Source organism: Hafnia paralvei ATCC 29927 (assembly GCF_001655005.1).
In the GTDB taxonomy this organism is placed as follows: domain Bacteria; phylum Pseudomonadota; class Gammaproteobacteria; order Enterobacterales; family Enterobacteriaceae; genus Hafnia; species Hafnia paralvei.
Map to the genome: position 1 here is coordinate 57,672 of NZ_LXET01000010.1, position 57,671 is coordinate 115,342.

At 49.1% G+C, this 57,671-nt stretch carries 42 protein-coding genes and 3 tRNA genes (1 of these 45 only partly in view); 27 read left to right on the top strand and 18 right to left on the bottom strand.

The window, feature by feature from the left end:
• Positions 1-341: 341 nt before the first annotated feature.
• Complete coding sequence (acnB, locus tag M988_RS03725; RefSeq protein WP_064572892.1) at positions 342-2,939, top strand: bifunctional aconitate hydratase 2/2-methylisocitrate dehydratase; 2,598 nt, start codon at positions 342-344, stop codon at positions 2,937-2,939.
• 417 nt (positions 2,940-3,356) lie between these two features.
• On the opposite strand, the gene M988_RS03730 is transcribed toward acnB, so the two are convergent.
• Positions 3,357-4,991, bottom strand: coding sequence for a vWA domain-containing protein (locus M988_RS03730; RefSeq protein ID WP_064572894.1), 1,635 nt, complete (start codon positions 4,989-4,991; stop codon positions 3,357-3,359).
• 491 nt (positions 4,992-5,482) lie between these two features.
• Here M988_RS03730 and M988_RS03735 point away from each other — a divergent pair, with 491 nt between their 5' ends.
• Together M988_RS03735 and yacL are read left to right on the top strand one after the other, a co-directional pair.
• The gene (locus tag M988_RS03735) at positions 5,483-6,136 is read left to right on the top strand and encodes a tellurite resistance TerB family protein (protein ID WP_008814571.1); all 654 of its coding nucleotides are present in this window, start codon (positions 5,483-5,485) and stop codon (positions 6,134-6,136) included.
• A 332-nt stretch (positions 6,137-6,468) separates the two neighbouring features.
• Positions 6,469-6,834 carry a protein YacL gene (gene yacL, locus M988_RS03740; RefSeq protein ID WP_039190139.1) on the top strand — a complete coding sequence of 122 codons (366 nt, stop codon included), beginning with the start codon at positions 6,469-6,471 and terminating at the stop codon, positions 6,832-6,834.
• Between the two features lie 85 nt (positions 6,835-6,919).
• Here the strand turns inward: yacL and M988_RS03745 are convergent, their stop codons facing one another.
• Complete coding sequence (locus M988_RS03745) at positions 6,920-7,267, bottom strand: YacC family pilotin-like protein (RefSeq protein ID WP_008814569.1); 348 nt, start codon at positions 7,265-7,267, stop codon at positions 6,920-6,922.
• 261 nt (positions 7,268-7,528) lie between these two features.
• On the opposite strand from M988_RS03745, the gene cueO reads away from it, so the two are divergent.
• Complete coding sequence (cueO, locus tag M988_RS03750; protein WP_061059607.1) at positions 7,529-9,151, top strand: multicopper oxidase CueO; 1,623 nt, start codon at positions 7,529-7,531, stop codon at positions 9,149-9,151.
• A 295-nt stretch (positions 9,152-9,446) separates the two neighbouring features.
• Positions 9,447-10,778 carry a polysaccharide deacetylase family protein gene (locus M988_RS03755; RefSeq protein WP_064572896.1) on the top strand — a complete coding sequence of 444 codons (1,332 nt, stop codon included), beginning with the start codon at positions 9,447-9,449 and terminating at the stop codon, positions 10,776-10,778.
• Positions 10,779-10,845: 67 nt separating this feature from the next.
• Here M988_RS03755 and panD read toward each other — a convergent pair whose 3' ends face one another.
• From panD to thpR, 9 genes are all read right to left on the bottom strand, one after another.
• Positions 10,846-11,226, bottom strand: coding sequence for an aspartate 1-decarboxylase (gene panD / locus M988_RS03760; RefSeq protein WP_008814566.1), 381 nt, complete (start codon positions 11,224-11,226; stop codon positions 10,846-10,848).
• A gap of 128 nt (positions 11,227-11,354) precedes the next feature.
• A complete protein-coding gene (gene panC, locus M988_RS03765) occupies positions 11,355-12,215 on the bottom strand; it encodes a pantoate--beta-alanine ligase (protein ID WP_035503722.1) in 861 nt (286 codons plus the stop codon).
• Between the two features lie 66 nt (positions 12,216-12,281).
• Positions 12,282-13,076, bottom strand: a complete 795-nt coding sequence (gene panB, locus M988_RS03770; RefSeq protein ID WP_064572898.1) for a 3-methyl-2-oxobutanoate hydroxymethyltransferase — start codon at positions 13,074-13,076, stop codon at positions 12,282-12,284.
• 220 nt (positions 13,077-13,296) lie between these two features.
• Complete coding sequence (folK, locus tag M988_RS03775) at positions 13,297-13,776, bottom strand: 2-amino-4-hydroxy-6-hydroxymethyldihydropteridine diphosphokinase (RefSeq protein WP_008814563.1); 480 nt, start codon at positions 13,774-13,776, stop codon at positions 13,297-13,299.
• A complete protein-coding gene (gene pcnB, locus M988_RS03780; protein WP_211271668.1) occupies positions 13,773-15,167 on the bottom strand; it encodes a polynucleotide adenylyltransferase PcnB in 1,395 nt (464 codons plus the stop codon). Before pcnB ends, folK begins: the two co-directional genes overlap by 4 nt.
• A 151-nt stretch (positions 15,168-15,318) precedes the next feature.
• Complete coding sequence (gene gluQRS / locus M988_RS03785) at positions 15,319-16,194, bottom strand: tRNA glutamyl-Q(34) synthetase GluQRS (protein ID WP_064572902.1); 876 nt, start codon at positions 16,192-16,194, stop codon at positions 15,319-15,321.
• A 147-nt stretch (positions 16,195-16,341) separates the two neighbouring features.
• The gene (gene dksA, locus M988_RS03790) at positions 16,342-16,797 is read right to left on the bottom strand and encodes an RNA polymerase-binding protein DksA (RefSeq protein ID WP_004094427.1); all 456 of its coding nucleotides are present in this window, start codon (positions 16,795-16,797) and stop codon (positions 16,342-16,344) included.
• Positions 16,798-16,989: 192 nt separating this feature from the next.
• Positions 16,990-17,697 carry a DNA/RNA nuclease SfsA gene (gene sfsA, locus M988_RS03795; protein WP_064572904.1) on the bottom strand — a complete coding sequence of 236 codons (708 nt, stop codon included), beginning with the start codon at positions 17,695-17,697 and terminating at the stop codon, positions 16,990-16,992.
• A gap of 37 nt (positions 17,698-17,734) precedes the next feature.
• Positions 17,735-18,295 carry an RNA 2',3'-cyclic phosphodiesterase gene (thpR, locus tag M988_RS03800; protein ID WP_064572906.1) on the bottom strand — a complete coding sequence of 187 codons (561 nt, stop codon included), beginning with the start codon at positions 18,293-18,295 and terminating at the stop codon, positions 17,735-17,737.
• Positions 18,296-18,348: 53 nt separating this feature from the next.
• On the opposite strand from thpR, the gene hrpB reads away from it, so the two are divergent.
• Positions 18,349-20,823, top strand: coding sequence for an ATP-dependent helicase HrpB (hrpB, locus tag M988_RS03805; RefSeq protein WP_248846490.1), 2,475 nt, complete (start codon positions 18,349-18,351; stop codon positions 20,821-20,823).
• Between the two features lie 106 nt (positions 20,824-20,929).
• Complete coding sequence (gene mrcB, locus M988_RS03810) at positions 20,930-23,503, top strand: bifunctional glycosyl transferase/transpeptidase (RefSeq protein ID WP_064572912.1); 2,574 nt, start codon at positions 20,930-20,932, stop codon at positions 23,501-23,503.
• 180 nt (positions 23,504-23,683) lie between these two features.
• Here the strand turns inward: mrcB and ompC are convergent, their stop codons facing one another.
• Positions 23,684-24,823 (bottom strand): porin OmpC, encoded by a 1,140-nt coding sequence (gene ompC, locus M988_RS03815; protein ID WP_008814556.1) that lies wholly within the window; start codon positions 24,821-24,823, stop codon positions 23,684-23,686.
• A 700-nt stretch (positions 24,824-25,523) separates the two neighbouring features.
• On the opposite strand from ompC, the gene fhuA reads away from it, so the two are divergent.
• The 4 genes from fhuA (at position 25,524) to fhuB (ending at position 31,550) form a co-directional block, all read left to right on the top strand.
• Positions 25,524-27,701, top strand: coding sequence for a ferrichrome porin FhuA (gene fhuA, locus M988_RS03820; RefSeq protein ID WP_008814555.1), 2,178 nt, complete (start codon positions 25,524-25,526; stop codon positions 27,699-27,701).
• Positions 27,702-27,778: 77 nt separating this feature from the next.
• Entirely contained in the window at positions 27,779-28,576 is a 798-nt protein-coding gene (gene fhuC / locus M988_RS03825; RefSeq protein WP_039190113.1) for a Fe3+-hydroxamate ABC transporter ATP-binding protein FhuC, read from the top strand.
• A gap of 26 nt (positions 28,577-28,602) precedes the next feature.
• Positions 28,603-29,520: a Fe(3+)-hydroxamate ABC transporter substrate-binding protein FhuD gene (fhuD, locus tag M988_RS03830; protein WP_039190110.1), complete on the top strand. Its 918-nt coding sequence runs from the start codon at positions 28,603-28,605 to the stop codon at positions 29,518-29,520.
• Complete coding sequence (fhuB, locus tag M988_RS03835; RefSeq protein ID WP_064572914.1) at positions 29,517-31,550, top strand: Fe(3+)-hydroxamate ABC transporter permease FhuB; 2,034 nt, start codon at positions 29,517-29,519, stop codon at positions 31,548-31,550. Before fhuD ends, fhuB begins: the two co-directional genes overlap by 4 nt.
• A 67-nt stretch (positions 31,551-31,617) precedes the next feature.
• Here fhuB and M988_RS03840 read toward each other — a convergent pair whose 3' ends face one another.
• Together M988_RS03840 and M988_RS03845 are read right to left on the bottom strand one after the other, a co-directional pair.
• Positions 31,618-32,391, bottom strand: a complete 774-nt coding sequence (locus tag M988_RS03840) for a DUF2076 domain-containing protein (protein ID WP_064572916.1) — start codon at positions 32,389-32,391, stop codon at positions 31,618-31,620.
• 263 nt (positions 32,392-32,654) lie between these two features.
• Positions 32,655-33,695, bottom strand: a complete 1,041-nt coding sequence (locus tag M988_RS03845; protein ID WP_064572919.1) for an aminopeptidase — start codon at positions 33,693-33,695, stop codon at positions 32,655-32,657.
• A 412-nt stretch (positions 33,696-34,107) separates the two neighbouring features.
• Here M988_RS03845 and cysD point away from each other — a divergent pair, with 412 nt between their 5' ends.
• The 15 genes from cysD to recD all read left to right on the top strand — a co-directional run bounded on the left by cysD (position 34,108) and on the right by recD (position 54,391).
• Entirely contained in the window at positions 34,108-35,016 is a 909-nt protein-coding gene (gene cysD / locus M988_RS03850) for a sulfate adenylyltransferase subunit CysD (RefSeq protein WP_004094410.1), read from the top strand.
• 37 nt (positions 35,017-35,053) lie between these two features.
• On the top strand, positions 35,054-36,493 hold the full coding sequence (gene cysN, locus M988_RS03855) for a sulfate adenylyltransferase subunit CysN (RefSeq protein ID WP_064572923.1): 1,440 nt from the start codon (positions 35,054-35,056) through the stop codon (positions 36,491-36,493).
• Between the two features lie 17 nt (positions 36,494-36,510).
• Positions 36,511-37,152, top strand: a complete 642-nt coding sequence (gene cysC / locus M988_RS03860) for an adenylyl-sulfate kinase (RefSeq protein ID WP_064572934.1) — start codon at positions 36,511-36,513, stop codon at positions 37,150-37,152.
• Positions 37,153-37,213: 61 nt separating this feature from the next.
• Positions 37,214-37,537 carry a DUF3561 family protein gene (locus M988_RS03865; protein WP_373368230.1) on the top strand — a complete coding sequence of 108 codons (324 nt, stop codon included), beginning with the start codon at positions 37,214-37,216 and terminating at the stop codon, positions 37,535-37,537.
• A gap of 219 nt (positions 37,538-37,756) precedes the next feature.
• Positions 37,757-38,149 (top strand): FlxA-like family protein, encoded by a 393-nt coding sequence (locus M988_RS03870; RefSeq protein WP_008814546.1) that lies wholly within the window; start codon positions 37,757-37,759, stop codon positions 38,147-38,149.
• Positions 38,150-38,484: 335 nt separating this feature from the next.
• Positions 38,485-39,354: a prolipoprotein diacylglyceryl transferase gene (gene lgt, locus M988_RS03875; protein ID WP_008814545.1), complete on the top strand. Its 870-nt coding sequence runs from the start codon at positions 38,485-38,487 to the stop codon at positions 39,352-39,354.
• Between the two features lie 67 nt (positions 39,355-39,421).
• Entirely contained in the window at positions 39,422-40,216 is a 795-nt protein-coding gene (thyA, locus tag M988_RS03880) for a thymidylate synthase (protein ID WP_008814544.1), read from the top strand.
• Positions 40,217-40,600: 384 nt separating this feature from the next.
• The gene (locus M988_RS03885; RefSeq protein ID WP_008814543.1) at positions 40,601-41,059 is read left to right on the top strand and encodes a prepilin-type N-terminal cleavage/methylation domain-containing protein; all 459 of its coding nucleotides are present in this window, start codon (positions 40,601-40,603) and stop codon (positions 41,057-41,059) included.
• Positions 41,050-41,631: a prepilin peptidase-dependent protein gene (locus M988_RS03890; RefSeq protein ID WP_064572936.1), complete on the top strand. Its 582-nt coding sequence runs from the start codon at positions 41,050-41,052 to the stop codon at positions 41,629-41,631. The genes M988_RS03885 and M988_RS03890 overlap by 10 nt, the downstream gene beginning before the upstream one ends.
• Positions 41,628-42,077 (top strand): DUF2509 family protein, encoded by a 450-nt coding sequence (locus M988_RS03895; RefSeq protein WP_064572939.1) that lies wholly within the window; start codon positions 41,628-41,630, stop codon positions 42,075-42,077. Before M988_RS03890 ends, M988_RS03895 begins: the two co-directional genes overlap by 4 nt.
• Entirely contained in the window at positions 42,071-42,442 is a 372-nt protein-coding gene (locus M988_RS03900; protein WP_039190073.1) for a type IV pilus modification PilV family protein, read from the top strand. Before M988_RS03895 ends, M988_RS03900 begins: the two co-directional genes overlap by 7 nt.
• A gap of 98 nt (positions 42,443-42,540) precedes the next feature.
• The gene (recC, locus tag M988_RS03905; RefSeq protein ID WP_064572940.1) at positions 42,541-45,912 is read left to right on the top strand and encodes an exodeoxyribonuclease V subunit gamma; all 3,372 of its coding nucleotides are present in this window, start codon (positions 42,541-42,543) and stop codon (positions 45,910-45,912) included.
• A 144-nt stretch (positions 45,913-46,056) separates the two neighbouring features.
• Complete coding sequence (ptrA, locus tag M988_RS03910) at positions 46,057-48,963, top strand: pitrilysin (RefSeq protein WP_020303581.1); 2,907 nt, start codon at positions 46,057-46,059, stop codon at positions 48,961-48,963.
• Positions 48,963-52,538, top strand: coding sequence for an exodeoxyribonuclease V subunit beta (recB, locus tag M988_RS03915; RefSeq protein ID WP_064572941.1), 3,576 nt, complete (start codon positions 48,963-48,965; stop codon positions 52,536-52,538). Before ptrA ends, recB begins: the two co-directional genes overlap by 1 nt.
• Positions 52,535-54,391 carry an exodeoxyribonuclease V subunit alpha gene (gene recD, locus M988_RS03920; protein ID WP_039190062.1) on the top strand — a complete coding sequence of 619 codons (1,857 nt, stop codon included), beginning with the start codon at positions 52,535-52,537 and terminating at the stop codon, positions 54,389-54,391. Before recB ends, recD begins: the two co-directional genes overlap by 4 nt.
• Positions 54,392-54,413: 22 nt before the next feature.
• Here the strand turns inward: recD and argA are convergent, their stop codons facing one another.
• Positions 54,414-55,742 carry an amino-acid N-acetyltransferase gene (gene argA / locus M988_RS03925; RefSeq protein ID WP_008814535.1) on the bottom strand — a complete coding sequence of 443 codons (1,329 nt, stop codon included), beginning with the start codon at positions 55,740-55,742 and terminating at the stop codon, positions 54,414-54,416.
• A 233-nt stretch (positions 55,743-55,975) separates the two neighbouring features.
• Between argA and amiC the strand changes: the two genes are divergently transcribed.
• Positions 55,976-57,226, top strand: coding sequence for an N-acetylmuramoyl-L-alanine amidase AmiC (amiC, locus tag M988_RS03930; RefSeq protein ID WP_008814534.1), 1,251 nt, complete (start codon positions 55,976-55,978; stop codon positions 57,224-57,226).
• 140 nt (positions 57,227-57,366) lie between these two features.
• On the opposite strand, the gene M988_RS03935 is transcribed toward amiC, so the two are convergent.
• The 3 genes from M988_RS03935 to M988_RS03945 all read right to left on the bottom strand — a co-directional run.
• Positions 57,367-57,443, bottom strand: a tRNA-Met gene (locus M988_RS03935).
• A 72-nt stretch (positions 57,444-57,515) separates the two neighbouring features.
• Positions 57,516-57,592, bottom strand: a tRNA-Met gene (locus M988_RS03940).
• Positions 57,593-57,646: 54 nt separating this feature from the next.
• Positions 57,647-57,671: transfer RNA gene (locus M988_RS03945), tRNA-Met, on the bottom strand (it continues 52 nt past the right edge of the window).

Below are 57,671 nucleotides of genomic sequence, written 5' to 3' on the forward strand. Positions count from 1 at the left end.
ATATTTATCAGTTTTTGGAATTTAATACTGTCGTAGAAAGGTAAGAATTTGCTTCATGCTATATCTATGTTGCTTTTATGTGAACAGTTTAACAACCGCGTTAAATCCTGATATGCTGGACGGGCATAACCGGGTACTCTACCTATGAAGACCTTAACGAAAGAAAGGTCTTGTTCTTTCGGAGCGTAGGATAACGTTCCAAAGATATCTGACTTACCAGTGACCCGGTGGTGGGTGTGTTCCGTAGTGGGTTATCGCTCAGATGCCAACGTTGGAAACGCACTACGCAACACACCCTCTGCACACATAATGACTCCAACAATGAGAGCGAGGATAAAGTCGTGCTAAAAGAATATCGCGAGCACGTTGCTGAACGTGCGGCAGAAGGCGTGGTTCCTAAACCACTGGATGCGACGCAAATGGCTGGGTTGGTGGAATTACTGAAATCGCCACCGGCGGGTGAAGAGGAATTCCTGTTAGATCTTTTGATTAATCGTGTGCCACCGGGCGTTGATGAAGCGGCCTATGTTAAAGCCGGTTTTCTTGCCGCCGTGGCGAAAGGCGAAACAACCTCTCCTCTGGTTTCTCCAGAAAAAGCCGTTGAGCTGCTTGGCACCATGCAGGGCGGTTATAATATCCATCCTCTGATTAACGCTCTCGATGATACTAAACTGGCTCCAATCGCCGCTAAAGCGTTGTCACACACTTTGCTGATGTTTGATAACTTCTACGATGTGGAAGAGAAAGCCAAAGCAGGGAATGAGTATGCTCAGCAGGTACTGAAATCTTGGGCAGACGCTGACTGGTATTTATCACGTCCTGAATTAGCCGAGAAAATCACCGTCACCGTATTTAAAGTGACCGGTGAAACTAACACCGATGACCTGTCTCCAGCTCCGGACGCTTGGTCACGTCCTGATATTCCTCTCCATGCCTTGGCAATGTTGAAAAACGAACGTGAAGGTATCGTTCCTGATCAGCCGGGTAGCGTTGGTCCAATTAAACAAATTGAGTTGCTGAACAAAAAAGGTTTCCCTTTAGCTTATGTGGGGGATGTCGTCGGAACCGGCTCTTCACGTAAATCAGCGACTAACTCCGTATTGTGGTTTATGGGGGATGATATTCCTCATGTGCCAAACAAACGCGCTGGCGGGGTCGTTCTTGGCGGTAAAATTGCACCGATTTTCTTCAATACCATGGAAGATGCGGGCGCACTGCCAATCGAAGTTGATGTGTCTAAGCTAAACATGGGCGATGTGATTGATATTTACCCTTATAAAGGTGAAGTCCGTCATCACGAAACCAATGAGCTGTTGGCCGAGTTTGAGCTGAAAACCGAAGTACTGCTGGATGAAGTTCGCGCCGGTGGGCGTATTCCGTTGATCATCGGCCGTGGTTTAACAACCAAAGCACGTGAGGCGCTAAACCTGCCACAGAGTGAAGTATTCCGTATTGCTAAACCGGTAGCAGATAGCGGTAAAGGTTTCTCATTAGCGCAGAAAATGGTGGGGCGTGCCTGTGGAACCAAAGGTATTCGTCCTGGACAGTACTGTGAGCCGAAGATGACCTCCGTAGGTTCTCAGGATACCACTGGCCCAATGACTCGTGATGAATTGAAAGACTTGGCCTGCTTGGGCTTCTCAGCCGATTTGGTCATGCAGTCATTTTGCCATACTGCGGCTTACCCTAAGCCGGTAGACGTCACGACGCACCATACGTTGCCCGATTTCATTATGAACCGTGGCGGTGTATCACTGCGTCCAGGTGACGGTATTATTCACTCATGGTTGAACCGTATGCTGCTGCCAGATACGGTGGGTACGGGCGGTGACTCCCATACTCGTTTCCCTATTGGGATCTCTTTCCCTGCAGGGTCTGGCTTAGTGGCGTTTGCTGCTGCGACGGGTGTGATGCCTCTGGACATGCCGGAGTCTGTACTGGTTCGATTTAAAGGCAAAATGCAGCCGGGAATTACCCTGCGCGATTTGGTTCATGCCATTCCTTACTATGCGATTCAGCAAGGCTTGCTGACCGTTGAGAAGAAAGGTAAGAAAAATATCTTCTCAGGACGCATTCTGGAAATTGAAGGCTTACCAGAACTGAAGGTTGAGCAGGCGTTTGAACTGGCGGATGCTTCTGCAGAGCGCTCTGCGGCGGGCTGTACCATCAAACTGGATAAGGCGCCGATTACTGAATATCTCAGTTCTAACATCGTGTTGCTGAAGTGGATGATTGCGGAAGGCTACGGCGATCGTCGCACTTTAGAGCGTCGTATTCAGGGAATGGAAAAATGGTTGGCCGATCCACAACTGTTGGAAGGCGATGCCGATGCAGAATATGCCGCAGTGATCGACATCGATCTTGCTGATATCAAACAACCAATTCTGTGTGCGCCAAACGATCCGGATGATGCGCGTCTGCTGTCTGACGTGGCTGGCGAGAAGATCGATGAAGTCTTCATCGGTTCTTGCATGACTAACATCGGCCATTTCCGTGCGGCGGGTAAACTATTGGATGGTCACAAGGGCCAACTGCCAACGCGTCTATGGGTGGCTCCACCTACCAAGATGGATGCAGCACAGCTGACGGAAGAGGGCTACTACAGCATCTTCGGTAAGAGCGGGGCACGTGTCGAAATTCCTGGGTGCTCGCTGTGTATGGGGAACCAAGCTCGCGTGGCAGATGGCGCAACCGTGGTTTCAACGTCTACGCGTAACTTCCCGAACCGTTTAGGGACAGGGGCGAATGTGTATCTGGCTTCGGCTGAACTGGCGGCGGTTGCTTCGCTGTTAGGGCGTTTGCCGAACCCTGAAGAGTACCAGCAGTACATGGAGCAGGTGGATAAAACTGCGGTAGACACCTACCGTTACCTGAACTTTGACAAGCTGGAACAGTACACTGAAAAAGCAGATGGTGTGATTTTCCAGACTGCGGTCTGATTTGCATCAAATGAGATTAAAAGGGAGGCATTCGGCGAATGCTGGTCACTTAAGCGTGATTTTAGGGGAAGTACACCGATGGGGTCGTAGCAGCTTTAGCTGCCGGAGCGCCCCGCGGTGTGCTAGCCCCGTGTATCTCGATCTCTTAAACGATCAGAATTAGGCTTTGGCCTCCCCTTTTTTGCAGCATTTTTGCGAGGTCTATTGGCTCAGATAAAAAGGCGATCTCATCTCTAGCCGATAATGATAGGGCTAGGCGTTCACCTAGCGTTTCAAATCATCATCTAGACGTAATAATAACGAGCAAATAGTTTAGTTAGCTTTAAGTAATATGTTAAATCCACCAGCATAGTCGGTGGATTTTTATATCGTCATAGTTGAAGCCGTACCCAGCTATATGATGGGTTTTCCGACTAATTATTTCTCAGTCGATGAAAGATTTTTCGCTAAAGTCGCAATCTGGATAAACTCGGCGCGCAGGCCTAATGAATCATCCCCCTTTGCATCACGAGCCAGATTTATGGTGTCATCGATACTAAACGCTCCCGTATAACGCCCGTTATTTTTTAGCTGTTGTGCCAATGCTGCAACGGCGCTAGCAAAGCGGAAGTCATCACTGGCTTGCGACAACGATGATTTTATCTGTGATTTTGTGAGCGGGATTTCAATCAATTTTGAATCATTTCTGATTTCTGATGATACGTCCGCGTCTTTGTTTTTTTGCAGCGTTGGCTCTTTATACCGAATGCGCAGCAGGGCGAGCTCGTTGTTCTTTATATCAGAGGATGGCGTATTATGCTGATAGCGAGACTTCTCTAGCCAGCCTTTTTCCCCTACTGGAATAATTTCATATAAGGCCGTGACCGTATGTCCTGCACCAATATCTCCGGCATCCACTTTATCATTGCTAAAGTCTTCTTGGTTGAGTAGGCGTTTTTCATACCCTAATAAACGGTATTCTTTGACCTGCTGCGGATTGAATTCAACTTGTAGTTTAAGATCGTTTGCGACCACGCTCATGGTTGAACTCAGTTGCTCAACCAGTACTTTTTGCGCCTCTTGCATACTGTCTATATAGGCGTAATTACCATTGCCGACGTCTGCAATATGCATCATGAGCGAATCGTTATAATTTCCTTGACCAAATCCTAACGTGGTTAGGTTAATACCATTTTTAGACTTCTTCTTTATTTTCTCTTCCAACTGGTGAGTATCAGTGACACCAACGTTAAAGTCGCCGTCGGTGGCTAAGAAAATACGGTTGATCCCATTTTTAATGAATCCTTTTTCAGCCATTTGGTAGGCCAAGTCAATTCCAGAACCGCCCGCAGTACTGCCGCCAGCACTTAGCTGGTTGATAGCAGAGAGAATATCTGATTTATCTTTACCAGAGGTCGGTGGCAAAACTGTTTTTGTTTCGCCTGAATAAATGACGATAGATATTTTATCTTGATCGCGCATTTTATTAACCAATAATTTCAGCGAGTTTTTTACTAGCGGTAACTTATCTTCGTCACTCATAGAGCCGGATACATCTATTAAAAACACCAGATTGGCGGGTGGCAATGCCGTTGCGTTTATGTCGGTTGCCTTAATGGCAATACGTAACAGCTTCGAGTGCGCGTTCCAAGGGGTTGGCGCAATCTCGGTGGCGACGCTAAACGGCGAGTTATCGACCGGCTTAGGGTAATTATAATGGAAGTAATTAAGCCATTCTTCTAAACGTATAGAATCAGACGGCGGCAATGTTCCTCTATTCAATAAACTGCGCATCATGGTGTAACTGCCAGTATCAACATCGGCGCTAAACGTAGAGATGGGTTCTTGAGCGACAGATTTGACACTGTTTTCCGTATAGGTTGGATATTTATTATGGTCCACGGTCATCGGACTGGCCTGAGTATTCACTGCTAGCTGAGGCTGCATTGCGCCAATGATGTATTCGTTTCCCGTGTGTGCGTATGGATTTTTTTGTGAACAACCACTGGCTACTAAGCTGGATACACATAAAGTGCTTACAAGCAGTATTTTATGTATTGGTTTTTTTTTCATGCTAAACATTTCCTTATGCAGAACAGAATGGTTAATTAATTTAACGTTTTATAAACTTTTTACATCTAGATAATAGAATCTTATTGCCTTAGATTATCGGTGACAGAAAGTAGAGCTATCTGCTCGATTATTTACGCTAGTGTTTTTAATACCTCTAGTAGATATCTTAATGAAAAATATAACCAGCATTTTATTCATACGTTGGGCTGAAAGTGGTGGCATTAAGATTATTCCGTTTTTAATTTTCTGTTGTTATAAGCTGCAATTAATAAAATTATTAATTTCAATATAAGAAAGGAATAATATTCTGATTGTTATCTGTTTTTTTCTATAGATTTACTGCACATTATTAAGTTGAATGATATTGAGCGAAGTCTTAGTTCATCGCCCCTTGAAATATAGGCAAGTTTTCAATCCCCATACGTAAACTGACAGATAACCCCGTAATATAGATGTAATAATATCGATAAATTGTACCCATGGGGTGTGTGATGAAAAATAATTGGATGCAACAAATTCAATCTATGCTGGGTGATAAAACTAAATCACTTGGAGGTTCAGAGGGAGTGGGTAAGTTACTCGCACCTGCGGCATTAGGTGGTTTGGTTGGTGTTCTGCTAGGAAATAAATCATCCCGTAAACTGGTGGGAAAATTTGGCAAAAGTGCGTTGATTGTCGGCGGTTCTGCGGCGGTTGGCGCGGTGCTGTGGAATAAATATAAGCAGCGTGTCAAAGAAACTCATCAGGATGAGCCTCAGTTCGGCGCTCAGGTTTCACCATTAGATACGCGCACTAAGCGACTGATTCAGGCTATTGTGTTTGCGGCTAAAAGTGATGGGCACGTTGATGAGACTGAACGTCAGGCAATCGATAAGAGCCTGCATGAGTTGGGGCTAGGTGCGGAAGCTGAACACTGGGTGCAAGACGCTTTGGCGCAGCCGTTAAATCCAGATTTGCTTGGGAAAGATATCAAGAACGAGGATGAAGCGCTTGAGGTTTATTACCTCAGCTGTGTCGTGATCGATATCGATCACTTTATGGAGCGTAGCTATCTGGATGCTTTGGCTCAGTCGTTGAAGATCCCCGAGGATGTTAAGCAGGGCATTGAACATGATATCAGTGAGAAGAAGCGCGAGCTGGCTTGACCCTAGAGGTTATTTTTGCTGATATACCGCGCCGGTTTTCTAAGAAAACGGTGTTAATTCCATGACGGAGGCGATGGCCTCCGTTTTATTTTTCCAGTTTGCGAGCCTCGACAGTACAGCTACGCAACGGATGTTTACACTACACCTGTCATACTTCAAGCTGCATGTGCGTTGGCTGCGCTCACCTGCGTTACTCGGCAAAGCCTCGCCCTTAGGGGCCAGCGCTGTGCGCTGTTCAAAAAGGCTAACGCTTTTTTGTCCTGCAACTCGAATTATTTAGGGTATATAAATAATCCCCAGATGAAAGAGGGGACGTCGCGGAGGGCTGAACGATGGATTATGAATTTCGCCATGATGTAACTGGACAGGTCGTCGCCGTATTTTCGATGGGGCACGAGGTTGTTGGACATTGGCTTAACGAAGAGGTTAAAGGGAATCTGGAGTTACTGGCTCAGGTTGAACAGGCCGCGGCAGAGGTAAAAGGCAGTGAACGTCAATGGCAGCTTACCGGACATGAATATACGTTATGGTTAGACGGAGAAGAAGTCATGGTTCGGGCTAATCAACTGGCCGTTGAGGGCGATGAAATGGAAGAGGGGATGAGCTATTACGATGAAGAAAGTCTCTCTTTCTGTGGCTTGGAAGACTTTTTGCAGGCGCTGGATAAGTATCGGGCGTTTATCACATCAACACGCTAGCTAACCCAATATGGATGCTAGACGTTTAAAAACTAAAAACGGCAGAGATTTTCTGCCGTTTTTTTTGCCAAGCATACGTTGTCGATCAGTTTGCGTAGGCTAAAAGGCTCAGAGAGTCTCGAGCCAGATACTTGCATTTGGTTGCCGTTGGCATCGCAATGCGGCTGAGATCGTGGTAACTATCTTCACCTAACGCTTTCATTTTTTTAGTATTATAGTTAGATAAATCCCAGCCATTACGGTTGGCAAAAAACACGATAGCCTTCTTGATTTGAGCATTTGGCAAATCATTATAGCCACAGTCATTTTTCAGAAACACGAAGATAGCGGTGAGATCGGCTAAATCTTCGGATTGCATATCATCAATAGCCTGGCTGGCAGAGGTAAAACTCAGCAAACCTAAAAGCAAAAGCACCAGCGAGGTTTTTTTCATAAACAGATGCACATTATTTATTTGTACTTTGACGGTATCATATTTTAACCCTGTTTCTACAGTGTTTCTTACTCATTTTCTTAATCAATTTTGTTAATCTCACGTCATTTAATCAAGTCCCTGCTTGACTCTCCCCTTACTGGAAGGTCTACCCTGAATTCATCATGCGGGGTACAGAAAAACATTTGGCGACTATAGCCATATTGTTCGTTACTCCGATATTTAACTGAGTCTTTTCAACGACGCACAAGGGAATCTGACATGCTTCGCCGCGACTTTATCAAACTCACCGCTGTGCTGGGGGCATCGAGTGCTTTACCGCTCTGGAGCCATTCTGTTTTTGCTGCTAATCGACCCAATTTACCCATCCCCTCGCTGCTGATACCTGATGCTGCAGGTAAAATAGATCTGAAAGTTCAAACAGGTAGCATGAATTGGAAAGCGGGCGTGCAGACGCCAACGTGGGGAATTAACGGCCCACTGTTAGGCCCTGCGATGCGTTTAGAGCGTGGTAAAGATGTTGCCATCAATGTGACCAACGCTCTGCCGGAGGCCACAACAATGCACTGGCATGGGATGGAAATCCCCGGAACGTCTGACGGAGGCCCGCAGGCGGTCATTGAGGCTGGCAAAGTATGGACGGCTGCCTTTAAGGTCGATCAGCCAGCGACCACGGCATGGTTCCATCCGCATACTCATGGCCTTACAGGTCGTCAGGTGGCGATGGGGTTGGGGGGACTGATTATTATTGACGATGAAGAGAGCACCAAGCTTCCTTTGCCTAAGGAGTGGGGCGTCGATGATATCCCTGTGATCCTGCAAGATAAGCGACTCGATGCTAAAGGTCATATCGATTACCAGCTGGATATCATGACCGCGGCAGTGGGTTGGTTTGGGGATATGATGCTGACGAATGGCACACTTTATCCGCAGCATCTTGCACCGCGCGGTTGGCTACGACTCCGTTTTCTCAACGGTTGTAACGCCCGTTCGCTCAATTTGGCGACCAGCGATGGTCGCCCAATGTACGTTGTTGCTAGCGATGGTGGCCTGCTGGCTGAGCCAGTGAAGCTGAGTGAATTACCCATTCTCATGGGGGAGCGCTTTGAAGTGCTGATCGATACCCGCGATGGTAAAGCGTTCGATATTGTGACACTGCCCGTTAAGCAAATGGGCATGACGTTAGCCCCGTTCGATCATGCATTGCCGGTACTGCATATCCAGCCAACGCTCAAACAAAGCGAAGCAAAATTGCCTGATTCATTAGTCAATATGCCCGCGATCCCAGTGGTTGATAACGTTAAAACCCGTTGGTTACAGCTGATGATGGACCCACAGCTCGATATGATGGGGATGCAGATGATGATGCAGCGCTACGGTATGGAATCAATGGCGGGTATGAGTATGCAGGGCCATGGTGATATGTCGGGTATGGATCATAGTGGTATGCAGGGCATGAAAATGCAGGGGCATATGGGGCATGGCAAAATGAATCATGACGGCATGGGACATGGGCAGAAGACCGCTCAGGACTATGATTTCATGCATGGCAATAAAATCAACGGAATCGCGTTCGATATGGCGAAGCCGATGTTTGATGTCAAACGTGGTACCTACGAGAAATGGACGATTTCGGGGGAGGGCGACATGATGCTCCATCCGTTCCATATTCACGGTACTCAGTTCCGTATTCTTTCTGAAAACGGCAAACCACCGGCAGCCCACCGTAGTGGATGGAAAGACACCGTGCGTGTTGAAGGATGGCGTAGTGAGGTATTAGTGAAATTTAATCATGAAGCCCCTAAAGAACGCGCCTACATGGCACATTGTCATCTGCTAGAGCACGAAGATACAGGGATGATGATGTCGTTTACCGTTAGCTAATTTATCTGACCGCCTATGCCATTTAGTGATGAAACATAGGCTGAAATCGCGTCCATCAGCGAGCATTGATATTTTCATATAAATATTGATGTTGGCTGGTGGACGTCATCGACACCCTTTCAGTCTTACGAGTTCTTCAGTACATCCGTTTTTTGCGGATGATTTCCTGAATTCATAAGCGATACCTATATCACCGACAATCTTTTAACCATGTGCCTTCTTGCTCACCCATGCTATTCTGTTGTTCTTAAAATGATTTTTAGCCAAGTGACATCTGAATTCCCTAAATATAAAAATGAAGCTATTTCAAACAATAACAGCAGGACTGCTGTTTTCTCTGTGGGTTATTTGTACGCCGAATACGGCGATTGCCGACCTTTTGCCTGATAGTTGGCAGCAGTATCAATACATGGAAGCCGAGCGCGACAGCGAGATTTATTCGTTGGTGGGGGAACACGTTATTCCGGTTGGGCAAATTCAGCAGGGGCAGATACTCAACGTGTTTCAAGCAGATTCGGAATATTATGAGTTCCGCTTCGGCAACGGTACCGGCTTTATTGCGCGCGAAGATGTGAAAGAGCTAAAGAAGCGTGAGCCTCCGCGCGACAATCTGAACGACCTACGCAAAAAAAGTTTCCAAAATCTGGTGACAAGCCGTCCTGTGACGGTTTATAGCCAAGCAGACAATCAAAGCACGCCGGTGGCTATACTGGAAGAGAACCTACGCTATCCGGTCCTTGATAAGCAAAAAGATCGTCTCAACCAGACATGGTATGCCATTAATCTAGGCGATCGCTTTGGCTATGTCAGTGCCCTCGATGCCGATTTAGATAACGGTATTGCGGTGCTTACGTATCACCACATTCTGAAAAATGAAGAGAATAAGCGTTTCCGTCGGACATCAACGACCACATCGGATGTGGCTTTCAGTAACCAGATGGCCTATCTCAAGCAGGCTGGCTACAGTACGCTGTCGATGTATCAGTTGGAAGGCTATCTCACCGGAAGCATGAATCTACCGGCTAAAGCCGTGGTGCTTACTTTCGATGATGGTTTGAAATCGGTTTATCGCTATGCCTATCCGGTGCTTAAGCAAAATGGGCAAAGAGCCACTGCGTTCATTATCTCTTCGCGTATCAAGCGCCATCCACAAGCCTGGAATCCTAACGGACTCCAGTTTATGAGTATTTCCGAGCTGCGTGAAATCCAGGATGTATTTGATATCCAATCGCACACTCATTTCCTGCATCGGGTGAGTGCTAACAAGCAGCCTATTCTGTTCAGCCGGTCATATCACAATATTCTGTTCGATTTTCAGCGTTCACGGCGTGCTTTGTCCCAGTTCAATCCACACGTACAGTATTTGTCATACCCCTTTGGCGGCTACAATCAAAAGGCGATGGACGCCGCACGTGATGCGGGATTTCATTTAGCGGTAACGACGGTGCAGGGGAGAGTCAGAATGGGGGATAACCCGTTTGCACTGAAACGGTTATATGTCCTACGCACAGATTCGGTACAGAGCATGGCTGCGCTGATTGCGAATAACCCACAACCAGTGCCAGAAAAGCCGAATGCGGTGCCAGTGAAAGTGCCTGCGAAGGCGGTGACAGCACCGGTATTGTAAATCGTGAAGAGGCGCCAGCGTGCGCCTCTTCATCGTACTCGTGCGCTCCGAACGGCTTAAATCGGGATTATGCCACCTGCACCGGTACTGCTTTTGCCAAGCGCTTCATCACATTGTCACCTTCAAAATAGGCAACTTTAGGATTGTGTGAGCGCGCCTGTTCGTCAGACATTTGTACGTAGGAGCAGATAATCATGGTGTCGCCAACGCACGCGCAGCGAGCGGCAGCACCGTTAACGGAAATGATTTTTGAACCGCGTTCGGCGGCGATGGCGTAGGTTGAGAAGCGCTGACCGTTGTCTACGTTATAGATATCGATCGCTTCATATTGCAGGATTCCCGCTGCATCCAGAAAATCCTGATCGATGGCGCAAGAGCCTTCGTAATGCAAATCTGCCTGAGTCACTTTGACGCGGTGGAGTTTGCCTTGCAACATAGTGCGTACCATAACAATACCTTCATTAACATCTATTGATGGCAACCGTCGCGCTGAAAACCGCGACGGCAATTCTTCCTATTTTAACCGAGTGGTCGACTAAATTATCTAAAATAAGTTTACCACTGTATGTAAAATAATTAACTCTCGGCGTTAAAAGGCACGCGCATGTTATCGATAAGGCGAGCCTTACCTAACCATGCAGATACCAGAATCACCGCTGTTTTGGTATCGACGTTAACATCCAGTAGCGTGTCAGCATCACGGACAAACAGTTCATCTGGCTGCAAACCGGCTTCACGCAGGCGGCTAGTGGCTTGTTCTAGCAGCTCGTCGATATTACGCTCACCGTTCTCTAGCTGAGTGGCTAAATGGCTCATGATGTTATATAGGCGCGGCGCTAAGCGACGTTCATCTGCGGTGAGATAGCCATTACGCGAACTCAAGGCTAACCCATCTGGGCCGCGTACAATCGGCACACCGACGATATCAATATCGAAGTTCAGGTCAGATACCATCTTGCGGATCAGGGCCAACTGCTGGAAATCCTTTTCACCAAAGCAGGCAATATCTGGCTGGATCAGGTTGAATAGTTTGCTGACGATAGTTGAGACACCGCGGAAGTGCCCAGGACGGCTAGCGCCTTCTAGCATGGTTGAAAGCGAAGGCACATCGACGTAGGTCTGTTGTTCTAATCCTTTCGGATAGACTTCTTTTTCAGACGGAGCGAAGACCAAATCCACGCCTAGCCGAGTTAATTTCTCACAATCTTCCTGCAACGTACGAGGATAGCGCGCTAAATCGTCAGGGCGGTCAAACTGCATTGGGTTTACAAAAACGCTGACCACAACGACATCGGCTCGCGCTTTGGCTTCTTCGACTAGCGTAAGGTGACCTTGGTGTAGATTACCCATGGTGGGTACCAACGCAATGCGCTTGCCTTCTTGACGCCAGCGACGAATTTCACGACGTAACAGAGGGATTGTCTCAATGATTAACACAGTGGTTCTCCAAACTGATGATCTATCCCCCTCCCTGAAGAGGGAGCGATGGATGACGCTGACGAATTAGTTAAACGTATGCTCTGCAGCCGGATACAAGCCCTGCTCCACTTCTTCAATATACAGACGAATAGCTGAGCGAATGTCACTTTGTCCTGCAAGGAAGTTCTTCGCAAACTTAGGCGTGTGGCCGCCGGTAATGCCTAAAGCATCGTGCATGACAAGAATTTGGCCGTCGGTGTCTTTACCCGCGCCAATGCCAATAACGGGAATTTGTAGTGCGTCGGTAATGGTTTTTGCCAGCGCAGCAGGTACACACTCTAATACCAGCAACTGTGCACCCGCAGCTTCCAACGCTAGCGCATCTTCCAGCAGTTTATCCGCGCCGTCTTTATCACGCCCTTGAACTTTATAGCCACCGAAAATATTTACCGACTGTGGCGTTAAACCTAGATGAGCACAGACGGGTACGGCACGATCGGTAAGCATCTGCACGGTTTCAGTTAACCAACTCCCGCCTTCTAGCTTGACCATATTGGCTCCAGCGCGCATCAACGTCGCTGCGTTGGTGCAGGCCTGCTCAGGCGTGGCATAGGTCATGAACGGAAGATCGGAAAGTAACAGACAGTATGGTGCCCCACGCCGTACGGCACGCGTATGGTAAGCCACATCTTCGATCGTGACAGGCAGTGTTGAATCATGCCCCAGCAGCGTCATGCCAAGAGAATCGCCAACTAACATCACGCGAATTCCCTGATCCTCAAACAACTTGGCAAAGCTGGCGTCATAAGCCGTGATGGTGGCAAATTTAGTTTTTTGTTGTTTTAACTGTAACAGATGGGTGATGCTGGTCGGTTTCATGAGATCCCCTGACGGCGTCATTCAGACTGAGACAAAAGCGCATTCTAAGAGATGTTATGCGGTAGGAACAGCGCTTTATCTGTCAGTCGCATCGGAAAGGTATTATCGCTGGATTAACACTAACTATTAGAAAACTAAGGGGAAAACGATAGTGGGGGCGGGAATGGATATATACAGGGAAATAATTATTTATAGTTATTTCATGGATATAACTATGAAATTACCAGCGATGGAGTGGCGCTGCGCCAAGTTTTTTGAGGGCGTGACTCAGACTTTCTCCGTCAGGAAAATGGACATCAGGCGCAATTTCAGCCAGAGGATAGAGCATAAATGAACGATTTTTCATGTCGTAATGCGGAACGGTCAATCGCTCGGTGTTAATGATGTCATTGCCAAAAAGCAAAATATCAAGATCCAGCGTCCGTGGCCCCCAACGCTCATCTTTGCGTACACGGCCGTGCTCTAGCTCGATTTTTTGCGTGTGATCTAACAGGCGTTCTGCGGGTAAATCTGTGTCTAGTGCCACCACCGCATTCAGGTAATCCGGTTGATCTTGAGGCCCAAGCGGCGGTGTACGATACAGCGATGAGGTTGCGATAAGCTGAGTCTGCGGCAGTTTAGCCAGCGCGTTGAGCGCTGACTGAACCTGATGCAAAGGATCGGCAAGATTGCTGCCTAAGGCAATATAGACGCGTGTCATTCGCCGTTGCCTTCACGGCGCGGTGCGCGGCGGCGAGGACGACGTGGGCGACGGCGAGCACCATCATCACCAAGTTCGTTGGCCATCGTTTTCTGACGCGTCAGCGGAGCTTTCTGGAATTCATCCCACCACTGAGTCAAACGCTGTAGCTCATTGCTGTTCTCAGCCTGAGCACGCAGCGCCAGCAGATCAAAAGCGGCACGGAACTTAGGTTGTTCCATCAGCTTATGCGCACGTTTTCCTTGGCGGCGAGACAGACGCAGTTGCAGGGACCAGATATCACGAACTAATGCGGTGATACGCTTTGGAATCGCGAGAGTGCGACATTGCTCGTCCAAAACATCATTCATCGCCAGAGCGAAAGCGTCGTAGTAGGTCAATCCACTTTCATCATTAATTTTTTGTGCCAGCTCAATCAGCGGATACCACAGCATAGCTGCGAACAGAAATGCAGGATTCACTCGCATGCTGTTTTGCAAACGATGATCGGTGTTTTTCAGCACCTGATTGATGATTCGTTCCAGCGGGCTATCGCCATTAGGTGTGAAGTGGCGAGAAATGACGGGGAACAACGGCTGGAATAGCTGGTATTCGCACAGCAACTTATAAGTGGCCAAACCATAGCCAGACTGTAGTAGTTTCAGCGACTCTTCAAACAGGCGAGCCGATGGGATCTCATGCAGCAGCGCCGCTAAACGTGGAATAGGCTCCGCCGTTTGCGGGCAGATAGTCATATCCAGCTTGGCTGCAAAGCGTACCGCACGCAGCATTCGTACCGGATCTTCACGGTAGCGCGTTTCTGGATCGCCTATCAGGCGAATTCGACCTTCCTGCAAATCACGCAGGCCGCCGGTGTAATCACGAACCGTAAAATCTGAAATGCTGTAATACAGGCTATTGATGGTGAAATCGCGACGCTGGGCATCTTCTTCGATATTGCCGTAAACGTTGTCGCGTAGCAGCATGCCGTTTTGCGCTTGCTGAGAGATATTTTTGCCATCACCAGCATGTTCATGGTGACCACGGAAAGTGGCAACTTCGATAATTTCTGGGCCAAACATCACGTGGGCCAAACGGAAACGGCGGCCAACTAAGCGACAGTTGCGGAACAATTTACGTACTTGCTCCGGCGTTGCGCTCGTGGTGATGTCAAAATCTTTAGGCTGTTTACCGAGCAGCAGATCGCGCACGCCACCACCAACCAGATACGCTTCGTATCCTGATTTGTTCAGGCGATAGAGAACCTTGAGGGCGTTCTCACTGATTTGTTGGCGCGAAATGTTATGTTGATCGCGCGGGATCACCGTCATTGAACGTGACTCCTCCGCTTGTGCGCTCTCCGCCTCTCGGCTTAAAACCTTACGGCAAAAGTTGGCGACTCGGGTAAAAATGGTGCACCTCGATAGTGTCTTGTTAGTCGTATGCTCTGAATCATTCAAGCTGCGTTTAGCGCCCGCAACGTGATACATGACGAGTATATGCAGAAAAAATAGCGGGTCATCATAGCGTAAGCGGGCCATTTTGAGAATGGCGCTGATAAATTCACGCCATTAATCGCGAGTTTTTTGGTATTTGCTGCATATCCCAATGGCTCACTGCATATTCTAGCAGCGCTTCGGTTGTTAAATCAGCCCATTCTTCCGGCACTGACTGTCCCAAAAAACCAAGAGCCGCAGCCAGAACGGGGCGCGGATCGCTCATCGGAATGGGTTCAGCGTGATTTTGCTTAGATAGCTTGTTGCCGTCGTGATTTAACGCCAGTGGCAAATGCAGGTAGCGCGGCGTTTGCCAGTTAAACTGGTGATACAGTGCCATCTGTCTGACGGTTGGCTCAATTAAATCAGCGCCGCGTACGATTTCAGTAATACCTTGAAAATGATCGTCAACCACCACCGCCAAATTATAGGCAAACAGTCCGTCACGGCGGTGAATAATAAAGTCTTCTTCAGCCATTGCACGATCGGCAGCCAGCCAACCGTGTAACTCATCTTCAAACCCATACACCGGATGCGTTTGTTCCAGACGTAGCGCCGCATGAGCAGAGCTAAGACCTAACGTTCGGCAATGACCGTCGTATAACCCGCCTAACGAATGAATACGGCTGCGGGTACAGGTGCAAAAATAGGCTTTGTGTTCATGCCGCAAAAAATCCAGCGCGGCGCGATAAGCATCGTGGCGGTGGGATTGATACAGTACGCTGCCATCCCAATGAAGTTTATAGTGTTCGAGCGTACGCAGAATGCGATCGGCTGCACCGGGAACTTCACGTGGAGGATCAATATCTTCGATGCGAACTAGCCAACGACCCTGTTGCGATCGAGATTGCAAATAACTACCGAGGGCGGCAATGAGCGAACCAAAGTGCAAATCGCCAGATGGAGATGGGGCAAAGCGGCCAATATAGTGATGTGATGGCATTTGGTTTGTGGATTTCGTTACGTTGGCGTCATGCCTCTGTACGGGAAGAATTCACCACGGTGTTGGCTTCCTGCATTAACGCCGTGGTGAGGCTGGGCTGAAACTATCAACGCCCTGATGAGCGTTGAAGGTTCTTGGTATCCCAGATTAACCGGCCATCTGCTTTTCGCGGATTTCGGCCAGAGTTTTACAGTCGATACAAAGATCGGCTGTTGGGCGCGCTTCTAAGCGACGAATACCGATCTCAACACCGCAAGACTCACAGAAGCCGAAATCGTCGTCTTCGACTTTCTTCAGAGTTTTTTCGATCTTTTTGATCAGCTTGCGCTCACGATCGCGGTTGCGCAGTTCTAAGCTGAATTCTTCTTCCTGTGCCGCACGGTCAACCGGATCCGGGAAGTTTGACGCCTCGTCCTGCATATGGGACACAGTGCGGTCAACTTCGTCACGGAGCTGGTTACGCCACGCTTCAAGAATCAGTTTGAAATGAGCCAGCTGGGCTGCATTCATGTACTCTTCGCCTGGCTTCTCTTGGTACGGCTCCACCCCAGCGATGGCGAGAATGCTTAAGGACGACGGTTTACGGTTTTGCCCTTCTTGCATGTTGCTTCTCCTACATAACACGCATTAGCGATCCCCAAACGGGGGAAAAATCAGGCCGCTATAAATAGCAGATGCAGTTCAGGTTGGCAATTATTCCTGCATAATGCTTGACAATGGTGTGAAGGACGGCGTATTTGGCGAGCGGCTCTGCGTTTTTTGTTGTTTTTTTCAACAGAAGACGAAATAGCAGACTCAATACAACCCGAACGGTAGCGGGTTGTTTAGCTCAATTCCTTCCGCGTTTATCTGTGCTCCATAGCATATGACTTCTACGCCTAGCGCACAGGCTTGTGCCAGTAATTTCGCGTATTGCGGGTCAATATGTTGTGCTGGCGCAACTTTCTCAATACCGGTATGCAGCACGGCGAAAAACAGCACTGCGCGTTGTCCGTTTTGAACCTGTTGTGCAAGCTCCCTAAGGTGCTTTTGCCCGCGCAACGTTACAGCATCAGGGAAGTATCCACAGCCCTGTTGCAGTAGGGTGACAGACTTCACCTCAATATAGCAGTCAGGTCGATTTTCTGCCTGTAATAACAAGTCGATACGGCTATTTTCTTCACCGTAGCGCACCTCGGTACGCACTTTTGTGTAACCAGATAATTCTTTTATTCGTCCTGCGGCAATGGCTTCCTGCACTAACGTGTTGGCTCGCATAGTATTTACGCAAATCCAATGCCCTTGCTGAGTTTGGGTTAGCTCCCAAGAATGAGCATACTTTCGTTTGAGATTATCCGAAGTGGAATACCACACGGTATCGCCGGGCGTTGCACATCCCGTCATGGCGCCGGTATTCGCACAGTGCATTGTCATTTCGCTACCGTCAGTCAGTTGAACGTCAGCGAGAAAACGTTTATAGCGTTGAATGAGGCGGCCTGATTGGAGTGGAGGAGCAAAAAGCATGGGTTTCCTCTGTTTCTTTCTATTATATAGATCAAGATTATTCTGAAAGTTCAGAACCGCGTTTTGTTTGCGTGATTAATGGCCAACATGCGATCTGATCATACCGAGTGCGTCCGCGCCGAAATTCAGAGGAGTAGAGCGCAAAGTGTTCAAATGCTACGGGCCAATGAAAACCTGATGGCGGTATTGCCACCGTTTTTGTCGCACCCCGTAACAGCGTAACATGAGGGTGAAAGGGGAAAGGACTTTGATAGCACCCACTACGAGCGGCCTGTGAGCGCAAAAGTTCAGCTAATTGCAGTAGCCCGCGTGGTGCTCGGCGTGAGCCAAGCCATACAACCCCAGCGCTGGGCCAGTGACCCGCATCGTCCAAATCAAGACTAAACGCAGACTGTTTGATGCGAGAAGCCATATTTTGTAATGCCAGCGATTTTTGTTCGCTCACCTCGCCGAGAAAAGCCAATGTGATATGCAGATTGGCCGCAGCAATCGGACGCCCAGCTTCCGGTGGAAACTGCTCTGCACGCCATTTCACCAGTGCTCGCTGGGTTTTGGGCGGTAATGGCAGGGCAAAAAATAGTCGGCGGGTATCAGACATGCGTTCTCATTTCTCTTAGTTTCACCGCTGAATGCTACAATGCAGCCCAGCTGATGTTAAAGCATTATACCTCTTATTTTGGAGTCTTCGTGTCCTTACTTCCCGTTGCCGCCGTGCTTGAGCCATTACTGGCCGCCTTACAATCATCTGCTCGGGTGTTACTCAATGCGCCAACAGGTGCGGGTAAATCTACGTGGTTGCCGCTGCAGTTACTGAAAGCCGACTGGCTGGATGGCAAGATTATTATGCTGGAGCCGCGTCGCTTGGCTGCGCGTAGCGTGGCGAATCGTCTTGCTCAGCAGTTAGGTGAAAACGTAGGGCAGACAGTGGGCTACCGTATGCGTGCCGACACAAAGGTGAGTACGCAAACGCGGCTGGAAGTGGTCACTGAAGGTATTTTGACCCGAATGTTACAGCAAGATCCGGAGCTGTCCGGCGTTTCTCTGGTGATTCTGGATGAGTTTCATGAACGTAGCCTACAGGCCGATTTAGCTCTGGCGTTGCTGCTGGATGTACAGCAAGGGCTACGTGATGATTTACGTTTGCTAATTATGTCAGCGACGCTGGACGACGTTCGCTTAACTAAATTGTTGCCGGATGCCCCCGTGATCCGTTCAGAAGGGCGAAGTTTCCCTGTGGTTCGCCGCTATACTCCCGTTTCTGCGCATGAACGATTGGAGCAATCTGCCTGTAATGCGGTGCTGAATTTGTTACGACAGGAATCTGGCTCTTTATTGCTGTTTTTACCTGGGGTGGGGGAAATTCGACGCACCGCAGAATTGCTGCAGAGCTGTGTTGATGACGATACGGATCTTTGCCCGTTATACGGTGCTTTGCCTTTGTCTGAACAGCAGAAGGCTATCGATCCGTCACCGGCAGGTCGTCGAAAGGTGGTGCTGGCCACTAACATTGCGGAAACCAGTCTGACGATTGACGGTATTCGCTTGGTTATCGATAGCACATTGGAAAGAGCGAGCCTGTTTGATATCCGCAGTGGGCTGACTAAGCTTGTGACACAAAGAGCCAGCCAAGCCTCAATGACGCAGCGTGCGGGGCGCGCTGGGCGTCTCGAACCCGGTATTTGCTGGCATTTGATGGCTGCAGAGCAGGCGGAACGTACCGCTGAATACAGTGAGCCAGAGATCTTACATAGCGATCTGAGCAGCCTATGGCTGAATCTGTTGCAATGGGGATGCACCGACGTCGCTCAGCTTCAATGGCTGGATACTCCCCCGCAGGCCGCCATCTCGGTGGCACAGCGACTGCTATTTCAATTGGGAGCCGTCAATGAACAGGGGGCTTTAACGGCGACAGGCCGTGTTATGAGCGATGCGGGCAGCGATCCGCGTTTAGCTGCCATGCTGTGTGCAGCGCAGCAGGCAGGAGAAAATGCACTGGCGACGGCGGCTTTGCTGGCCGCGATTATCGAAGAGCCTCCGCGTGGCGGTAACGTCGATCTGCGTAATGCGCTTTTTCATCCGCAAAATCATTGGCAGCGGCGTGCGGATCAGCTTTGTCGGCGTTTAGGAAAAGGTCAGGGGACGGTTGAGCCTGAGGAGGCGGCATTTTGGCTTGCGCATGCATATCCCGATCGTATCGCCAATTTACGCGGACAAGATGGACGATATCTGCTGGCTAACGGGCTAGGGGCTGCGATGGAGCCGGACGATGCATTGGCGCGTACGCCGTGGATGATCGTGGCGAATCTATTGCAGGGTGTAAATAACAGTGAAGCGCGAATTTTGCTGGCCTTACCCTGTGATATTGAGCGTCTGGCGCCACGCTTGCCGCATCTCATCAGCGAGCAAACCAGTGTGGAGTGGGATGAATCCAAAGGCACTCTGCGGGCATGGAAACGCCAGCAGTTAGGGCGCTTGGTGCTGAAAGCTCAACCATTGGCAAAACCTTCCGCAGAGGAACTCTCTCAGGCGTTGCTCAATTGGGTTCGTCACCAAGGAATTAGCGCCTTAAATTGGAGCGATTCTGCGCAACAGCTGCGTTTACGGCTACAATGTGCAGCGCAGTGGTTGCCAGACGTTAACTGGCCAGCCGTTGATGATGATAGCCTGCTAGATTCGCTGGAAGATTGGTTGCTTCCGTCTTTGAATGGCGTGCGTGACTTGCGCGGTTTGCAGAATATTAATTTAACCGAGGCTCTGTTAAGTTTGATGGATTGGCCGACCCGCCAACGTCTAGATAGTGCCTTGCCGACGCATTACACTGTGCCGACGGGATCGCATTTGCCCATCCAGTATTTTAGCGATAAACCTCCCGTGTTAGCTGTACGTTTACAGGAAGTGTTTGGCGAACAGCAAAGTCCTAAGATTGCCGAGGGGCGTGTGGCGCTGGTGTTAGAGCTATTATCTCCGGCTCGTAGACCTTTACAAATTACTCGCGATCTCGCTGCGTTTTGGCAAGGTTCGTATCGTGAAGTGCAAAAAGAGATGAAAGGGCGTTACCCAAAACACGCGTGGCCTGACGATCCGGGTAACGCGCTGCCAACGCGACGCACGAAGCGTTTTCAGTGAATGATTTCCCATACTCAGTGGTGATTCTGGGTGAATTTCAGAGGTTTCCTCTTCCCCCAGTGGACCGTGAGGAACAGATTAGGCGCCAATGCTGGAGAACTGAATAATGTCTAGGGATGATGATCGCGAGCCGATCGGACGTAAAAGTAAAAAGGGGGGGAACCCGCCTTCCCGTAGAACGGCTTCCAATCGCCGCCGCCGTTATGACGACGACGATGATGACTATCGCGATGATTTTCGTCGCAGCTCGGACTATCACGACGAAGACGAGTATGAAGAAGATGATGATTATGAAGATGATGACAGAGAGGACGATGTGGCGCGTAAGAAGGTGAAAAAACCGCGTAAACGCAGACTGCTTGGATTACTGATCAAATTAGCGCTGATCGTCTTTGTACTATTGGCGATTTACGGATTTTATCTTGATCAGCAGATCCGCGCGCGCATCGACGGCAAAGTCTGGCAGTTGCCAGCCACCGTATATGGCCGCATGGTCGATCTAGAACCGGGTATGTCCTACAGCAAAAAAGAGATGGTGAATCTGCTGGAAGGAATGCAATACCGCCAGGTTAGCCGTATTACACGTCCGGGTGAGTTCTCGGTGAACGGCGATAATATTGATTTGCTGCGTCGACCGTTTGATTTTCCGGATGGAAAAGAAGGGCAGATCCACGCGCGTCTGGTGTTCAGCAACGATCGTTTGAGTCAGATCCAGAACATGGACAACCAGCGCCAGTTTGGTTTCTTCCGTTTGGATCCTCGTTTAATCACCATGCTGCAATCGCCGAACGGTGAGCAGCGTCTTTTTGTCCCGCGTAGCGGATTCCCAGACCTGCTGGTGGATACGCTGATCGCAACGGAAGACCGCCATTTCTATGAGCATGACGGGATTAGCTTCTACTCTATCGGTCGTGCCGTGGTTGCCAACCTGACTGCTGGTCGTGCGGTACAGGGTGGGAGTACGTTGACTCAGCAGTTGGTGAAGAACCTGTTCTTGAGTAACGAGCGTTCTCTGTGGCGTAAGATCAATGAAGCTTATATGGCGCTGATCGTCGATTATCGCTACAGCAAAGATCGGATCTTAGAGCTATATCTGAACGAGGTTTATCTTGGGCAAAGTGGGAGCGATCAGATCCGTGGTTTCCCGCTGGCTAGTTTGTATTACTTCGGACGTCCAGTTGATGAACTGAGTCTCGATCAGCAAGCGTTGCTGGTGGGGATGGTGAAAGGTGCTTCGCTGTATAATCCGTGGCGCAATCCTACATTAGCGCTGGAACGTCGTAACTTGGTACTAAAACTGCTGGAAAACCAGCAGGTTATTGACAAAGAGCTTTATGACATGCTGAGCGCACGTCCTCTCGGTGTACAGCCTAAAGGTGGCGTGATTTCACCACAGCCTGCATTTATGCAAATGGTTCGCCAAGAGCTACAGCAGAAACTGGGCAGCAAGATAAACGATCTGTCCGGTGTGAAAATCTTTACCACGCTAGACCCTGTGTCTCAGGATGCGGCAGAAAAAGCGGTAGAGGATGGAATTCCTGCCCTGAAAGCGGCACGTCATGTGAACGATCTTGAAGCCGCAATGGTAATTGTTGACCGCTTCAGCGGTGAAGTTCGTGCGATGGTGGGGGGCGCTCAGCCTCAGTTTGCTGGCTTTAACCGAGCGATGGACGCTCGTCGTTCGGTCGGCTCTCTGGCTAAGCCACCGACTTACCTGACGGCGTTGAGTGAGCCAGATAAATATCGTCTAAACACGTGGCTTGCGGATCAGCCCCTGTCATTGAAGCAACCTAATGGCAGCATATGGCAGCCGAAAAACTACGATCGTCAGTATCGTGGTCAGGTGATGCTGGTGGATGCGTTAGCAAACTCGCTTAACGTACCAACGGTAAACTTGGGCATGTCTGTGGGATTAGATCAAATCAGCGCAACTTTGCAGCGTTTGGGCATTCCTAAGGATGTGATTAATCCAGTTCCATCGATGTTACTGGGGGCTATTAGCCTTACACCAATGGAAGTGGCGCAGGAGTATCAAACGATTGCAGGCGGTGGTAATCGAGCACCACTATCAGCCGTACGCTCGGTGATTGCAGAAGATGGCACCGTGCTGTATCAAAGCTTGCCACAGGCGCAAAGCGTAGTGCCTCCTCAGGCGGCTTATCTGACATTGTATGGCATGCAGCAGGTCGTGGCTCGTGGAACATCACGTTCTCTTACTGCGAAGTTTGGTAACTATCATTTAGCTGCGAAAACGGGGACTACGAACGATCTGCGCGACAGCTGGTTTGCCGGCGTAGATGGTAAGGAAGTCACTATTGCTTGGGTGGGGCGTGATAACAATGGTCCAGCTAAGCTAACTGGGGCGAACGGAGCTCTAACCTTATATCGCCGCTATCTAGAAAACCAAACTCCTCTGCCGTTGAATTTGGTACCGCCAGAGGGCATTACCACAATGAGCATTGATGGCTCAGGTAACTTTGTGTGTAATGGCGGTGGTTTGCGGACTCTTCCGGTTTGGACAGAGAACCCAGAGGGATTATGTGCAGCGTCAGCGGCCCAGCAACCTGCCACTCAGTCACAGCAACCTCAGACTGAAGGGCAGCCATCTCAGCAGCCACAGGAACAAAAAGGTAGTGATGGTGTTGCGGGGTGGATAAAAGATATGTTTGGTAGCAACTAGCTACTGCTTGCCGAATAAAATAAAAGCCTCCATTCGTTGGAGGCTTTTTTATTAGTTAAGTCATGAATAATGTGCTTGGTATCAAATGAATTTCCAATGAAATTCCCTGATCGTTAAATAAGCAAAAAACGGGCAGCTTGCGCTACCCGTTGCATTCAATAAGATAAAAATCAGACTAGATTAGAACTGGTAAACTAAGCCAACACCAACAACGTCGTCTGTTGTAATACCCGCAGCACGAGTGAAGTCATTGTCGTTCATTAAGTTGATTTTATAATCAATATAAGTAGACATGTTTTTATTGAAGTAGTAGTAGGTACCGACTTCAATGTAATTTACTAAGTTTTTATTGTCATGGCGGCCATCGCCAGCGATGCTGCCGAGGTCTTTACCTTTGGAGTAAACATAACCTAAGGATGGACGCAGACCAAAGTCGAACTGGTACTGTGCGGTAAGTTCAACGTTTTGCGTTTTGTTGGCAATATACCCGTCGGTATCACCAAATGCAGTCATGTTCTGAGTTTGAGCATACATTGCCGCTAAATAAACGTTGTTAGCATCATACTTGGCACCAATGGTCCAAACGTCAGCAGTGTGACCACCTGCAGTAGAGTCGAACTCTTGATCGTGGGTACGGTTTGACGTTGCGAAAGAGGCACCGAAGTTCAGGCCCATTCCGGTATCATAAGTGGTTGAAACACCAAAACCATCACCGTTTTGGGTTGAGATTTTGCGCTCACCATTATTCGTACCGTTGTTACCTTCAGCGCCGCCATTGTCGTTTGCGCCTTGGTATTGCAGAGCAAAGTTCCAACCTTCAACCAAACCGAAGAAATCACTGTTGCGGTAGGTTGCCATGCCATTGCCACGGGTATTCATGAAGGTGTCGGTTTGCGTGTAGCTATCGCCACCGAATACAGGCAGCATATCGGTCCACGCTTCAACGTCGTACACGACGCCGTAGTTACGACCATAGTCAAATGAGCCGTAGTCACCAAACTTCAGACCAGCAAAACCTAAACGAGTGGCATTACCGCTGGTTCCACCAGTAGAACCGCCTTCGGTGTGGTTTGCTTGAACGTTATATTCCCACTGACCAAAGCCTGTGAGCTGATCGCTGATTTGAGTTTCGCCTCTGAAACCTACACGCAGGTAAGTTTCATCACCATCATCACCTTTGTTTTCAGAAAACTGATGACGGGCATCGACCTTAGCTTCCAAATCTAACTTATTGCCATCTTTATTATAAATTTCTGTAGCATTTGCCATACCTGCCAGTAATAAAGAAGGAATTACCACCGCTAGAATTTTACGCTTCATTATCATTTCCTTGAATTGACGCTTTTGTATTATTCTTATTCCTTATTATTTATAAGGATTCCTTTTAAGACATGAGCAGGATAAGTCGCTTGGTTATTAAATTACAATATGGTTCATAAAATAAATAATTAATTTTGTGACGGGGGCGGTAAATAGTATTGATATCAATACTATTTTGTAATGCTTTAATTTTAACAATGTTTTTATGTTATAGATTTTGTGTTTTCTTACTTAATTTCATTAGTGATTTCATTTATTTAATCTGTGCTTAAATTTAAATGTCATTTAATTTAATTGATATGGGAGATGGAAGAGAACGCTACACAACGAGGGCGAGCCACGCCATATGGATATAGGCAGTTGATGGTTTTCATACTACAAGAAAAAATAAGAAATATACTTCGTATTTTAATTTGTTATTTGTATGCGTTTAATTAAATTATTTTTGCAAACCAAATATAACATCCGCATAACGTTGAACGACATCCTTTTCATATTTTCCTATCCAATAAACCTCCACTTTTGGATAGTTCCTACCTATTGATTTATCCCATAATAAGTTAAAGGTTATTTTTTGTGCCCTTGATTCTTATAAGGACGAAATTTGCTTGAACTTTACATTTGGTTACGCATAAAATGCGATCTTTATAATAATCATTCTCGTTTACTTTATTATTTATCTTTCGCCAGAGAAACCAACATGACTTTACCATCGTTCAAATATTCCCGTACTAAGGTTGCAGTTTCTATTGCTGCCAGCCTAGGCATGTGGGCTACATTCGCCAATGCTGCTGATACAGCTGAAAAAAATCAGGCAGATGACACTATGGTTGTGACTGCCGGCGGCGGTGTTGAGCAGGAAAGCGCATGGGGTCCATCTCCGACAATCGCGGCTAAACGTAGTGCAACAGGGACGAAAACTGATACTGCTTTGGTTAAAACTCCTCAGTCAGTTTCCGTGGTGACTCGCGAGCAGCTTGATACACAGCAGCCAGCGTCAGTCAAAGAAGCATTGAGTTTCACTCCTGGCGTGATGGTAGGAAGCCGTGGTAGTTCCAATGTCTATGATGCTGTTTACATCCGCGGTTTTGGTTCTGTTAACCAAAACGAATATTTGGATGGTTTAAAGCTTCAGGGGGACTATTTTAATGAAGCCTCTATTGACCCATATTTCTTAGAACGCGTTGAAGTATTACGCGGTCCTTCTTCAGTCTTGTATGGTAAGAGCAGCCCAGGTGGGATCGTGTCTCTTGTCTCTAAGCGCCCGACAACAGAACCCCTCCGTGAAGTACAATTCAAGATGGGCAGCAATAGCTTATTTGAAACGGGCTTTGATTTCAGTGATGCGCTTGATGACAACGGTGAATATGCGTTCCGTTTGACGGGGTTAGCAAGTGATGCTAACGATCAGCAAGAAATGGCTAAGGTTAAACGCTATGCAATTGCGCCATCATTCAGTTGGCAACCGAATGAGCATACTAACCTGACGATAATGTCATACATCCAAAACGATCCAAATATGGGCTATTACGGTTGGCTGCCAAAAGAAGGAACCGTCCAGAAAGCGTCTTTTGGTCGTTTGTCTCCTGACTTTAACGAAGGTGAATCAAGCAATTTCTACTCCCGTCAAACTCGTATGGTCGGCTACAGCTTTACCCATGACTTTGATGATACGTGGACTGTGCGACAAAACCTGCGATACATGCAGTTGCATACCAACCAAAATAACGTTTATGGCGTTGGCGTGGATGCAACCAATGATACAGTTCTGAACCGAAACTACATTTTGTCCAATGAACGTTTGAATAACTTCACCGTAGATACTCAGGGACAGGCTAAATTCGGTACTGGCGATGTCGACCACACGCTTTTAATGGGCGTGGACTATATGAATATGCGTAACGATATTGTTGGTGGGTGGGGGACTACAACCCCACTAAACCTTGCTAACCCACAATATGGAAATGACAATCGTAGTCCGTTAAATCCAACAAGCAAAGTCGATGGTCAAGAACAGGTTGGTATTTATCTGCAAGAGCAAGCGGAATGGAATCAATGGATTCTAACTGCAGGTACGCGCTATGACTGGGCAAAGAGTACCGTTGAAGATCGTGTAGCGAATACTTATGGTAAGCAAAATGATCACCAATCTACTAGCAGAATTGGGCTGAACTACCTATTTAATAACGGTATTTCTCCTTATATCAGCTACGCGCAATCATTTGAGCCTAATATCGGTGCTGGCTACGACAAGAAAATGTTCTCTCCCTCTAAAGGGGAGCAGTATGAAGCAGGGGTGAAATACATTCCTGAAGATCGCCCAGTTTCAGCCACTTTGGCTTTGTATCAACTGACCAAGTCGAACAACTTGGTGACGGATACAGAGCATGCCGATAAAGGCTGGTATCAGCAGCAGACAGGCGAAATCCGCTCTCGTGGTGTCGAATTTGAAGGCAAGGCTGCGTTGACCACGAATATTAACCTGTTGGCGTCATATACCTATACGGATGCTGAATACACCAAAGATACGACTAATCAAGGAAATACACCGGCAATTATACCTAAGCACATGGCGTCTCTGTGGGGGGATTACACTTTCCACGAAACAGCGCTGAGTGGGCTATCGGCAGGTGCTGGTGTGCGTTATGTCGGCTCCACTTGGGGTGATGAAGCTAACACGTTCAAAGTCCCTGACTACACGATTTGGAATGCGATGATTAAATACGATCTGGCTCGTTTCAACCTACCTGGTTCATCGGTGGGTCTGAATGTGAACAATCTGTTTGATAAAGAATACGTTTCTAGCTGCTTCGCAACCAATGGCTGCTTCTGGGGCGCAGAGCGTCAGATTGTTGCTACAGCGACATTCCGTTTCTAAGATGTACTCTCAAGGGTGCGGGTCAACCGCACCCGTTCTTTTATACAAAGAACATAAGACTAAAGGTCATACCGCAATTGAGTAAAACGGCGATTTCCACCCCATCTACCTTCGCTTTACAACAGGTTAGCTTTACTGTCCCTGGGCGCACATTGCTGCAAAATGTCTCTCTTACGTTCCCCCAAGGGCAGGTATGCGGCCTGATTGGTCATAATGGCTCGGGCAAATCTACGTTGTTAAAAATGCTTGGCCGTCACCAATCTCCTAGCGAGGGACAGATTCTGTTAGGCACTAAGCCGCTCGCTGATTGGGACAGCAAGGCGTTTGCGCGTGAGGTTGCTTACTTACCACAGCAACTTCCGGCCGCTGAAGGTATGACCGTGCGCGAATTAGTCGCTATCGGTCGTTATCCTTGGCACGGTGCTTTGGGGCGTTTTCGCAGTGAAGATCGTGAACGAGTGGAAGAGGCAATTGCGTTGGTCGATCTCAAACCTCTGGCTGGACGCTTGGTTGATAGCTTATCCGGTGGCGAACGACAGAGGGCTTGGTTGGCAATGACCGTAGCGCAAAATAGTCGCTGCTTATTGCTTGATGAACCCACTTCCGCACTGGATATTGCGCATCAGGTTGAAGTTCTGGCACTGATCCAACGTCTCAGCCGCGAACGCGGTTTAACCGTTATTGCGGTGTTACACGATATTAATATGGCTGCACGATACTGCGATTATCTCATGGCGCTGCGTTCCGGTGAGCTTATCGCTCAGGGTACACCGGACCAAATCATGCAAGGTGAGGTGTTAGAAAAAATCTACGGTATTCCGATGGGAACGCTGCCGCATCCAAGCGGTGGTGCTCCGGTGAGCTTTGTTTTTTGATGATCGTTTTCTGATGAGCATTACCCATGAGCCGTTTTAATTTTCCCGATTTAGGGCGTCGCCGTTTCGTGATGGCTCTGACTTTATCGCCGCTCTTGCTGCCTCTAGCCGCGCATGCATCGCTAAATTCTAAAACAGAATTTCCCGATCTGAACCGGATCGTGGCGCTCGAGTGGTTACCGATAGAGTTGCTGATGACGCTCGGCATAACACCTCTTGCCGTAGCGGAAATTGCCAATTATCGTTTGTGGGTACAAGAGCCTCAGTTAGCGCCTTCGGTACTCGATCTGGGGAATCGTACCGAACCCAATATGGAATTACTCCAGCAGATCGACCCCTCTCTGATTCTCTACTCTGAAGGCTTTGGTCCGTCGGTGCCAAAGATGCAAACTATCGCTCCGACGATGGGATTCTCCTTTAACGATGGTTCAGGCACACCGCTTAAGCTTGCTAAACAATCGTTGCAGAATCTAGCGGCAAGACTGGGCATTCCAGAACGTGCCACCGCGCATTTGGCACAGTTTCAGCAACGTTTGGCGCAAAGTAAACAGCGTCTACGTCCTTGGGATAAAACCCCGCTGCTGCTGTTTACGTTGCTGGATGCCGACCATGCGTTAGTTTTTGGCAAAGGCAGTATGTTCCAAGAAGTGATGGATGAACTTGGTTTAAAAAATGCGTGGACGGGGGAAACTAACTTCTGGGGAAGCGCTATTGTCGGCATTGAACAGTTGGCGACGGTATCACCGCAGTCACAGGCTATTTTCTTCAGCCATGGTAATGACGCATTATTTGCTCAGGTACAGCAGACGCCTTTGTGGCAGGCGTTGCCATTTGTTCGTGCCAGAAAAGTGATTAGCCAACCGGGCGTTTGGTTCTACGGAGCGACGCTTTCAGCTATGCGTTTTTGTGATTTGCTTGAATCGGCGCTAGGAGCAAAATCATGAACGCCAGAGTTAATCATTCTCAACGTAAAAATGCCCAACATAAAAATGCCCAACATAGAATCTTGCTTTGGCTGATTCCGCTCTTACTCGCGCTGCCTGCGCTGGCCTTGACGCTGTTTAATTTCCATCACCAGCTACCGGTTAATCAATGGTGGCAGGCGATGACCACGCCTGATATTAATAATATCCAACAGGTTGTGATGCATTACAGCATTTTGCCGCGCGGTGTGGTGTCTCTGCTGGTTGGTGCAGGTCTTGGCCTAGCGGGGCTGCTGTTCCAACAGGTGCTGAAAAACCCACTGGCTGAACCCGCAACGCTGGGCGTTTCTGCTGGTGCGCAGTTTGGTGTGACGGCTGCGATACTGCTGGCTGTAGCCCCCGGAAGTTGGATGATGCAAGTTGCCGCGTTGCTCGGCGCGGTGTTAGTCGCGCTCATCGTGTTTGGATTATCGTGGGGCAAACGTATGTCTCCGGTAACGTTAATCCTTGCAGGCTTGGTCATGGGGCTATACTGCGGCGCACTTAATTCCCTGATGGCGCTGTTTAACTATGAATCGCTACAGGGCATGTTCGTGTGGGCGAGCGGGGCGTTAAACCAGCACGATTGGCATAATGTTACCGACCTTGCTCCGCGCTTGTTGGTCGCCTTCATTCTCTCTGCGCTGCTTATTCGCCCTTTAACGCTCCTTGGTTTAGACGACGGTGTTGCGAAAAATTTAGGTTTAGGTTTGAGCTCTGCGCGTCTCGCGACCTTGGCTTTGGCGGTTTTGATCAGTGCCCAAATGGTGAATGCCGTTGGGGTTATTGGTTTTATCGGTTTGTTCTCCCCACTGCTAGCACGTATCTGTGGCGCTCGCCGTTTGTCTCAACGCCTAGTGATGGCTCCACTGATCGGCGCTTTACTGCTCTGGTTAACCGATCAGGTTGTGCAATGGTTAGCAGTGGTTTGGCATGAAATTCCAACCGGCTCCGCGACCGCGTTGATTGGCGCGCCGGTATTGCTGTGGTTATTGCCTAAGCTGCGAACCCGCGGCAATGTGCCTGATATGAATCAGGGCGACCAAGTCGCGCCGGAGCGTCATCATCTTTGGCGCTGGATGATCGTAGGCATGGTCTTGCTTGCGCTTGCACTGCTCATCGCGCTGCTGTTTGGGCGTGGCAGCGAAGGTTGGTACTGGGCACAGGGCATACAGATTGAAGAGATGATGCCGTGGCGCTGGCCGCGTGTGATTGCCGCGTTAGCGGCAGGCATGATGCTGGCCGTTGCGGGAACCATGATCCAAAAACTCACGGGAAACCCGATGGCGAGCCCTGAGGTTTTAGGTATCACTTCTGGTGCGGCACTCGGCGTATTAGTACTGCTATTGCTGGTTCCAGGCAACGCGTTCGTTTGGCTACTCCCGGCTGGCAGTCTCGGTGCGGCGCTCACGCTACTGTTGGTGATGATTACGTCGAGTCGAAACGGTTTTTCTGCCCAGCGAATGCTGCTGGCGGGGATCGCCGTAAGCACGGTTTTCTCCACGCTCGTTGTCATGGTCTTGGCGAGCGGTGATCCGCGTACAGGGATGCTGCTGACGTGGCTGGCTGGTTCAACCTATGGCGTTGACGGCGCTCAGGCGTTGCGTACCGCTGGAGTGGCTGCGGTATTGATTGCCGTGACTCCGCTTTGCCGACGCTGGCTGATGCTGTTGCCGCTGGGATCTGTCACCGCGAAAGCCGTTGGCGTGGCGCTAATGCCTTCTCGGATAACGATTTTACTGATTGCCTCTGCGCTCACGGCGGCGGCAACGCTGATGACGGGCCCGTTAAGCTTCGTGGGGCTGATGGCCCCCCACATGGCACGTATGTTAGGTTTCAAACGCGCCATGCCACAACTGATGATCGCAGCGCTTATCGGCGGTTTCCTGATGATGTTTGCGGATTGGTGTGGACGAATGGTGATGTTCCCTTACCAAATTCCAGCCGGTTTACTTGCGACCTTCATTGGTGCGCCATACTTTATTTTCTTGCTACGCAAGCAGGCGAGATAGAACTCATTTCAAATAGATAAAAAACTAGCCGCATGGTGCGGCTAGTGTTGATGTTTAGCTGTGAGCGTTAGAAAAACGAATCATCGTCGTTGTTATTGTCGCTATCGTCGTCGCTACCAAAACCTGAATCGAAGAACCCGCTGTCCTGTCCATTTTGATTGGACGTATCATCCTGCCAATCAGCATTCTGCAAGTCTGGCTGAGTGTTATCAGGTTGCGCATTATCCGCTTGAGTGAGATCGGGCTGGGCTGAATCGGGTTGAACCATGTTGTTGTCTTCAACCACGTTCACAATCTCTTCTGGCTGGCTGTTGCGGAACATACCTGTCAGCATATCGGCAATCACAACGCCCCCAGCGACACCCGCCGCAGTTTGTAACGCCCCGCTTAAGAAACCGCTGCGACGAGACGGTGCCGCAGCATAGCCATTATTGGCATAGCCGCTGTTAGCAGGATTGTTGTTAGCATAATTGCTGTTAGCGTAGTTTGCCGCACCAGGAATGGGTTGGCTGCCGCTGTTTGGAGCCGATGTTGGTCGAGTCTCGCTGCCGCCGCCAAACAAACCTGCCAGAAAACCACCGCTGCTTTGACGCGGCTGACTTTGCAATTGAGTCACCTGCTGCTGTAGCGCATTCACCTGATCGTTCAGACGCTTAATTGCCGCTTCTTGTACCAGCATTGCCTGAGCCATGTAATAGGGCGCCGCAGGCTGTTTAGCGATACATTCCTGAATCAAACGTTCTGCCTCGGCATCCCGAGGCCCACTGCCTGCTTCCGCCTGCTGGATTCGGGAGAAAAGATCGGAAATAACGCGTTGCTCTACGGATTGTTGCTCTGACATAGGAACCTCAACAAATACTTTTGCCAAAAATGGCGATAAAACCCAATCATCTTGAGATTAATGTAATGGCGATACATCAAAGATCAATATGAGTTAACGCTTTGTCACAAAGGCAGAGGTTTCTATACAGACAGCCCATAAAGGGATAATGCTGTTCACTTAAGAGATACAGGGGGGGTTACGGAACACATCCATGTGTTTCCCCCTAAAATCAGGCTCACGTGAATGGCATTACCATAAACGAGGGCTGCTGGTGGGGCGCATTACTTGGCGATTTCTTGCACCAGCGGCAGTAAAATTTTCACGCTGTCACGAGTGCGAGCTTTGATTCGTCCCGGCAAATTCTTGTCCAGATACTGAAGGTTGTCATACTGCGGCTGATGCCAACTGGTTCCTGCAGGGAATTGCGCTGTTTTATTCGTTTGTTGATAACCCTCTTTTTTGCTCAAAGATCCATTGCTGGCTTCAACGGTCAACACGGGAATTTTGGCTGCATCAAACGGCATTTGAGCAGAGCAACAGCCGTTACCCTGCGGATAATGCTCGCTATGACCATTATTGATCGCGGCGTGAATACCGAGGCGTTTTGCCAGCTTAAGCGCACGATCGCGGGTTTTTTCGGCCACGGCTTTCGGCGTGTTGACGCCGCTGTGGAAATAGAGCTTATCACCGGTAATTAACGAATCGAGGTTTATCACCAACAGGGTATTGGCTTTGTCGGTTTGGCTCATTCTGCTCAGATAATTTTCTGCCCCCTTGTTACCCAACTCCTCTGCGCTGAGTGCGAGAAAGCGGACGGTGGCCTTGGTTTTTACATTACGCAACCGCTCGGCAAGTTCCAGCATTACGCCAACGCCTGAGGCATTGTCATCCACGCCCTGTAGCGTTAAACCGCCCAGATTATGGTTCACATCGTCATCGCTCAGCGGCGTATAGGTATCCAAATGTGCGACGATTAAAACTTGTTTGTCTGTTGTCCCTGGTTTTACCGCAATGACGGAGGTGGCATTAACATTATGCCAATCTTTTTTGCCTTCGTTTGAGGTGTAAATGTATCGGGTTTTGAAATCTCTTAAATCACTTTGATAGCCCATCGTTTGGAAGCGTTGATTGACGTAATCGGCCATCATCAGCTCTGCTGGACTACCCGCCATACGGCCGGGAAAATAGGTGGCAATATGGCGTACTTCTTGTTCGGCAATTTTGCCAACGGGCTGATGAGTGACGCCTGCGGCTGAAACCGTAAAGCTACTGCTCAGGCATAAGGCGGCACACACCAGTTTAAGGGAACGGCAGGAAAACATGGGTAAAGCGTCCTTAGATCTGCTGAGAGCTTGAAAGGCGATCAACAGAGTAATAATCAGGGTGATAAATCAGTGTAGGTAGTATGAAGTCTCTACTGTTATTAAACAATTTCTAGCGTTCTTAAAATTTAAGGAAATGTTTTATTGTTTAATCTTGCGCTATCTAGCCTGCCTGCATATTTCTTTCGGTTATTTCAAATACCTTTTCGTCATTTCATTTGCGTTAAGCTGACGTCTTATAGTGCCTCTATTCTTCGCCCTTGACGTTACAGCTGCGTTCACCCACCGCAATGCCGGACAGAGTTTTACGGCCGCTTTCGACAGGCTGCTTTGCTGTAACATCAATGGCTTGGGAAAAGAGTCCGAGGCGCCAGCGTGGCCTTCGGGAGAATTTCTGGCTTAAGGATCGTCCATGGATAACCAACGACTGACTCACTTACGGCAGCTCGAAGCGGAGAGTATTCATATTATTCGCGAAGTGGCTGCAGAGTTTTCCAACCCTGTCATGATGTACTCCATCGGCAAAGATTCTTCGGTGATGTTGCATTTGGCGCGTAAAGCATTTTATCCCGGCACGCTGCCGTTCCCTTTGTTGCATGTTGATACCGGCTGGAAATTCCGTGAAATGTACGAGTTTCGTGACCGCACCGCGAAAGCCTATGGTTGCGAACTTCTGGTACACAAAAACCCCGAAGGGGTTGCTATGGGCATCAGCCCGTTCGTGCATGGCAGCGCCAAGCACACCGATATTATGAAAACCGAAGGGCTGAAACAGGCGCTAAATAAATATGGTTTTGATGCCGCCTTTGGCGGTGCCCGTCGTGATGAAGAAAAATCTCGGGCCAAAGAGCGGATCTACTCATTCCGCGATCGCTTTCATCGCTGGGACCCGAAAAATCAACGTCCTGAGCTATGGCATAACTACAACGGACAGGTAAATAAAGGGGAGAGCATCCGCGTATTCCCGCTTTCCAACTGGACCGAACTCGATATCTGGCAATACATCTATTTAGAGAATATCGATATTGTTCCGCTTTATTTGGCTAAGCCACGCCCCGTACTTGAGCGTGATGGCATGCTAATGATGGTGGATGACGATCGTATCGATCTGCAACCGGGTGAAGTGATTAAACAGAGAATGGTGCGATTCAGAACCTTAGGCTGCTGGCCACTCACCGGAGCGGTAGAGTCTCAGGCACAAACGCTACCGGAAATTATCGAAGAAATGCTGATCTCAACCACCAGCGAACGTCAGGGCAGGATGATCGACCGCGATCAGTCTGGGTCGATGGAGCTGAAAAAGCGCCAAGGTTATTTTTAAGGATTCGCTTGAAGAAATTAGCTGAGGAGCTAGCGTCATGAGCCAGATTATCAACCATTCGATTGCTGACCAAATCGCTGAGCAAGGCGGTGTGGAAGCCTATTTACAACTGCAACAAGATAAAAGCCTGCTGCGTTTTCTCACCTGCGGTAGCGTAGATGACGGAAAAAGTACGCTGATTGGCCGTTTGTTGCACGATACACGTCAAATTTACGAAGATCAGCTGACTACGCTACACAGTGATAGTAAACGTATCGGTACGCAGGGGGAAAAGCTCGATCTGGCTCTGCTGGTCGATGGTCTACAGGCTGAGCGCGAGCAGGGGATAACGATTGATGTTGCCTACCGCTATTTCTCAACCGAAAAACGCAAATTTATCATCGCCGATACCCCTGGGCATGAGCAATATACGCGTAATATGGCCACCGGCGCGTCTACCTGTGATTTGGCCATTTTATTGATCGATGCACGTAAAGGTGTGTTGGATCAAACGCGTCGTCACAGCTTTATTGCCACGCTGCTCGGTATTCGCCATTTGGTCGTCGCCGTGAATAAAATGGATCTGCGCGATTATCAACAGGATGTCTTTGAGCAAATTAAACAGGATTACCTGAGTTTTGCAGAGCAACTCCCCGCTGATTTAGAGATCAAGTTTGTTCCGCTATCGGCGCTTGATGGGGATAACGTGGCGTCGCAAAGTACGGCGATGGGCTGGTATCACGGGCCCACACTGCTGGAAATCTTGGAGTCCGTAGACGTTGTGCATGATGCTGAAAAGCAGCCGCTACGTTTTCCGGTGCAATATGTTAATCGACCGAATCTGGATTTCCGTGGCTACGCGGGTACGTTATCGGCCGGCGTTATCAGCGTCGGACAGGCCGTCAAAGTGTTACCGTCTGGCGTATCTTCGCGCGTTGCTCGCATTGTGACCTTTGATGGTGACTTGCAGAAAGCCGTTCCCGGTGAGGCTATCACTTTAGTTTTAGAAGACGAAATCGACATCAGCCGTGGCGATCTTATCGTCGCGGCGGAGGAGTCGATTCCTGCCGCACAGGGTGCCAGTGTGGACGTGGTGTGGATGTCTGAGCAACCATTGAGTCAAGGACAAAGCTTTGACATCAAGTTGGGCGGTAAGAAAACCCGAGCGCGTATCGAAAGAATTCACTATCAGGTTGAGATCAACACACTGACACAGCGAGCGGTTGAATCACTCCCGCTTAACGGCATTGGTTTGGTCGAGCTGACCTTTGATGAGCCTTTGGTGATTGACAGCTATGCACAAAATCATGACACCGGCAGCTTCATCTTTATCGACCGTTTAACCAACGTCACTGTTGGCGCAGGTCTTATCCGTGAAGCACTGACTCAACAACCGCTAGAAAGCGACGCTTACAGTGCGTTTGAACTTGAGCTCAATGCCTTGGTCCGGCGTCATTTTCCTCACTGGGGAGCACGTGATTTGCTGGGCGGTAAATAATGCGAAAGGATGTTTGAGTGACTGATATCAATTTATTACAACAGGCTACTGAAAGTAACGCTGCCAACCCTGATATCGTCTGGCATGAGCATGCAGTGAGGCGTGAAGATCGCGAAAAACTGCATGGTCATCAAGGGGCGGTTCTGTGGTTCACCGGACTCTCTGGTTCGGGCAAATCGTCGATTGCCGGTGCTTTGGAACAGGCTCTGCACCAGATAGGGGTAAGTACCTACTTATTAGACGGGGATAATGTGCGTCATGGTCTGTCGCGCGATCTGGGTTTTAGTGACGGCGACCGCGTTGAGAATATTCGTCGCGTCGGTGAGGTGGCTAAGCTAATGCAGGATGCGGGATTGATAGTGCTCTCCGCATTTATTTCCCCCCATCGCCATGAACGCCAATTAGTGCGTGAACTCTTGCCAGAGGGCCGCTTTATTGAGGTGTTTGTGGATACGCCGCTAGCGGTGTGTGAGCAACGCGATCCCAAGGGACTCTACAAAAAAGCGCGCGCCGGTGAGATTAAAAATTTCACTGGAATCAGCTCGGCTTATGAAGCACCCGAGCAGCCTGAGGTTCATTTAAATGGCGAACAATTAGTAACAAATTTGGTCGCACAAATGTTAGACGTTTTACGCCATAACGCTATTATCAAACCCTAGTTATTGTTGCTTGGAATTCATTCTTAGAGTGAATGCAACGATTTTTCAGGGTTGATATATGCTGATAAACGCCGCCAACATTCCCGCTGACAAGAAAACGTCATTGGATAAAGAAGAGCCTTCGTACGCCTTTGCTGGTGGTGTCTTGGGCTTTTCGTTCTATTGGTTAGCTTTTGTTCTGCCATTTATCGTCTACGGCATGAATACGCCTTTCTTCTTGCTCTATACTTGGCCGTTTTTTTTAGCGCTGATGCCGATTTCTGTGTTATTGGGCATTGGCATTAATAAGCTGGTTTCAGGTCGACTGCTTATCAGCGTGCCGCTGTGTGCCGTGCTCGTTGTGATGCTGTTTTGGCAAACCTTTTCTTTATTGACCGGTTGGTGATTTCGCCGTTTAGACTCTTTACACTTCAAATTGCCCGCGCTTTGACGATGATGTTGGCTCACCTAAACCTACAGGCACGCCTTGGGCGCTCACTTGCCGCATGACTTAGCGTTAAGAGTCAGCGCGGATCAAACTATTTTTATTCTATTGTTCAATCTTCCCGCGGCTCTGCCGATAACCCAGAGATATTATAAAAATATATCTTTGGGGAAATATGTTATGGCAAATGTATCAATCACAATGGCCGTTCCTGCGGCGGGGAAATCACCGGCGCTCACTGGCAGTGGTGAAAGCGTTGGCAGCGGTAGTGGCAAAACCGTGGGCGCCAGCACTGCCGGCGGCGGTTCAGGACGCATTCAACAGCTCACCAAACAAATCCAAGAGCTACAGCAACAGCTGCGCGATTTAGCCAACTCAGGTGGGTCACCCGAGGAAATTAAAAAGCAGCAAGAGCTGATTCAGGCTCAAATTAAAGCGCTTCAGGCAGAGATTGCACGTATTCGTCAGCAAGAAATGGAGCAGACCCAGCAAAATCAATTAGATAAAGTAGGTAAAACCGGTGATGGGGTAAACCGTCCAACCGATGAAAACCAGATCGATGTCTATATTTAATGGACTGATTTGCTCGTTATTCTCTAATGGAATAGTGCCGTTCACTTAATCCTGATGTTGGGGGGAAGTACACCGATAGAGCCTCAGCGGTGTGCCAGCCCCCTGTTTCTCGCTTTCTGAAATGTGCACATTACTCTGAGGACGGTCGACTTCTTGAGCCGCTGGCTCAATGGTGATACTACGATTCACGGTTTTACATAACTTTTCCGCAACCTCTAGCCCGCTCGATTTCTTTCCTATGCTATTATGCGCAACTTGCCTTCCCGCTGATGCCCTGTATCTTGCAAATTGCAGGTGTGATGGGGAATAAATATTCGATATTGTCGTGGTGATAGATGACGAACTATCTGCATTTTCCTAGTTTTGACCCAGTGATTTTCTCCATCGGACCGGTCTCTTTACATTGGTATGGCCTGATGTATTTGGTGGGCTTTGTCTTTGCCATGTGGCTGGCAGTGCGCCGTGCTAACAAGCCGGGAAGCGGCTGGACCAAAGATGAAGTTGAAAATCTGCTGTATGTCGGTTTTTTGGGGGTCTTCCTCGGTGGCCGTATCGGCTATGTCCTGTTTTATAATTTCCCCCTATTTCTTGAAAATCCACTTTACCTATTCAAAGTCTGGGATGGCGGGATGTCATTCCATGGCGGCCTGATTGGGGTCATCGTGGTGATGTTAGTGTTTGCGTACCGCACCAAACGTAACTTCTTCCAAGTATCTGATTTTATTGCTCCATTAATTCCTTTTGGTTTGGGGGCAGGTCGTTTAGGGAACTTTATCAACGGCGAACTGTGGGGACGAGTGACTACGGATACACCGTGGGCGATGTTATTCCCAAGCTCACGTAGCGAAGATATTCCTTTGGCGGCAAGTAATCCGCAGTGGCAAGAGATTTTAAACCAGTATGGTGTGCTGCCTCGGCACCCGTCCCAGCTGTATGAACTGCTGCTGGAAGGTGTGGTTCTGTTTATTATTTTGAACCTGTTTATTCGTAAACCGCGCCCAATGGGCAGCGTTTCTGGATTATTCCTGATTGGCTACGGTGCGTTTCGTATCATCGTGGAATTCTTCCGCCAGCCTGACGCTCAACTCGGACTGTTCGATGGCGTCATTAGTATGGGGCAGATCCTTTCCATCCCAATGATTATTGCGGGTGTGATCATGATGATTTGGGCCTATCGCCGCCAGCCGCAGCAAAAAACTCTTTAAGCAACGCCGAAAGCCTGTGGCAGAAAAACTGCTGCAGGAGTCAACAGTACAAACGTCGTGAGGTGACATGAAACAGTATCTGGATTTAATGAAAAAAGTGCTCGCAGAGGGAACACAAAAAGCCGACCGCACAGGAACCGGCACTGTGTCTATTTTTGGGCATCAGATGCGTTTCAACCTGCAAGAAGGCTTCCCGCTGGTCACCACTAAACGTTGTCATTTACGTTCCATCATTCATGAGTTGTTGTGGTTCCTGAATGGCGATACCAATACGGCCTATCTGCGTGAAAATAACGTCACCATTTGGGATGAATGGGCAGATGAAAACGGCGACCTTGGCCCTGTTTACGGCAAACAGTGGCGGGCTTGGGGCGCAGCCGATGGCCGCCAGATCGACCAAATCAGCAAGGTGATGGAACAGTTAAAACAGGATCCTGATTCACGCCGCATTATTGTTTCGGCGTGGAACGTGGGCGAGCTAGACCAAATGGCGTTGGCACCTTGCCATGCGTTCTTCCAGTTCTATGTTGCTGACGGCAAACTGTCCTGTCAGCTCTATCAGCGTTCCTGTGACGTATTCCTTGGCTTGCCGTTCAATATTGCTAGCTATGCGTTGTTAGTGCATATGATGGCACAGCAGTTGGATCTCGACGTGGGTGACTTTGTTTGGACTGGCGGTGATACCCACCTGTACAGCAATCATATGGAACAAACTCAGCTCCAGCTAAGCCGTGAGCCTCGAGCGTTGCCTAAGTTAGTGATTAAGCGCAAACCTGAATCCATCTTCGACTACCGTTTCGAAGATTTCGAGATTGAAGGTTACGATCCGCACCCCGGAATTAAAGCGCCGGTCGCGATATAATTTCATCTATCCGTTCAATAAAGCGCCAGCCACCGAGCTGTAATGCTTGCCAGTTAAGCCTGATTTTAGGGGAAGTACACCGATGGGGTCGTAGCGGCGAAGCCGCCGGAGCGCCCCGCGGTGTGCTAGCCCCGTGTATCTCGATCTCTTAAATGAACAGCATTACAGCCACCGAGCTGGCGTTTTTTACCTTCTTTATCTTCGCTTGTCCTCTCCTTTTTCATACTTCCAGACGACGTTGAACTGTGTTTCGCAAATCTTCGTGCAAATTACATCGATAGCTCAAATCGTCTGCGGCGGGTATTCCTGAAGTTGAGCGCTGTGCTTTTCTTTCTTATCTGGATCGTTAGGGTATGCCTATCGGTCAGTACAAAGGAAAAGACAATGGAATGGTCACGTATGAGCGGCTTTACTTTGCTGGAAATGATGGTGGTTATGTTGCTGGTATCCAGTATGGCGGCGTATGGCTTACATGGATTCAAACAACAACGGATGGCGTTACAGCTTGAACAGACTAGTCTGCAACTATTGGCATTTTTACAGCAGATTCAGCAACGCGCTTTTGCCGAAAACGGCACGGCTCAAATTGTGGTTGATGCTTCGCAACGAAGCGTGAGTGTTCAAAATACCGCACGGCGTTTTACCCCCTCCACGCCTGATATTGCTATCGCATCCCAAATGAGCAAAAGCGCAGGATTTTACGGCATACGAAATAATGCGATGGCTGGGCATATCGAATTGAGCAGTGAAGCGGGAACGGTAAGCGCCATTTGGTCGGCTCAAGGACGTCTACGTTTGTGTGCTCAACCTAAACGCTTGCTGGGGATCCCATCATGCAGCTAAACCCTCAGAAGGGTATGGCGCTTCCCGATGTGCTGGTGACTTTGTTGCTCTCAAGCATCGTGCTGCTATCAACCAGCCAAATATTGGTCATGCTACGCGCTGGCAATATTAAAGCTCAGCGTTGGCAGCAGATACAGGAATCCATCGCTCAGCTTTTAGATCGTATAGATAAAGACCTCACTCGATCAGGATTTTGCGCTCAAGGATGTTCAGTCCCTCAGCCAATGATTGCCAGCACTGGCGGGGAGTCCGCAAATTCGTGTTTGATCGTGTTCTACGATCTAGATACCAACGGAAGAATCGATCTCTCTTCTGCGACTACTGCAGATTCATTCGGTTACCGCTTACGCAACGGCGCTTTGGAAACGGCGAGAGGCATTCAGCAATGTTCGGGAAATGGTTGGGACAAAATCACGGATGAAAAAGAGATTAAGGTTTCGCTTTTCAACGTGGCTCCGCTTTATCGTGGGTATGAGGTGCAGCTCGCGCTACAGCGGCTAAAGCCGCCTTTTACTGCCGTACAGCAAACGCGATATATACTGCCAGAGAATGGGCGAATGGTTGAAAAATGAACTTATCTAGCAGCCATGAAAATAATCAGTCAGGCAGCATGCTACTACCCTCGGTGCTTATGATGTTGAGCTTGTCACTCTTGCTTGTCGGTGCGCAGCAGGGGCGTATAGAGCATCAGGTACAAACTCTCGCCTACCAACGGCAGCTAATGACAGTACGTCAACAGGTTGAATCAACGCTAAGTCAGGTAATCGCGACCCATGAATGGCCCAAACCACGAGTGGATAGCTGCCAGCGTTTTTCATCCGTGACGGTATGTTTTAAATCCATCACCGCCGAGCTCGGCATTGTGTGTGCGGTCATACAGACAAAAACCTATGCGGTACAAATCAGGCGATTTAGCTATGTAAACTCGCGGGTGACGCCACAGGGTGCGACGCGTTTGCTACGACTTTCTACCGGGTGGCTCGATTATTCTCCGCTAGGATTTGAAAGCCTATGTTAGCCACGACAGAGCAGAAGACTCATAGCCAGTCTGGTTTTGGTCTGATTGAAGTGATGGTGAGTATTCTATTAGTCTCGGTTGGGTTTCTGGGGTTACTCAACTATCAACAATGGATGGCGCGATCGCAAGTTAGGCTATGGCAGCAGCAACAGGCATGGCAAAGGAGTGAACAGGCGATAACGCTGTATCGGATGGGGGCATCCAATGCTGAAATACCCGCGCGGCTCGCTTTGCCCAATACGTGGTCGATAGTCGTCACGGCGCGGTCGCAGTTTGAATGCGAAATCATTTCAGCCAGCATTCGAGCGCCGTTGAATATTCAGGCTCAGCTTGAAAGAACAATCTGCAGTCAGTTGATGGAGTAAGTCGCGGTTGTTATTCCCTGAGCTGACGTGAAAGGCTAAAGTGTATACCCCGTCATACTTCAAGCTGTATGTGCATTGCCTGTATTGTTGGAGAACGCATGTTTACTGTTTATCACTCGAACCAATTGGATTTGCTCAAACAGCTGATCGCGGCGCTGATTGAAGGACAACCTTTGCAGAATCCTTTTGAGCAGGAAGTGATTTTGGTACAAAGTCCCGGTATGGCGCAGTGGCTCCAAATGGAGTTGGCGAAACAGTTTGGTATTGCTGCCAATATCGAATTCCCTCTGCCGGCGACATTCATCTGGAACTTGTTTACACAGGTCATGCCTGGCATTCCCAAAGAGAGTGCCTTCAGTAAAGACGCCATGACGTGGAAACTGATGTGGCTATTGCCGAAAATGCTGGAGCAAGAAGCGTTTTTGCCGCTGGCGCGTTATCTCTCTGACGATGAGGATCGCCGCAAACATTTCCAGCTTGCGGCGCGTGTCGCTGACCTTTACGACCAGTACTTAGTGTACCGTCCTGAGTGGCTACAGATTTGGGAGCGCGGTGAGTATGTCGACGGTCTGGATGAGTCGCAGCAATGGCAGGCTCCACTGTGGGTGGCGTTGAAAGAATATACCGCCGAGCTAAAACAACCTGAATGGCACCGCGCTAATTTGTACGAAAAGTTTATACAAACCTTAGAGCAGGCAACAGCGTGTCCACAAGGGCTGCCTAAACGTGTTTTCATTTGTGGGATTGCCGCGCTTCCACCGATTTATCTCGATGCTTTAAAGGCATTAGGTAAGCATATTGATGTGCACCTGATGTTTACTAACCCATGTCGTTATTATTGGGGTGATATTCAAGACTATGCATTTCTTGCCAAGCTACAGAGCCGGAAACGTCGTCACCATATTCAACGTCAACAGGAAATTAGCCTCTTCCGCGATCCTCAGAGCGCGTCTGAACTATTTAAACCAGACGGTGAACAAGACCTCAGTAACCCACTGCTTGCGTCTTGGGGAAAGCTAGGGCGCGATCATATGTATCTGTTGGCGCAGCGCGAGCCGCAGGAAGTACATGCCTTTGTCGATTTAACGGAAGATACACTTCTGACGCGCATTCAACGCGATTTGCTTGAGCTGGAAGACCACAGCCAGATAGTCGACAGCCCAGAGCGCCTAAACAGCAGCAGTGGAAAACGGTTGTTAGAGCGGGGAGATCGCAGTATTAGCGTAAACCTTTGCCACAGCCCTCAGCGTGAAGTTGAAGTTTTACATGACAGACTGCTGGATTTATTTGCGGAAGATCCTTCTCTGACTCCGCGCGATGTCATTGTGATGGTTGCTGACATCGACAGCTATACGCCATTTATTCAGGCCGTGTTTGGTAATGCGCCGCGTGAGCGCTATCTGCCTTTTGCCATTTCTGACCGCAGTGCGCGTCAGGCACATCCAGTAATACAGGCTTTCTTGACGTTGCTTGAGCTACCTAACAGCCGCTTTACCTCTGAGCATGTTTTAACGTTGCTGGAAGTACCTGCTCTGGCCGCACATTTTGGCATTAGCGAAGAGGGATTGCGTCGTTTACGCCATTGGGTTGATGAGTCTGGGATCCGCTGGGGGCTAGACGATGACAATGTGCGTGCGCTGGATCTGCCCGCGACGGGGCAACATACGTGGCAGTTTGGCTTAACCCGCATGTTGCTCGGTTATGCAATGGATAGTCGCTGTGGCGATTGGAATGGGGTGCTACCTTATGATGAATCCAGCGGGCTTATTGCTGAGTTAGCTGGTCAACTGGCTGATTTATTGATGAGGCTCAGCGTGTGGCGTACGCGGCTTAGCGGTGAATATCGTGTTCAGGAGTGGCAGCCGCTATGCCGTGAAATCCTTAACGAATTCTTTGAGCAAGATAGCGAAACCGAGGCGGTTCAAGCTCTCATTGAGCAGCAATGGTTAAAGGTGATTGGTTATGGCATTAGCGCGGAATATCCCCAGGCGATACCTATCTCAATTTTGCGCGATGAATTGACATCACGCTTAGACAATGAGCGAATTAGCCAACGTTTTTTGGCTGGGCCGATAAACTTCTGCACTCTTATGCCAATGCGCTCCATTCCCTTCAAAGTGGTGTGCCTGCTAGGCATGAATGATGGCATTTATCCGCGCACTATTGCGCCATTAGGTTTCGATCTGATGGCGAACAAAGTACAACGCGGCGATAGAAGCCGCCGAGACGACGACCGCTATCTGTTTCTTGAAGCGCTGCTGTCAGCACAAGAGCGTCTTTATATCAGCTACATAGGACGCTCTATACAGGATAATGCGCCGCGTTACCCGTCGGTATTGGTCAGTGAGCTGATGGAATATATTGCTCAAAGCCACCATTTACCGGGAGACGAGACGCTGGACGTCGATAGCAGCGCGAAGCGAGTAATGGAATATTTGCAAATTCAGCACCCGCGAGTGCCTTTTGCCTCGGAAAACTATGCCGTGGGAAGTGAAAGCCAAAGTTATGCGTCTGAGTGGCTGCCTGCCGCCCGGCGTAGCGGTGAGGCACATCAGGAGTTTGCTTTAGCGTTGCCGCTAGAAGAGTTTTCGACGATTACGCTAGATGAGCTGATTCGTTTTTACCGTCATCCGGTACGCGCCTTTTTCCAGATGCGCCTTGGCGTCAACTTCGTTTTAGAAGAAACCGAGCTACCTGATGAAGAACCTTTCACGCTGGATAATCTCAGCCGCTATCAGCTCAATAGTCAGCTCTTGAATCAGTTGATTGATGGCGATGAGGCTGAGACGTTGTTCCGCCGTTTTCGCTCTGCGGGTGGCTTGCCGTACGGTGCCTTTGGTGAACTCTATTGGGAAAAACAGCAGGAAGAAATGTCGGAGGTTGCCGCAAAGGTAAGAGAGCATCGCCAAGCGGGGCACAGCATTGAGATTGATTATATGCTGGGTGGCGTTCGGTTAACCGGTTGGTTACAGCAGGTACAAGATAACGGCTTGGTACGTTGGCGGTCAGCAATCCTTGGGGCGGTAGATGGTATGGCTTTGTGGATTGAGCATTTGTTTTATTGCTTTAGCGGTGGTGAAGGTGAGAGTCGGTGTTTTGGTCGCCAAAACTCGGCGTGGCATTTTGCGCCTTTATCACCCAAAGACGCTGAAAAAGCGCTATTACCACTGATTGAAGGTTATCGCCAAGGTCGCAGTTGTCCTCTTTTACTGCTGCCTAAAACCGGTTGGGCGTGGCTGAGCGCCTGCTTTGATAAGGATTCCGGAATGGTCGATTGGGATGAGCAAACCCAATCGAAGGCACAAATGAAACTATTGTTGGCATGGCAGGGTGACCAGCGTGTTATAGGCGAGGGCTCTGATCCTTACATCCAGCGAGTAATGCGCACTATGGATGAGAAAAAAATGCGCGAGGTTCAGCAATGGGCGGAGCAGTATTATTTGCCGATCGCGCGGAATAATCTGGATTGATGGTGGTCAAACACAGGTGTTTTTGTCAGACCGAATTTGCGTGAGCGCTTAGTCTGTCTTAACGTGATGTCTATTCGCTGCTGAGACGGTGTATCAATGGCATTATTTTTCGGCTTTTTGGGGTAAAAGATGGTTAGGTTATTCATGCGCAGGCAGTTTTCATTCCTGACGGTAATGGTATTACTGTTGATAAGCACATCGCTTTTATGGTCAACGGCGAGCACGGCCAAGGCTGATCCTGCCGGATGGGAAGCATTGGCTGAGAAAATCGATAAGAGCGCCAGCGATCCGCGTTTATATGAGGCGATCAAGCTAGATAATGGGATGAAGGTGATTTTGGTATCAGATAAAGATGCACCTAAATCGCTTGCGGCATTAGCGCTGCCGGTAGGCTCACTGGAAGACCCTAACTCACAGCTCGGTTTGGCTCATTACCTCGAGCATATGGTGTTGATGGGCTCGAAACGCTACCCGCAGGCCGATAACCTTTCCGAATTCCTGAAAAAGCATGGCGGTAGCCATAATGCCAGTACGGCCTCCTATCGTACGGCGTTCTATCTTGAGGTCGAAAATGATGCGCTGTCGCCAGCCGTTGATCGACTTGCGGATGCCATTGCTGAACCCTTACTTGATCCAGTAAATGCCGATCGTGAGCGTAATGCCGTCAATGCCGAATTAACCATGGCGCGTTCACGCGACGGTATGCGTATGGCTCAGGTTTCAGCCGAAACGCTAAATCCGGCTCATCCGAGTGCGCGTTTTTCTGGTGGTAACTTAGAAACACTGAGCGATAAACCAAACAGCAAGCTACACCAAGAGTTATTGTCGTTTTATCATCGCTACTATTCCGCTAACTTGATGGTCGGCGTTATTTACAGTAACCAGCCACTCTCTAGCCTCGCCAAGCTCGCGGTCACTTCTTTTGGTCGTATACCTAATCGTGATGCAAGTGTGCCACCGATTACGGTGCCAGTGGTTACGCCGGAACAGCAAGGGATTATTATCCACTACGTACCGGCTCAGCCACGCAAGATGCTGAAAATTGAATATCGTATTGAAAACAATAGCGCTGCGTTTCGTAGTAAAACCGATACGTATATTGCTTACCTCATTGGTAATCGTAGCAAGAATACGTTGTCTGATTGGCTGCAAAAGCAGGGATTGGCAGAGTCTATTGGTGCAGGTGCCGATCCGATGGTCGATCGCAATGGTGGCGTTTTCTCTATTAGCGTTTCGCTCACCGACAAAGGTTTAGCTGAGCGTGATCGCGTTATTGCTGCTGTATATGACTATTTAAAACTGCTGCGTGAACAGGGTGTGAAGCAAAGCTACTTTGATGAAATTGCGCATGTACTCGATCTGGATTTCCGCTATCCGTCGATTACCCGTGACATGGATTACATCGAATGGTTGGTCGACAACATGCTGCGAGTGCCAGTGCAAAATGTGCTGGACTCGTCATATCTAGCGGATAAGTATGATCCGCAGGCGATCACTGCCCGTCTGAGTAGTATGACGCCAGAGAATGCTCGTATCTGGTTTATCAGTCCTGATGAGCCACATAACAAAACGGCTTATTTCGTTGATGCTCCGTATCAGGTCGATCGCATCACGGCGAAACAGTTTGCTGATTGGAATAATTTAGAGCAGCGTATTTCGCTGTCATTACCCGCGTTAAACCCTTACATTCCTGACGATTTTTCACTTATCAAACCGGTTTCTCCAACGCTGACAAAACCAGAGATCGTGCTCGATCAACCGGGATTGCGTGCTCTGTATATGCCGAGTCGTTATTTTGCCGATGAGCCAAAAGCGAATATTACACTTTCCCTGCGTAACAAAGTGGGGAGCGACGGCGCCAAAGAGCAGGTCATGTTTGCGCTGACGGATTATCTCGCCGGCATTGAGCTAGATCAGTTGGCCTATCAGGCCTCAATCGGCGGTATTGGTTTTTCGACGACCTATAACGATGGACTAACCATCAGCGCTAGCGGGTTTACGCAACGTCTACCACAGTTGCTGACCACCTTGGTTGAAGGCTATGCCAATTTTGATGCCACCGAGGAGCATCTGGAGCAGGCGAAGTCTTGGTATCGTGAACGGTTAGATTCTGCCGAAAAAGCCAAGGCGTTTGAGCAGGCGATGCAGCCGATTCAGGCATTATCTAACGTTCCTTACACCGAGCGCAGTGAGCGACGTGCACTGTTGGATAAAATTACACTTAGTGATATTAAAAACTACCGTAGCCAGCTCATTGAGGGTGCGACGCCGGAGCTGCTGGTGGTGGGCAATATGACCGCCATTCAGGTGAAAGCTTTGGCGCAAAATATTCGTACCCAGCTTAAATGCGGCGGAACACTCTGGTGGCACGGTCAGGATGTGGTTATTGAGCATAAACAGCTTGCCAACCTACAGCGGGCAGGGAGCAGTACCGATTCCGCGCTGGGGGCGGTTTATATTCCAACCGGTTACGATGAAGTGCAGGGAATGGCGCACAGCAATCTGTTGAGTCAGATCATTCAACCGTGGTTCTACGATCAGTTACGGACTAAAGAACAGTTGGGGTATGCGGTGTTTGCCTTCCCATCCTCAATCGGTAATCAATGGGGGATCGGTTTCTTGCTACAAAGCAATAATCAGGCTCCTGCGTATCTGTATAACCGCTATCTCGATTTTTATGCACAGGCAGATAAGCGCTTGAAATCGTTAAAAGAGGCGGACTTCAATCAGTACAAGCTCGCGCTAGTGAATCAGCTACGGCAGCGTCCGCAGACGTTGGATGAAGAGGCTGGACGCTTCACCAATGATTTTGATCGTGGCAACTTTGAGTTCAATACGCGCGAAAAGTTAATCAAACAAATTGACGTGCTTAACCGTGAGAACATCGTGACGTTCTACCGTCAGGCGGTGATTAAACCTCAGGGAATGGCGCTGCTATCACAGGTACTCGGCGGTCATGCGAAGGGGCACTATGCCGCACCAAAAGGTTGGAAGACCTATGCAAATGCCTCCACGCTGCAGCAAACTCTGCCTGTTAAGGTTGCGCCGTAATGACTCAAGCCCAAACGTTAGATGCTCTGGCGTTGCCGCTTATTGGGGAGCGTCTTATTGAGGCCTCAGCCGGTACTGGCAAAACGTTTACTATCGCTGCGCTGTATCTGCGTTTGCTGTTAGGACTTGGAGGCGAGAATGCCTTTCCTCGCCCCTTGTCTGTTGAAGAAATTCTGGTAGTAACTTTTACCGAAGCCGCTACTGAAGAGCTGCGTGGACGTATTCGTAGCAATATTCACGAATTACGCTTGGCCTGTGTGCGTGGCAGTAGTACGAATCCCTTGTTGTCTGACTTACTCAATTTGATTGATGACAAGGAAGATGCTGTCAGCCAGTTATTGGCAGCTGAGCGTCAAATGGACGAAGCGGCGATTTATACCATCCACGGTTTTTGCCAGCGGATGCTCAGTAACAATGCGTTTGAATCAGGGATCTTGTTCCAGCAAACGCTAGTGCAAGATGAACTGCCGCTGCGTCGACAGGCATGTGCCGACTTCTGGCGTCGCCATTGTTACCCGCTGCCGCTGAGTATTGCTACAGCTATCAGCCAAGAGTGGAGCGGTCCTGAACAGCTATTGGCTGATTTGCAGCCTTACCTGCACGGTGAGTTACCCATGTTGCGGCAGGCTATCGCTGACGATGAAACGTTGACTCAGCGCCATCAGCAAATCATTGAACGCATTGATGCCGTAAAAGCACATTGGCGTGAGGTCGCAGGCGAGATCGAAAGCCTGATTGTGGATTCTGGCGTGGATAAGCGCAGCTATAGCAGTCGCTTTTTGCCCAAATGGCTAACCACCGTCGGCGATTGGGCTACATCGGAAACGCGGGACTATCAGCTTCCTGATGAACTCAAACGTTTTGGACAAAACCTCCTGTTGGAGAAAACCAAGAAAGGGACGCCTCCGCAGCATGCGTTATTTGTGGCTATTGACCAACTGCTCGCAGAGCCTCTATCGCTGCGCGATTTATTGTTGTCTCGAGCGTTAAGCGAAGTGCGTACTAGCGTCCAGCAAGAGAAACGCCAGCATGCACAGCTCGGCTTTGATGACCTTCTGAGTCGTCTTTCACAGGCGTTAAATCAGTCTGGTGGTGATGTGTTAGCTCAGGCGATTAGGCAGCGTTACCCCGTTGCCATGATTGATGAATTCCAAGATACCGATCCACAGCAATACGGCATTTTTCAGGCGATATATTTACAACCTCAGAGTGACAAACAATCGGACTCAGCCCTGTTGTTGATAGGCGATCCTAAACAGGCTATTTATGCTTTCCGTGGTGCCGATATCTTTACTTATATGTACGCGCGTAGCGAAGTGAAGCATCACTATACGTTAGGAACAAACTGGCGCTCATCACCTGGAATGGTGTCGGCGGTCAATCAGGTTTTCTCTGCGGTTGAATCACCTTTTCTTTTTGCCGATATTCCCTTTTTACCGGTGTCCGCAGCCAAGAAAAATCAGGCTTTGCGTTTTGAAATAGCCGGCGATATTCAAAAAGCGATGCATATATGGCTGCAACCGGGGGAAGGCTGCGGCACAGTGGAATACCAACAGTCTCTGGCGGCGCAGTGTGCGGCGCAAATTCGTGATTGGTTAACGGCAGGCCAGCAGGGAAAAGCGCTGCTTTACACTGACAAGAAGGATTCACTGGGGCGTGAAATAGCTAAGCCGGTTGAGGCATCAGATATCACGATTCTGGTGCGTAGCCGTGCAGAAGCCGCATTGGTTCGAGATGCGCTAAGCGCACTGGCAATACCCTCTGTTTATCTCTCCAACCGAGACAACGTTTTTCAAACCCCAGAAGCTCGCGATCTGCTTTGGTTATTACAGGCGGTTCTGGCTCCAGAGCAAGAGCGTCTGTTACGCAGCGCTTTGGCGACCAGTCTGATGGGGCTGAATTCACAGCAGCTCAATGAGCTTAATCAGGATGAGCGTCTATGGGATGCGCTGGTGGATGAGTTTGACACTTACCGCCAACAGTGGCAAAAGCAGGGCGTATTGCCGATGCTACGTGAGATTATGGGGCGGAGGCATCTGGCTGAGAACCTTCTAGCGAGCGAGGGGGGAGAGCGTCGTTTAACCGATGTGCTGCATATTGGGGAACTGTTGCAGGAGGCGTCGCTGACTTTGGATAGCGAGCCAGCACTTCTGCGTTGGTTGGCTCAGCAAATCGATAGCCCTGAGGTTCAATCTGAAAACCAGCAACTACGTTTGGAAAGCGATCGCCATTTGGTTCAGGTGGTGACGATTCATAAGTCGAAAGGATTAGAATTTCCTATTGTTTGGCTGCCATTTATCGGCAGTTATCGGTTGCAAAAACAGCCGCTTTATCATGACCGAGACAGTTTCAATGCGGTTCTCGATCTCAACTATAGTGACGATGCGGTTAAGTTGGCAGAAGAGGAGCGCCTTGCAGAGGATCTCCGCTTGCTTTACGTTGCGCTTACGCGCTCGGTTTATCACTGTAGCCTCGGGCTTGCACCGCTGTTTTTAGGCGGGCGCAAGAAGCAAGGGGAAACCGATGTCCATAACAGCGCTATCGGACACTTGCTACAAAAAGGCGAGCCCGGCGACGCAGCAATGCTATTAGCATGTCTTGAGCGCTTACAGAACGACGATATTCTGGTCACCACGGTTGAGGCTCAAGATGGCTCTCCGTGGGTAGCGACGGCGCAAGAAGCACAAGAACTGCAGGCTAAACTTTTCACTCGCAAGATGCAGGATGATTGGCGAGTCACCAGCTATTCAGGCTTACAGCAGCACGGTAGTTCCCAATTTTTGGATTTGTTACCCAAACTCGATGTGGATGCGGTAGGGGAGTCAGAGGTAGAAAGTATACCTGCACTCACACCGCATACTTTCCCTAAAGGCGCCGCTCCAGGGACGTTTTTACATAGTCTATTAGAGCCGATGGATTTCACTCAGCCCCGTGATATCACAGAGTTGACTGAGCAGGTGACGCAACAGGGGCTGAATACTGAGTGGGTTCCAGTGTTAGATAGCTGGCTGGACGCTATTCTTCGCGCCCCATTAGCAGAGAGTGGGCCGTGTTTAGCGCAACTTGCGCCAAGCCAAGTGCAGGCCGAGCTACAATTTTATTTGCCGATTGAACAGTTGGTACGTAGCGCTGAACTAGACGCTTTAATTAAGCGTTACGATCCACTTTCAGCACAGTGTGCGCCACTAGATTTTCGACAGGTGCGCGGCATGTTGAAAGGCTTTATCGATTTGGTCTTCTTCTGGCAAGGGCGTTTCTACGTGCTGGATTATAAGTCCAATTGGTTAGGCGAGGATGCGAGTGCTTACACACAAGAGGCGATGGTCGCCGCTATGGCTGAGCATCGCTATGATTTCCAATATCAGCTCTATTCATTAGCATTGCACCGTTATCTGCGTCACCGTTTGCCAAACTACCAATATGAACAGCATTTCGGCGGCGTTTTTTATTGCTTCCTACGTGGTATGACGCCAGCGCAACCAGGGCAAGGCATTTTCCATTGCCGTCCTGATGCGGCGCTGATAGAAGGCATGGACAGGCTGTTTGGCTATATTCCGGAGGGTGAAGCACAATGATTTTTGATCTTCTTCAACGGATGGGAGAGCAAAACCAGCTTCGTTCTCTGGATGTTCAGTTTGCTCGCCTAATGGCTGGCCAAGGGCAGCCACATCTGGCTTTAGCCGCGGCATTGGTGAGTCAGGAAGTTGCTTCTGGACATGTTTGCTTGCCTTTGAACCAGCTTAGAATAGATGCGCTAGTGGTACAGTTCCCAGACTTTACCGATGATCTGAAAACGTTGTTTGGCGATATAGATGAGATGCACTGGCAGGCATTATTGCTGGCAGAACCAGAGGTCAGCGATGGAGGCTATGCGGCTCCGTTGATTTTGCAAAATCAACGTTTGTACCTACAGCGCTTGTGGCAGGATGAAGGCGTCGTGGCGCAGTTTTTTGCCGCTTCAGATTTGCCACCCGACGAGAGTGTATCAACGCTACCGCCGATTTTATCCCAGCTTTTTCCGTCGACAAATCCCGCCGATGAGATCAATTGGCAGCAGGTGGCCGCCGCCGTTGCGGCTACTCGTAGAGTGTCAGTTATTTCAGGGGGCCCAGGCACGGGGAAAACCACGACGGTGGCGAAGCTGCTTACCGCGCTGATCCGCTTGCATCCACGCCAGAAGCTACGTATTCAACTGGCTGCGCCGACGGGAAAGGCGGCTGCACGGTTAACCGAATCCTTAGGCGCGGCTATTGAAGCGCTGAACTTGACCCCGAACGAGCGTGAATCTATCCCACAAGAGGCTTATACGCTGCATCGCCTGCTGGGCGCTCAACCTAATAGCATTCGTCTGCGTTATCATCGTGATAATCCGCTGCATTTAGATGTGTTGGTGGTGGATGAGGCCTCCATGGTTGATTTGCCGATGATGTCGAAGCTTATCGCCGCGCTGCCATATGGCGCGCGCTTGATTTTATTAGGTGACCGCGATCAGTTGGCTTCAGTTGAAGCGGGGGCAGTATTAGGCGATTTGTGTCGCTTTGCCGAGTTTGGTTTTCGCCCTGCGCGTGCTCAAGAACTCTCTACGTTGTGCCAGAGCGTAATTCCTGAAGGCGCTGAGGCACCGGATATCGCCGTTCGTGACAGTATTTGCCTGTTGAGAAAGAGCTATCGTTTTGATGCCAATTCTGGCATTGGCCAGTTGGCGACGGCGGTGAATTTAGGTGATACCGCACGCGCGCGCCGTTGTTTTGATGGACAGTTTTCTGACATTGCGTGGATACCGATGACCAAGGATGAGGATTACTCTACGCTTATCCAAACCTGCGTTGACGGTTATCGCTCGACGCTGCAATTAGTCGCGAATATGGCCGATGCCGCTGACGTTCTCGCCAGTTTTTCGCGCTTCCGATTGCTGTGTGCGCTACGCGAAGGGCCTTTTGGTCAGACGGGACTCAATGAACGTATCGAGTTGGCGTTAGCTAAGGCCAAACTTATTCATAAGCCGACGCAGGCACACCAGCGCTGGTATAGCGGAAGACCCGTTATGGTCACGCGCAACGATAGTTCTCTTGGGTTGTTTAACGGCGATATTGGTATTGCGCTTGCCGATTCGGCGGGGAATATCCGCGTGTACTTCCAATTACCCGATGGTTCAATCAAATCCGTTCAGCCTAGCCGCTTGCCGCAAACGGAAACGGCCTATGCGATGACGGTGCATAAATCACAGGGCTCTGAATTCGAACACACGCTATTGGCGCTGCCCGCTGATTTCTCGCCGATAGTCACCCGTGAGCTGCTCTATACCGCGATAACACGTGCCAAGCAGCAACTGACGTTGTTCAGCAGGGATAAAATTTTGCTGACGGCGATCCGTACGCCGACGCTGCGTCGAAGCGGTTTAATGGAGCGAATGATGCAGCCCGCTTGATTAGCGGACCGCATGGAGTGTTTTAGGATAGATCGGCGAGCAAGATCTTAGAGCGGCGCTGGTAGTTGTAGAGTTCTTGCTTTTGTAGTGGCAAAACATCAACTTCGGCAGGCGTAAAGCCTCGTTCCTGAAACCAATGAATGCTGCGGGTGGTCAGCACAAAGAGTTTCTCCAGTCCCATCTGCCGTGCCTGCGCTGCGACGCGTTTAAGTAGCGCTTCGCCTCGCGATGAACTGCGATAGTCAGGATGAACGGCGACACATGCCATTTCACCAATACGTTCTTCTGGGAAGGGATAGAGTGCAGCGCAGGCAATGGTGAGATTGTCTCGTTCAATGATCGTGAACTGATCGATTTCACGCTCTAACTGCTCGCGCGAGCGGCGTACCAAAATGCCTTGCTGCTCAAGCGGGCGGATGAGTTCTAAAATGCCACCGATATCGTTGATATTAGCACGGCGAATTTGCTCTGCGCTTTCCATGACGATCTGCGTGCCGATGCCGTCGCGCGAGAACAACTCTTGCACTAAAGCGCCATCTTCCTGATAACTAATCAGATGACTGCGACCGACTCCGCTACGGCAGGCTTTAACCGCACCGCGCAGAAAACGGACGGTGCCGGAGTTATAATCGCCAGACGCTTCCAGTTTTTCGATGCGTGTTTGCGCTTCGTTAGGCAGCAATTCTGACATGATGCTGCCATCTTCGTCGATCACGCCCTGAGAAGAGCAAAAGCCAATGAGCTTTTCCGCTTTCAGCTTTATGGCGAGCTGAGTGGCGACCTCTTCTGAGGTCAGGTTGAAGCTTTCGCCGGTAACTGAAACGGCTACGGGCCCCATTAACACGATGGCACCGTTGTCGAGTTGACGATGGATAGCTTCTTCATCGATCCGGCGAATACGCCCGCTGTGGCAATAGTCTACGCCATCATCCACGCCAAGCGGCTGAGCAATAATGAAGTTTCCGCTGACCACATTGATATGGGCGCCTTGCAGTGGCGTGTTGTTGAGACTCATCGACAGACGCGCTGTAATATCCAGTTGCAACTGACCTGCTGCCTGTTTAACCAGTTCCAACGTTCGCGAATCTGTCACTCGAGTGTGTTTGTGATAAACAGGCTCATGATGATGTTCATTCAGATTGCTATCGATCTGCGGGCGAGCGCCATACACAACCACGAGCCGGATACCCAAGCTGTGCAATAGCCCAATATCATTAACGATATTGGCAAAGTTTTCATGCTCAATCGCCTCTCCACCTAGCATGATGACGAATGTCTTGCCGCGATGAGTATTGATATAGGGTACTGAGTGACGAAAACCCTGAACCAGTTCGGTGCTGCGCTCCTTCATGAAACCCTCTGAATTTTTATTCGCTAAAACTGTATTTTTATTCTTTATTGCGAATAAAGGCAAGTGTGAATTTTATGTAAATTCAAGTGATGAACGAGATTACCGTCGTCATCTGTAAAACTCCGTTAAGCATTTTCTAATGACAGTTCCCCTCTGATTCGATAAAGTTTTGCCCTAAAATTTGTGCGGGAGCGTTCTACTCCGCTGTTTTTGGCTATTTTATTTGGGATTGCATGACAAACTCGAACCATAATCTGACTCGTCGTCGTTTGTTGCAGGGTGCTGCAGCTACCTGGTTTTTGAGCGTAAGCCGGGTAGGTTTTGCTGCGTCTGCACAGGTGATTGCTGTGAGGGTATGGCCATCGTCAACTTATACTCGAGTGACGTTGGAATCGAAAATTCCACTGAAATATAAACAGTTTGCATTAACTAACCCTAATCGCATCGTGGTGGATATCGAAGGTGTTCACCTTAATAGCGTATTGAAAGGGATTAGTCATCAGGTACAGTCGGGCGATCCCTATTTGAAAACGGCTCGCGTAGGGCAGTTTGACAAAAATACTGTGCGTCTGGTTTTAGAACTTAAGCAGGAAATCAGCCCTAAGCTGTTTACCCTTGCGCCTTTTGCTGAGTTTAACAATCGCTTAGTTGTTGATCTCTATCCAGCTAAAGGTTCTGCGGCAGAAGAATCAGATCCTTTGCTCGCATTGTTGGAAGATTATAACAAAGGTGATTTAGGCAAGAGCCTGCCGCCAGAGGGGCCACAGAAAGGGAAAGCAGGGCGCGATAGACCGATTGTTATCATGCTAGATCCTGGTCACGGTGGTGAGGATCCCGGTGCAATTGGTAAAAACAAAACTCGCGAAAAAGATATTGTGCTGAAAATTGCGCGCCGGTTGAGTGCGCTAATTAAGAAACAGCCGAATATGCGTGTCTATATGACGCGTAACGAAGATGTGTTTATCCCACTTAAAGTACGCGTGGCTAAAGCGCGTAAACAGCGCGCAGATTTGTTCATTTCGATTCATGCAGACGCTTTTACTAGCCGTTCGGTGCGCGGCTCATCGGTGTTTGCACTTTCAACCAAAGGTGCGACCAGTGCAGCCGCTAAATTCTTGGCGCAGACGCAGAACGAATCAGATGAAATTGGTGGTGTAAGCCGCAGTGGCGATCAGTATCTTGACCATACTATTTTTGATTTGATGCAGACAGCCACGGTCAACGACAGTCTGAAGTTCGGCAAAGAAGTGCTCAAGAATATGGGACGAGTGAACAAACTGCATAAAAACAGCGTTGAACAGGCTGGATTTGCAGTGCTTAAGGCTCCGGATATCCCTTCTATCTTGGTAGAAACCGCATTTATCAGTAACGTTGAGGAGGAGCGGAAGCTACGTACTAGCGCGTTCCAACAACAGGTTGCAGAGTCTATTTTGGCAGGCATTAAAGCTTATTTTGCCAATGGTGGAGAGTTGGCGAGGAGATAGACGTTCGCTATTGGTAGGGGGCGTTCGTCTGATATTACGGCGAAATGTACACGATGCTAGCGAGATTGGAGTGCTGACTACTCAAATTTTAGATATAAAAAAACACCCGTTAAGGTGTTGATTTACTTCAGTATGAAAATTGGTTGCGGGGGCCAGATTTGAACTGACGACCTTCGGGTTATGAGCCCGACGAGCTACCGGGCTGCTCCACCCCGCGTCCGACATACTGCTTTTTCTTCTTTCGTTCTTTTTTTTTCTTTCTTAAGTCAACTTTCTATGAAGTTGAAGTTGGTTGCGGGGGCCAGATTTGAACTGACGACCTTCGGGTTATGAGCCCGACGAGCTACCAGGCTGCTCCACCCCGCGTCCGGTTACTACTTTTATTTTTATATACTGCTATGTACTTCTTTTTCATCGGTTTGGTTGCGGGGGCCAGATTTGAACT

Coding starts and splice junctions, on each gene's coding strand:
- M988_RS03730 (WP_064572894.1), bottom strand. CDS start 4,991: ATGAAAAAAAAACCAATACATAAAATACTGCTTGTAAGCACTTTATGT.
- M988_RS03735 (WP_008814571.1), top strand. CDS start 5,483: ATGAAAAATAATTGGATGCAACAAATTCAATCTATGCTGGGTGATAAA.
- yacL (WP_039190139.1), top strand. CDS start 6,469: ATGGATTATGAATTTCGCCATGATGTAACTGGACAGGTCGTCGCCGTA.
- M988_RS03745 (WP_008814569.1), bottom strand. CDS start 7,267: ATGAAAAAAACCTCGCTGGTGCTTTTGCTTTTAGGTTTGCTGAGTTTT.
- cueO (WP_061059607.1), top strand. CDS start 7,529: ATGCTTCGCCGCGACTTTATCAAACTCACCGCTGTGCTGGGGGCATCG.
- M988_RS03755 (WP_064572896.1), top strand. CDS start 9,447: ATGAAGCTATTTCAAACAATAACAGCAGGACTGCTGTTTTCTCTGTGG.
- panD (WP_008814566.1), bottom strand. CDS start 11,226: ATGGTACGCACTATGTTGCAAGGCAAACTCCACCGCGTCAAAGTGACT.
- panB (WP_064572898.1), bottom strand. CDS start 13,076: ATGAAACCGACCAGCATCACCCATCTGTTACAGTTAAAACAACAAAAA.
- folK (WP_008814563.1), bottom strand. CDS start 13,776: ATGACACGCGTCTATATTGCCTTAGGCAGCAATCTTGCCGATCCTTTG.
- gluQRS (WP_064572902.1), bottom strand. CDS start 16,194: ATGCCATCACATCACTATATTGGCCGCTTTGCCCCATCTCCATCTGGC.
- dksA (WP_004094427.1), bottom strand. CDS start 16,797: ATGCAAGAAGGGCAAAACCGTAAACCGTCGTCCTTAAGCATTCTCGCC.
- sfsA (WP_064572904.1), bottom strand. CDS start 17,697: ATGCTTTTTGCTCCTCCACTCCAATCAGGCCGCCTCATTCAACGCTAT.
- thpR (WP_064572906.1), bottom strand. CDS start 18,295: ATGTCTGATACCCGCCGACTATTTTTTGCCCTGCCATTACCGCCCAAA.
- hrpB (WP_248846490.1), top strand. CDS start 18,349: ATGTTAAAGCATTATACCTCTTATTTTGGAGTCTTCGTGTCCTTACTT.
- mrcB (WP_064572912.1), top strand. CDS start 20,930: ATGTCTAGGGATGATGATCGCGAGCCGATCGGACGTAAAAGTAAAAAG.
- ompC (WP_008814556.1), bottom strand. CDS start 24,823: ATGAAGCGTAAAATTCTAGCGGTGGTAATTCCTTCTTTATTACTGGCA.
- fhuA (WP_008814555.1), top strand. CDS start 25,524: ATGACTTTACCATCGTTCAAATATTCCCGTACTAAGGTTGCAGTTTCT.
- fhuD (WP_039190110.1), top strand. CDS start 28,603: ATGAGCCGTTTTAATTTTCCCGATTTAGGGCGTCGCCGTTTCGTGATG.
- fhuB (WP_064572914.1), top strand. CDS start 29,517: ATGAACGCCAGAGTTAATCATTCTCAACGTAAAAATGCCCAACATAAA.
- M988_RS03840 (WP_064572916.1), bottom strand. CDS start 32,391: ATGTCAGAGCAACAATCCGTAGAGCAACGCGTTATTTCCGATCTTTTC.
- M988_RS03845 (WP_064572919.1), bottom strand. CDS start 33,695: ATGTTTTCCTGCCGTTCCCTTAAACTGGTGTGTGCCGCCTTATGCCTG.
- cysD (WP_004094410.1), top strand. CDS start 34,108: ATGGATAACCAACGACTGACTCACTTACGGCAGCTCGAAGCGGAGAGT.
- cysN (WP_064572923.1), top strand. CDS start 35,054: ATGAGCCAGATTATCAACCATTCGATTGCTGACCAAATCGCTGAGCAA.
- M988_RS03870 (WP_008814546.1), top strand. CDS start 37,757: ATGGCAAATGTATCAATCACAATGGCCGTTCCTGCGGCGGGGAAATCA.
- lgt (WP_008814545.1), top strand. CDS start 38,485: ATGACGAACTATCTGCATTTTCCTAGTTTTGACCCAGTGATTTTCTCC.
- thyA (WP_008814544.1), top strand. CDS start 39,422: ATGAAACAGTATCTGGATTTAATGAAAAAAGTGCTCGCAGAGGGAACA.
- M988_RS03885 (WP_008814543.1), top strand. CDS start 40,601: ATGGAATGGTCACGTATGAGCGGCTTTACTTTGCTGGAAATGATGGTG.
- M988_RS03890 (WP_064572936.1), top strand. CDS start 41,050: ATGCAGCTAAACCCTCAGAAGGGTATGGCGCTTCCCGATGTGCTGGTG.
- M988_RS03895 (WP_064572939.1), top strand. CDS start 41,628: ATGAACTTATCTAGCAGCCATGAAAATAATCAGTCAGGCAGCATGCTA.
- M988_RS03900 (WP_039190073.1), top strand. CDS start 42,071: ATGTTAGCCACGACAGAGCAGAAGACTCATAGCCAGTCTGGTTTTGGT.
- recC (WP_064572940.1), top strand. CDS start 42,541: ATGTTTACTGTTTATCACTCGAACCAATTGGATTTGCTCAAACAGCTG.
- ptrA (WP_020303581.1), top strand. CDS start 46,057: ATGCGCAGGCAGTTTTCATTCCTGACGGTAATGGTATTACTGTTGATA.
- recB (WP_064572941.1), top strand. CDS start 48,963: ATGACTCAAGCCCAAACGTTAGATGCTCTGGCGTTGCCGCTTATTGGG.
- recD (WP_039190062.1), top strand. CDS start 52,535: ATGATTTTTGATCTTCTTCAACGGATGGGAGAGCAAAACCAGCTTCGT.
- argA (WP_008814535.1), bottom strand. CDS start 55,742: ATGAAGGAGCGCAGCACCGAACTGGTTCAGGGTTTTCGTCACTCAGTA.
- amiC (WP_008814534.1), top strand. CDS start 55,976: ATGACAAACTCGAACCATAATCTGACTCGTCGTCGTTTGTTGCAGGGT.